The sequence below is a fragment of the Acinetobacter lwoffii genome (assembly GCF_022967985.1).
GTDB lineage: Bacteria > Pseudomonadota > Gammaproteobacteria > Pseudomonadales > Moraxellaceae > Acinetobacter.
Map to the genome: position 1 here is coordinate 1 of NZ_JALJVC010000021.1, position 57671 is coordinate 57671.

50 protein-coding genes, 1 tRNA gene and 2 pseudogenes (1 of these 53 running past the window's edge) are annotated in these 57671 nt (G+C 42.7%); 20 read left to right on the forward strand and 33 right to left on the reverse strand.

Features of this window, described 5'->3' with window-relative positions:
* Positions 1 to 147 precede the first annotated feature (147 nt).
* Together MWG72_RS12140 and MWG72_RS12145 are read left to right on the forward strand one after the other, a co-directional pair.
* Positions 148 to 294 (forward strand): annotated as a pseudogene (locus tag MWG72_RS12140) (IS5/IS1182 family transposase); the annotation flags it as partial.
* A gap of 174 nt (positions 295 to 468) precedes the next feature.
* The gene (locus tag MWG72_RS12145) at positions 469 to 1452 is read left to right on the forward strand and encodes a potassium channel family protein (RefSeq protein WP_247144144.1); all 984 of its coding nucleotides are present in this window, start codon (positions 469 to 471) and stop codon (positions 1450 to 1452) included.
* A gap of 114 nt (positions 1453 to 1566) precedes the next feature.
* On the opposite strand, the gene MWG72_RS12150 is transcribed toward MWG72_RS12145, so the two are convergent.
* The 6 genes from MWG72_RS12150 to arsC form a co-directional block, all read right to left on the reverse strand.
* Positions 1567 to 2628: an ArsO family NAD(P)H-dependent flavin-containing monooxygenase gene (locus MWG72_RS12150; protein ID WP_247144145.1), complete on the reverse strand. Its 1062-nt coding sequence runs from the start codon at positions 2626 to 2628 to the stop codon at positions 1567 to 1569.
* Positions 2629 to 2769: 141 nt separating this feature from the next.
* Positions 2770 to 3474 carry an arsenical resistance protein ArsH gene (gene arsH / locus MWG72_RS12155; RefSeq protein ID WP_247144146.1) on the reverse strand — a complete coding sequence of 235 codons (705 nt, stop codon included), beginning with the start codon at positions 3472 to 3474 and terminating at the stop codon, positions 2770 to 2772.
* Positions 3475 to 3478: 4 nt separating this feature from the next.
* Positions 3479 to 4519, reverse strand: a complete 1041-nt coding sequence (arsB, locus tag MWG72_RS12160) for an ACR3 family arsenite efflux transporter (protein WP_004280164.1) — start codon at positions 4517 to 4519, stop codon at positions 3479 to 3481.
* 5 nt (positions 4520 to 4524) lie between these two features.
* Entirely contained in the window at positions 4525 to 4998 is a 474-nt protein-coding gene (locus MWG72_RS12165) for an arsenate reductase ArsC (RefSeq protein WP_004280165.1), read from the reverse strand.
* 6 nt (positions 4999 to 5004) lie between these two features.
* Complete coding sequence (locus MWG72_RS12170) at positions 5005 to 5325, reverse strand: metalloregulator ArsR/SmtB family transcription factor (protein ID WP_004646559.1); 321 nt, start codon at positions 5323 to 5325, stop codon at positions 5005 to 5007.
* Between the two features lie 208 nt (positions 5326 to 5533).
* Positions 5534 to 5968 (reverse strand): arsenate reductase (glutaredoxin), encoded by a 435-nt coding sequence (gene arsC, locus MWG72_RS12175; RefSeq protein ID WP_004280168.1) that lies wholly within the window; start codon positions 5966 to 5968, stop codon positions 5534 to 5536.
* 490 nt (positions 5969 to 6458) lie between these two features.
* On the opposite strand from arsC, the gene MWG72_RS12185 reads away from it, so the two are divergent.
* A complete protein-coding gene (locus MWG72_RS12185) occupies positions 6459 to 6749 on the forward strand; it encodes a hypothetical protein (protein WP_004280169.1) in 291 nt (96 codons plus the stop codon).
* Between the two features lie 859 nt (positions 6750 to 7608).
* Positions 7609 to 8554, forward strand: a pseudogene (locus MWG72_RS12190) (sensor domain-containing diguanylate cyclase).
* 630 nt (positions 8555 to 9184) lie between these two features.
* Here MWG72_RS12190 and MWG72_RS12195 read toward each other — a convergent pair.
* From MWG72_RS12195 to efp, 8 genes are all read right to left on the reverse strand, one after another.
* On the reverse strand, positions 9185 to 9451 hold the full coding sequence (locus MWG72_RS12195) for a hypothetical protein (RefSeq protein WP_247144147.1): 267 nt from the start codon (positions 9449 to 9451) through the stop codon (positions 9185 to 9187).
* Positions 9452 to 9677: 226 nt separating this feature from the next.
* Positions 9678 to 9754, reverse strand: a tRNA-Val gene (locus MWG72_RS12200).
* 47 nt (positions 9755 to 9801) lie between these two features.
* Positions 9802 to 11796 carry a transglutaminase TgpA family protein gene (locus tag MWG72_RS12205; RefSeq protein WP_247144148.1) on the reverse strand — a complete coding sequence of 665 codons (1995 nt, stop codon included), beginning with the start codon at positions 11794 to 11796 and terminating at the stop codon, positions 9802 to 9804.
* Between the two features lie 13 nt (positions 11797 to 11809).
* Entirely contained in the window at positions 11810 to 12715 is a 906-nt protein-coding gene (locus MWG72_RS12210) for a DUF58 domain-containing protein (protein WP_184412589.1), read from the reverse strand.
* Positions 12716 to 12727: 12 nt separating this feature from the next.
* The gene (locus MWG72_RS12215) at positions 12728 to 13690 is read right to left on the reverse strand and encodes an AAA family ATPase (RefSeq protein ID WP_420908508.1); all 963 of its coding nucleotides are present in this window, start codon (positions 13688 to 13690) and stop codon (positions 12728 to 12730) included.
* 431 nt (positions 13691 to 14121) lie between these two features.
* The gene (locus tag MWG72_RS12220; RefSeq protein ID WP_171054308.1) at positions 14122 to 14427 is read right to left on the reverse strand and encodes a YbdD/YjiX family protein; all 306 of its coding nucleotides are present in this window, start codon (positions 14425 to 14427) and stop codon (positions 14122 to 14124) included.
* Positions 14428 to 14434: 7 nt separating this feature from the next.
* Entirely contained in the window at positions 14435 to 16534 is a 2100-nt protein-coding gene (locus tag MWG72_RS12225; RefSeq protein ID WP_247144150.1) for a carbon starvation CstA family protein, read from the reverse strand.
* A gap of 171 nt (positions 16535 to 16705) precedes the next feature.
* Positions 16706 to 17275, reverse strand: coding sequence for an elongation factor P (gene efp, locus MWG72_RS12230; RefSeq protein WP_004279747.1), 570 nt, complete (start codon positions 17273 to 17275; stop codon positions 16706 to 16708).
* A 382-nt stretch (positions 17276 to 17657) separates the two neighbouring features.
* Here efp and epmB point away from each other — a divergent pair, with 382 nt between their 5' ends.
* Genes epmB through MWG72_RS12245 form a run of 3 tightly spaced genes read left to right on the forward strand, consistent with a single transcriptional unit; the run spans position 17658 to position 22582 of the window.
* Positions 17658 to 18680, forward strand: coding sequence for an EF-P beta-lysylation protein EpmB (gene epmB / locus MWG72_RS12235; RefSeq protein WP_005246791.1), 1023 nt, complete (start codon positions 17658 to 17660; stop codon positions 18678 to 18680).
* Between the two features lie 9 nt (positions 18681 to 18689).
* Positions 18690 to 20435 carry a GTPase gene (locus MWG72_RS12240; protein ID WP_247144151.1) on the forward strand — a complete coding sequence of 582 codons (1746 nt, stop codon included), beginning with the start codon at positions 18690 to 18692 and terminating at the stop codon, positions 20433 to 20435.
* The gene (locus MWG72_RS12245; RefSeq protein WP_247144152.1) at positions 20417 to 22582 is read left to right on the forward strand and encodes an EAL domain-containing protein; all 2166 of its coding nucleotides are present in this window, start codon (positions 20417 to 20419) and stop codon (positions 22580 to 22582) included. Before MWG72_RS12240 ends, MWG72_RS12245 begins: the two co-directional genes overlap by 19 nt.
* 100 nt (positions 22583 to 22682) lie before the next feature.
* On the opposite strand, the gene rpmE is transcribed toward MWG72_RS12245, so the two are convergent.
* From rpmE to MWG72_RS12265, 4 genes are all read right to left on the reverse strand, one after another.
* Positions 22683 to 22907, reverse strand: coding sequence for a 50S ribosomal protein L31 (rpmE, locus tag MWG72_RS12250; RefSeq protein ID WP_004279743.1), 225 nt, complete (start codon positions 22905 to 22907; stop codon positions 22683 to 22685).
* Positions 22908 to 23102: 195 nt separating this feature from the next.
* A complete protein-coding gene (locus tag MWG72_RS12255; protein ID WP_247144153.1) occupies positions 23103 to 24083 on the reverse strand; it encodes a bile acid:sodium symporter family protein in 981 nt (326 codons plus the stop codon).
* A 144-nt stretch (positions 24084 to 24227) separates the two neighbouring features.
* On the reverse strand, positions 24228 to 24629 hold the full coding sequence (gene gloA, locus MWG72_RS12260; protein WP_004279741.1) for a lactoylglutathione lyase: 402 nt from the start codon (positions 24627 to 24629) through the stop codon (positions 24228 to 24230).
* Between the two features lies 1 nt (position 24630).
* A complete protein-coding gene (locus MWG72_RS12265; protein WP_153566474.1) occupies positions 24631 to 26799 on the reverse strand; it encodes an AmpG family muropeptide MFS transporter in 2169 nt (722 codons plus the stop codon).
* Positions 26800 to 26997: 198 nt separating this feature from the next.
* On the opposite strand from MWG72_RS12265, the gene MWG72_RS12270 reads away from it, so the two are divergent.
* Entirely contained in the window at positions 26998 to 29625 is a 2628-nt protein-coding gene (locus MWG72_RS12270) for a Lon protease family protein (protein ID WP_005107354.1), read from the forward strand.
* Between the two features lie 89 nt (positions 29626 to 29714).
* Here MWG72_RS12270 and grxD read toward each other — a convergent pair whose 3' ends face one another.
* On the reverse strand, positions 29715 to 30056 hold the full coding sequence (grxD, locus tag MWG72_RS12275) for a Grx4 family monothiol glutaredoxin (RefSeq protein WP_005104579.1): 342 nt from the start codon (positions 30054 to 30056) through the stop codon (positions 29715 to 29717).
* A 160-nt stretch (positions 30057 to 30216) separates the two neighbouring features.
* Here grxD and MWG72_RS12280 point away from each other — a divergent pair, with 160 nt between their 5' ends.
* Entirely contained in the window at positions 30217 to 31428 is a 1212-nt protein-coding gene (locus MWG72_RS12280; protein WP_247144154.1) for an aspartate aminotransferase family protein, read from the forward strand.
* Between the two features lie 59 nt (positions 31429 to 31487).
* On the opposite strand, the gene MWG72_RS12285 is transcribed toward MWG72_RS12280, so the two are convergent.
* The 3 genes from MWG72_RS12285 to surE all read right to left on the reverse strand — a co-directional run bounded on the left by MWG72_RS12285 (position 31488) and on the right by surE (position 34222).
* The gene (locus MWG72_RS12285) at positions 31488 to 32417 is read right to left on the reverse strand and encodes a LysR family transcriptional regulator (RefSeq protein ID WP_004730074.1); all 930 of its coding nucleotides are present in this window, start codon (positions 32415 to 32417) and stop codon (positions 31488 to 31490) included.
* 91 nt (positions 32418 to 32508) lie between these two features.
* Positions 32509 to 33339, reverse strand: coding sequence for a peptidoglycan DD-metalloendopeptidase family protein (locus tag MWG72_RS12290; RefSeq protein WP_004279735.1), 831 nt, complete (start codon positions 33337 to 33339; stop codon positions 32509 to 32511).
* Positions 33340 to 33433: 94 nt separating this feature from the next.
* Positions 33434 to 34222: a 5'/3'-nucleotidase SurE gene (gene surE, locus MWG72_RS12295; RefSeq protein WP_004279734.1), complete on the reverse strand. Its 789-nt coding sequence runs from the start codon at positions 34220 to 34222 to the stop codon at positions 33434 to 33436.
* Positions 34223 to 34333: 111 nt separating this feature from the next.
* Between surE and MWG72_RS12300 the strand changes: the two genes are divergently transcribed.
* From MWG72_RS12300 to MWG72_RS12320, 5 genes are all read left to right on the forward strand, one after another.
* Entirely contained in the window at positions 34334 to 34705 is a 372-nt protein-coding gene (locus MWG72_RS12300; protein ID WP_004279733.1) for an MCR_0457 family protein, read from the forward strand.
* Between the two features lie 161 nt (positions 34706 to 34866).
* Positions 34867 to 35247: an MCR_0457 family protein gene (locus MWG72_RS12305; RefSeq protein WP_005104587.1), complete on the forward strand. Its 381-nt coding sequence runs from the start codon at positions 34867 to 34869 to the stop codon at positions 35245 to 35247.
* A 128-nt stretch (positions 35248 to 35375) separates the two neighbouring features.
* On the forward strand, positions 35376 to 36524 hold the full coding sequence (dacC, locus tag MWG72_RS12310) for a D-alanyl-D-alanine carboxypeptidase PBP5/6 (protein ID WP_004646537.1): 1149 nt from the start codon (positions 35376 to 35378) through the stop codon (positions 36522 to 36524).
* Positions 36525 to 36635: 111 nt separating this feature from the next.
* A complete protein-coding gene (locus tag MWG72_RS12315) occupies positions 36636 to 37169 on the forward strand; it encodes a gamma carbonic anhydrase family protein (protein WP_247144155.1) in 534 nt (177 codons plus the stop codon).
* Between the two features lie 79 nt (positions 37170 to 37248).
* Positions 37249 to 37413 carry a hypothetical protein gene (locus tag MWG72_RS12320; protein ID WP_247144156.1) on the forward strand — a complete coding sequence of 55 codons (165 nt, stop codon included), beginning with the start codon at positions 37249 to 37251 and terminating at the stop codon, positions 37411 to 37413.
* Positions 37414 to 37906: 493 nt separating this feature from the next.
* Here MWG72_RS12320 and MWG72_RS12325 read toward each other — a convergent pair whose 3' ends face one another.
* Entirely contained in the window at positions 37907 to 39976 is a 2070-nt protein-coding gene (locus MWG72_RS12325) for an acyltransferase family protein (RefSeq protein ID WP_247144157.1), read from the reverse strand.
* Between the two features lie 598 nt (positions 39977 to 40574).
* On the opposite strand from MWG72_RS12325, the gene MWG72_RS12330 reads away from it, so the two are divergent.
* The 5 genes from MWG72_RS12330 to MWG72_RS12350 all read left to right on the forward strand — a co-directional run bounded on the left by MWG72_RS12330 (position 40575) and on the right by MWG72_RS12350 (position 45117).
* Positions 40575 to 41060: an NUDIX hydrolase gene (locus MWG72_RS12330; protein WP_247144158.1), complete on the forward strand. Its 486-nt coding sequence runs from the start codon at positions 40575 to 40577 to the stop codon at positions 41058 to 41060.
* 4 nt (positions 41061 to 41064) lie between these two features.
* Positions 41065 to 42204 (forward strand): tRNA 2-thiouridine(34) synthase MnmA, encoded by a 1140-nt coding sequence (mnmA, locus tag MWG72_RS12335; protein ID WP_247144159.1) that lies wholly within the window; start codon positions 41065 to 41067, stop codon positions 42202 to 42204.
* A gap of 7 nt (positions 42205 to 42211) precedes the next feature.
* A complete protein-coding gene (hflD, locus tag MWG72_RS12340) occupies positions 42212 to 42943 on the forward strand; it encodes a high frequency lysogenization protein HflD (protein WP_005107369.1) in 732 nt (243 codons plus the stop codon).
* A 54-nt stretch (positions 42944 to 42997) separates the two neighbouring features.
* The gene (gene purB, locus MWG72_RS12345) at positions 42998 to 44386 is read left to right on the forward strand and encodes an adenylosuccinate lyase (RefSeq protein WP_247144160.1); all 1389 of its coding nucleotides are present in this window, start codon (positions 42998 to 43000) and stop codon (positions 44384 to 44386) included.
* A gap of 89 nt (positions 44387 to 44475) precedes the next feature.
* Positions 44476 to 45117: a DUF2238 domain-containing protein gene (locus MWG72_RS12350; protein ID WP_247144161.1), complete on the forward strand. Its 642-nt coding sequence runs from the start codon at positions 44476 to 44478 to the stop codon at positions 45115 to 45117.
* Between the two features lie 72 nt (positions 45118 to 45189).
* On the opposite strand, the gene MWG72_RS12355 is transcribed toward MWG72_RS12350, so the two are convergent.
* The 10 genes from MWG72_RS12355 to MWG72_RS12400 all read right to left on the reverse strand — a co-directional run bounded on the left by MWG72_RS12355 (position 45190) and on the right by MWG72_RS12400 (position 56869).
* Positions 45190 to 45429 (reverse strand): hypothetical protein, encoded by a 240-nt coding sequence (locus MWG72_RS12355; RefSeq protein WP_247144162.1) that lies wholly within the window; start codon positions 45427 to 45429, stop codon positions 45190 to 45192.
* A gap of 57 nt (positions 45430 to 45486) precedes the next feature.
* Positions 45487 to 45918, reverse strand: a complete 432-nt coding sequence (locus MWG72_RS12360; RefSeq protein WP_004279718.1) for a hypothetical protein — start codon at positions 45916 to 45918, stop codon at positions 45487 to 45489.
* A gap of 109 nt (positions 45919 to 46027) precedes the next feature.
* Complete coding sequence (gene sohB, locus MWG72_RS12365) at positions 46028 to 46990, reverse strand: protease SohB (protein ID WP_247144163.1); 963 nt, start codon at positions 46988 to 46990, stop codon at positions 46028 to 46030.
* Positions 46991 to 47142: 152 nt separating this feature from the next.
* Positions 47143 to 48057, reverse strand: a complete 915-nt coding sequence (pstB, locus tag MWG72_RS12370) for a phosphate ABC transporter ATP-binding protein PstB (RefSeq protein ID WP_004279716.1) — start codon at positions 48055 to 48057, stop codon at positions 47143 to 47145.
* Between the two features lie 13 nt (positions 48058 to 48070).
* The gene (gene pstA / locus MWG72_RS12375) at positions 48071 to 49462 is read right to left on the reverse strand and encodes a phosphate ABC transporter permease PstA (RefSeq protein ID WP_004279713.1); all 1392 of its coding nucleotides are present in this window, start codon (positions 49460 to 49462) and stop codon (positions 48071 to 48073) included.
* Entirely contained in the window at positions 49462 to 50841 is a 1380-nt protein-coding gene (pstC, locus tag MWG72_RS12380) for a phosphate ABC transporter permease subunit PstC (protein ID WP_247144164.1), read from the reverse strand. Before pstC ends, pstA begins: the two co-directional genes overlap by 1 nt.
* Positions 50842 to 50945: 104 nt before the next feature.
* Positions 50946 to 51977 carry a substrate-binding domain-containing protein gene (locus tag MWG72_RS12385; RefSeq protein ID WP_004279710.1) on the reverse strand — a complete coding sequence of 344 codons (1032 nt, stop codon included), beginning with the start codon at positions 51975 to 51977 and terminating at the stop codon, positions 50946 to 50948.
* 459 nt (positions 51978 to 52436) lie between these two features.
* Complete coding sequence (locus tag MWG72_RS12390) at positions 52437 to 53786, reverse strand: MFS transporter (RefSeq protein WP_085064273.1); 1350 nt, start codon at positions 53784 to 53786, stop codon at positions 52437 to 52439.
* Positions 53787 to 53959: 173 nt separating this feature from the next.
* The gene (locus MWG72_RS12395) at positions 53960 to 55492 is read right to left on the reverse strand and encodes a pyridoxal phosphate-dependent decarboxylase family protein (RefSeq protein WP_247144165.1); all 1533 of its coding nucleotides are present in this window, start codon (positions 55490 to 55492) and stop codon (positions 53960 to 53962) included.
* 3 nt (positions 55493 to 55495) lie between these two features.
* Complete coding sequence (locus MWG72_RS12400; RefSeq protein WP_005246815.1) at positions 55496 to 56869, reverse strand: diaminobutyrate--2-oxoglutarate transaminase; 1374 nt, start codon at positions 56867 to 56869, stop codon at positions 55496 to 55498.
* Between the two features lie 475 nt (positions 56870 to 57344).
* On the opposite strand from MWG72_RS12400, the gene MWG72_RS12405 reads away from it, so the two are divergent.
* On the forward strand, positions 57345 to 57671 hold the 5' end (the start) of the coding sequence (locus MWG72_RS12405; protein WP_247144166.1) for an SIMPL domain-containing protein. The gene runs 378 nt beyond the window's last position; only the first 327 of its 705 coding nucleotides appear in the window; its start codon is at positions 57345 to 57347; the stop codon falls past the right edge of the window.

The following is a 57671-nucleotide window of genomic DNA, read 5'->3' on the forward strand; positions in this document are numbered from 1 at the left end:
GTTTTAATTTTTAGCATAGAAACAGGTATAAAAATAATAAGACACCTCTATGAAAACAAAAACGCCAGAGGTAAAAGATCACTTGATACAACTGGGACTTATCATCAATTAGCTTAAGAAAATCTAATCTGTCCTCATTATTTTTTCATGACTAAACGCTATGCATTAAGAGACGAGCAGTGGGAACAGATTAAGGATCTGTTACCCAGACGAGCAAGTACTATTTGAGTAACTGCCAAAGACAACAGACTATTTGTTGAAGCAGTATTGTATCGGTATCGTTCAAGTATTCTGTAGCGAGATTTACAAGAACGCTTTGGGGATTTTAGAGTCGTGCACACTCGCTTTAGCCCTAAAAATCCAGGATAATCATCACCCCACAGTTCTGATTAATTTTTTAAAAATTTCCTTTCGATGGCCGGGCTTACGCTAAACTCAAAGCATCTTATCGCACCGTAATGCACTGTTATGGAATTCAAGGCCTGGTATCAGCTTCGCAGATTTATTTATGACAATTTGCATAATGAAGAACACGAAAGCATCTTAAGTCGCGTCATCAATATATTTCTGATTATATTGATTATTGGGAATACTGCTGCCGTTTTACTTGAATCGATCAATGATCTCTATCAATCCTATCAGCTGCTGTTTGATGCCTTTGAATTATTCTCGATCTTTATTTTTACCCTAGAATATTTATTAAGATTTTGGTCCATTGCGGAAAAAGACCCCTTTGAAGGTGCAGGGAAAAACCGATGGTTATGGATCCGTAGTGGCGGTGCCATCATTGACCTGTTGGCGATTCTCCCGGCCTATATTAACTTCTTTGTGCATCTCGATTTACGCTTCCTGCGAATCCTTCGATTATTCAGATTACTCAAATTAACCCGTTATTTCGTCTCCCTGCAGATTTTATTGCGGGTGATCAAGCGCGAAAAGGGCTCATTTCAGGCGGTTATTTTTATCCTGCTGATCATGATCATCATCGCGGCGGCTGGAGTATATGTGGTTGAAAATAAGGCTCAACCAGAAGTCTTTAGCTCCATCCCTGCATCCATGTGGTGGGCAGTGGTGACACTGACCACGGTCGGCTATGGCGATGTGACACCAATCACCCCCTTAGGCCGCTTTCTAGGGGCTTTAATTACTATTTTAGGGGTGGGTCTGGCAGCGCTTCCTGCGGGTATTCTGGCAAATGGTCTGGCCAATGAGCTGAGACAGCGCAAGCACAAACTGGAATTAAGATTTCGTGAACTGCTCGATGATGCAGAAATTGACTTAATTGAAGATCAAGAAAAAATTGAAATTTTACGTAAAGAAGTCGGACTGAGCAAAGAACAAATGCAGGATATCCTGTTAGAACTTATTCATGAGCGTAAGAAAGAACAACTCGAGCAGGAAAAAAACAAATATTTCTTCTGTCCACATTGTGGGCATAAGTTACCTGATTAAATTCGAACGTCAATGCAAGCGTATCATCACGAGCATCAGACCATCGGGTATGACGCTCGTTGCAGACAGATACTATTCACTCAATCCACTCGACTGAATCAGGATCAAATCCTCTCAGGCCAAAAATGCAGCGATGTCTTCCGCTACTGCCCGAGCTGTCCGGGAAACCCCGACCAGCGTGGCCGAAGCAGCACCGGTCCATTCTCCATAGCCCACCAGCCATAAATTTGGTACCTGAACAGAGCGGCCATTCTGAACCGCAATGGTCTGGTCCGGCTGGATAATTCCGAGGCTGCTGAGGTGATTCAGCGCCGCCTTAAATCCTGTACACCAGATCACCACATCCACATGCGCTGTGCTGCCATCTTCCCAAATCACGCCATGTTCTGTAAAAGCTGAAAATGGACGCCTGCTCTGCAAAATGCCTCGCTCACGTGCATCTTTAACTGAATCAATCATGACAATATCACCCAACCCCCCAATGGGCTGCTCAATCTTTCTACCTTCCTGCTGGGCTTTCAGGCGCTCAGTCGCCCTTAAAAACAGGACACGGCCATCGACATCATCTGCCAGAAACTGCGGCGGTGTCTGGGTGATCCAAAGCGTTTCGGCCACCTGAGATACTTCTGCCAAGATTTGTGCACCAGAGTTACCGCCACCCACCACCATGACTTTCTTGGTTTTAAATAACTCAGCATTTTTATAATCTGCGGAATGCAGTTGTACGCCCTGAAAATGCTCACGGCCGGCATACTCGGGAATAAATGGTTGGCTCCATGTCCCTGTAGCGCTTACCACCGCTTTGGCTTTCCAGGATTGTTCCCCGGCATAAACCTCTAAATACTGGCCCTTACTTTCCACGCGTTCCACACGCACCGGACGAACTACAGGCAAGTGATAGCGCTGCTCATAGGCGGTCAAATAATCGATCACCTCATTGCGGGTCGGATAGGTCTGTTCGGTCGCCGGCATCATCCAGCCTGACAGCGAACTCCAGCTATTCGGGGAGAAAAGGCGCAAGGACTCCCAGGCATGCTGCCAGGCACCTCCAGGCTGAGGCTGATCATCTAGGATGATAAACGGAATGTTCTTACGCTTTAAGAAATAAGCCGTGGACAAACCGGCCTGTCCACCACCGATGATGATCACATCAACTTCAGCTTGTAATTGAGCCAAAATATTTCCCCCCTTCTTTATTGTCATCAAATAAAAACCCAGCCTGCTTATCAGACTGGGCGTATTTCATAAAATTTTCAAGCGTTTAAATTAGCCTTCCATTGCTCAAGATACTTTCCAGTCTCTCTGATCACCTAGAATTTATAAACTACGCTGATTTACCCGTTTGGAAAGCTCTTCTGCCGATTCCTTGCGTTCCGAATAACGGTTGGTCAAATAAGCACTTTGCCCACGGGTTAGTAAAGTAAACTTATACAGTTCTTCCATCACATCGACAATCCGGTCATAGAATGCTGATGGCTTCATTCGTCCATCTTCTTCAAATTCCAGGAATGCTTTTGGAATTGAAGACTGATTTGGAATCGTGATCATCCGCATCCAACGCCCCAAAACACGCATCTGGTTCAGACTATTAAAGGACTGTGATCCCCCACTGACTTGCATCAAGGCAAGGGTTTTTCCCTGAGTGGCACGAATTGCACCCCCTGCCAGAGGAATCCAGTCAATCTGGGATTTAAAGATGGAACTCATAGAACCATGGCGTTCCGGTGAACACCACACCATACCTTCAGCCCATGCCAGAAGCTCATGCAGTTCTTTTACTTTTGGATGTTCAGTATCAGCATCTTCCGGTAAAGGTAGCCCTTTCGGATGGAAGATTTTTACTTCTGCCCCAAAATATTCAAGGATTTGACCAGCTTCAAGAACTGCAAGGCGACTGTAAGAACGTTCCCGATTAGACCCATAGAGCAGTAAAATCCGAGGAGGATGAGCTAGTTCTTTGGCTTGGACTTTTTCAAAGGTGGGTTGTTCAATAAGATTTGGATCTACGTTAGGCAGGTTCATCGGATCAAGCCTCTTTAAAATATTTCTTTCTTAGCCACAGTGAAACACTCACTAAAGCAATTAACACAGGTACTTCAACCAATGGCCCAATAATCGTGGTAAAAGCAACTGGCGAAGCGATACCAAAAGTTGCAATAGCGACTGCAAGTGATAATTCAAAATTATTTCCAGCCGCAGTAAATGAGATTGCAGCAGTTTTTGGATAATCATTGCCCATCCATTTACTCATAAAGAAGCTAATAAAGAACATGGCCACAAAGTAAATGATTAAAGGAATCGCGATGCGTAAAACTTCCAGTGGAAGACTTACGACATCACCCCCTTTTAAGCTAAACATCGCCAAAATCGTAAACAGCAAAGCCATCAAACTCAGCGGGCTGATTTTTGGAATGAACTTGTTTTGATACCATTCTACGCCTTTTTGTTTCACCAAAATTAAGCGCGTTAAGAAACCCAATAAGAACGGAATTCCAAGATAAACCAGAACAGCATGGGTAATGGTCCAGAAGCTAAGATTGATCACTTGAGCTTCAATACCAAAATATGGCGGAAGGAAGGTCAGGAATAACCAGGCATAGGTACTGAAGAATAAAATCTGGAAAATACTGTTAAACGCCACCAATGCTGCAACATATTGGTTATCACCACAGGCCAGACCATTCCACACCAGTACCATGGCGATACATCGAGCTAAACCAATCAGGATCACGCCTGTCATATACTCTGGATAGCTATGCAAAAAAATCACAGCCAACGCAAACATCAGTACCGGAGCAATCAACCAGTTTTGAATTAAAGATAGCGTCAGGGTTTTCTTATCCTTAAACACTTGCGGCAAGGTCGCATAATCCACTTTTGCCAGGGGTGGATACATCATCAGAATCAGACCAATCGCGATTGGAATATTGACTGAATTAATACTGAATTGATCCAGAGCAACCGATGCTTGAGGAAAAAAGTTTCCTATGGCGATGCCTAACGCCATGGCAATAAAAATCCAGAGCGTCAGGTTGCGATCTAAAAAGGACATGCGTTTTTCAGACATGTGACTTACTCAACATTCGAAATTTGATTAATCGCTGCAATCAATTGCGAGCGAGAAAGCTCATTTACGTTAAGTTTAAACAAAGCATCCAGGCGACGATTGATATGTTCAACAGTGCTCATAAAGGCTTTCATTTTTTCTTCTTTATCCACCTCTAAATGGGACGGATCAGACAGGCCCCAGTGCGCCTTGATCGCTCCGCCAAGATAAAGAGGACACGCTTCCTGTGCAGCCGCATCACAGACGGTAATCACCACGTCTGGCTGATACTGTTCACAAGCATCAATGCTTTTGCTGGATAAGCCTTCAGTCGACAAGCCCAGATTGTGCAGGGTTTCAAGCGTCAAGGGATGCACCTGACCGGAAGGTTTGCTGCCGGCACTGTAAGCGACCCAGCCTTCTGGCGCACGGCTATTGAACAACACTTCAGAGAGAATGCTGCGGCAACTGTTCCCCGTACATAAAAACAAAAATTTCATGAAAACTTATTCGCAATGGCTCTGAATCGATAGAGCGGAAGAATCAAATAAAACCGGAACCTCACTAGCTTTTAGCACGTCCAGAATTTCAAAACACCAGGCAGGCAATTGCTGATTAATGCTGTAGTACACCCACTGGCTTTGCCGGCGATCGTTGAGTAAACCACAAGAACGTAACAAGGCCAGATGACGTGAAATTTTCGGCTGGCTTAACTGCAGTTTATCGGTCAGATCACAGACGCATTGCTCTTTGTTTTGTGCAATTAGCAGGACAATACTGAGACGTGTTTCATCAGATAAACATTTAAAAAACTGAACGTGGTCCATAATTGCTCCCATTTTTTATGCAAATATACACATATCCATATATATGGTAAAGATGACCTGTCAAAAATGATATCCAGATCAGAATATGCCTACCAGAAAGCGCTCGCTTCAACAATTTCCCGCTTTTTCCGATATAGATCATCGTCAATGTGTTTTTCAGATAAAAAAGCTCCAATCAAGTTGAAGCTTTTTCGCATGGGGGGACACTTTATTTTACCCGATTGCCCTGTTCATCCACGATGATTTCACCGTCTTCTTTGGCAAAGGCTTTTAATTGTGGCAAACGCAGAATATCCAGTACCACTTCCGATGGACGGCATAATCGGGTTCCAAACTCGGTAACCACCAACGGGCGATTGATCAGGATCGGATGTTGCAGCATGGTATCCAGCAGTTTCTCATCGCTCCAGCCGGCATCATCCAGATTCAGCTCGGTGTAGGGATCGACATTTTTACGGAGCACTTCACGAACCGTCAAACCGGCATCCCGAATCATGTTGACCAGCTGATCTTTCGAGGGTGGCGTAAGCAGATATTCGATCACTTCCGGCTCAATTCCCGCATTGCGAATTAACGCCAGCGTATTGCGTGAGGTGCCACAGGCCGGGTTATGATAAATTTGGACTTTTGGCATTTGATTCATGAGCTTCCCTCTTATCAATGAATCATAGTTTTATATATGAATATACGCATATTCGCAATATAAAATATATGTGCTTTATGAATAAAATCTGAGATGAGGACTCTAAAACCATTGGAAACAGTTTCAAAATGAGGCTGTCTTATGTCTAGGATACTGGGAGCAGTCCAGTTGATCCGGATGCTTATTACGGAGACATGCAATCTGATGACATTATTATGGTTCGTTACGGTGATGATGCTACTTTCAAAAATTAGTTATTGAGACAAATGGAAAAAGATATTTTCAGGCTCTAAGTCCAGAGTTCAAGCCAAATATTATTGAGTTAAACAACCAATGTATATTTGTAGGTCAGGTAGTTAACTGTATACGCTATGTTTATCGAGCGAGAACAAGATTTAGAAAGAATTAACAAAAGCCAATATATTCAGCGTTGTCTAAATTGATAAAATCGCCGTTTTCTACAGAAAATTTAAGATTGTTAAGGATTGAAGTGAATATTCAAAATGATTTACCAGAACTAAGTAATTACAGTGAGTTAAGCAGTAAAGAGCAATTAACTATCCATCAAATGCTTATTTCGTACGTACGCTCAGATCACCTCTATAATATTATCTTGACCCATAATGTTGAACCTTACGACTTAGTTAAACTTGTAAGTATTAGTTTTGAGAATAGAGATGCTGCTATCTGGGTTCATTTTGAAACTATTACAGCTGAGAGACTGACAATGCCTCTCGATTTTATTTCAAGAATAGAAGTATGTAATTACGAAGTTTTTTAAGACTAGAATCGAGTCCCCCTAGCGTGGGGATTTATGTTAAATAAGATCTAAGACAAAATAGAAATACTCTTGGTAACATACATAAGAAGCCAGCAGCTTTTGCAGCTATATAATTCTTGACCTTTTTATGGGAAATATGTGGTCTAAAAATTATCCCTGTAAAACATCATATAAATCCTATAATTATTAGAAACGATGACATGATTTTAATCTCTTATTTTTCTAAGTTCATATTAAACAATCCGATATTTACGAGTTCTCTTTTATAAGATTCTCTATATAATTCAAAGTTAAATAACAATAAACTTTATATTTTTTCTTATATGTGAAGCTTATCCCAAAAAATTTAAAGGAAACTATATACCAGCTCTTATAAGATTGTCCCCCCCAATGCGTACAATGAAGATAAACTGTTGAATGATTTGGATAAATCACTAAATTAATATAAATATTATTATAATATAAAGGGTTAGACACTTTTCCTTTCGACTTTACAATTTCCTTTCGTTGTTAATAATTAAGATACATTTAAAATGCTTCTTTAGAACTATAATTTTGAAAATTTTTTGGTAGCTTCGATTCATTATGACTTTTTATATATTTCTAATACTTATGAATATCGCAGCTATAATGGCAGTGATTGCATTTTTTCATAAGTAATAAGAAAATTACATCTTGGTATTTCTAACCGCAGGCTAATTTTAAATTTCATTATAAAAATAAATTTCTTTAAGTATTATTTTTAGTATAAATTTCACACATTTCTATATAATACCTATTTTAGGCTCCCGTTTATAAGAATTACTCATATATTGAGTATTTCGCATATATATTCTTACTGTTGCAGTAGGTTCACTTCATGAATAATATTAACTTTAATAACTTTGAAGAAGCTGGCCAAGTCATTTTTAAAATTCTTATCTCAACGCTTTGGCTTCAAATTGTGGATGATTACTGGTACTGAGGGTGACGACTGGATTGTATTATTGAGTGAAGATAATGGCTATAACGTTAAGCCCGGACAAGTATTTCATTGGGCAGACTCATTCTGCTCACACATGGTACAAAGTAATATGCCTCGTATTGCTCCCTATTCACCTGATATTCAAGTTTACGCAGATGCACCTATAAATCACCTAGTCTCAATTAAAGCCTATATCGGCCAACCTCTGTATAAAGAAGATGGCTCTCTTTTTGGCACTCTATGTGCAATTGATCCCGAACCTCAACCTAAAATTCTTGTTGAAGATGCTCCATTATTCGAGTTGATAGCAAAGGTACTCAGTTATACGATTCAAGCTGATATGAAAGCTGCTGAGTACATACGTAAAGCTGAGCGTTTTGAAATAGAAGCAATGTCCGACCCAATGACTGGACTTTTCAACCGTCGTGCTTGGGATGAGCTTATTATCAAAGAGGAAGAGCGCTGTAAGCGTTATGGTCACCCTACTGCTATTCTTATGATAGACCTTAATGATCTTAAGATCACAAATGATACTCTGGGTCATGCTGCAGGTGATGAGCTCATTCAAAGAATGGCTTTAGCTCTCAAAAACACGGTACGTAGTAATGATATTATCGCTCGCTTAGGAGGTGATGAGTTTGCTGTGATGACCATTGAAACTAACTTAGAGCATGCGAAGAAGCTTGCATCAAGAATTCAAAATACTTTTACAAAAGTTGGAATTAGTGCTGCAATTGGCTTTGCAATGCGTAATCCAACCTTTGGGTTAGCTGAAGCTATCAAAGAAGCAGATGCAAAGATGTATCAGAATAAAGTTATGGTCAAATCGAGTAGCCATTAATTAAACTACTTACCCGATGCAGTCTTTGTATCTGGTAAGGCCTTATCTACAATCTGAAGATGTACTATTGAAATAATTCAATATAACCGAAAACCCTAGAGATTTTTTTGAAATAAAAACTATTATTTTTCATATCATTAAGATCTTTAATCCGTTTTAATTCTGCACTTAGTCCTATCAAAATTGCGACTTTTCCAACAAAAATCCTGCAGTTTATTCCCAGGTTTTTGATCAAACGGTTAGGACCAACAATTTACTTTTATCATGAAGACTGATTATAAAAATAATAAAAGTCCATGCCAAAAAACCTTAAGTTCGCCAGCGAGCGCCGTAGTGACCAACGTAAAAAAGTCATACAAGCCGAAATGCTGCAGGCCCAAACATTTATACAGATCTATCTGCTCTTACCTTTCTTCTTTAAGGCATATCAGCATCAGCAACATCTTACGATGCGCAAACCCTAGAAGATGTCATCTAGCATGAAGCAAGCGCTGTGCGTGATAAAAAATTGACTGAACCTACACTACAAATCTGCCTGTGGCTGATCAGCCTATTCCAGCCGAGTACAACGCAAGTGCAGCACTTCAATCAATTTATTAATTTGCGGCACTTTGAGCTGAAATATTTAAGCTAAATGTCATGAATAGACATATCTGCCAGTGCACCAAACTTTTCATCAAACGGCGCTAATTGTTCTTTGACGTATTTGGATCCGCGAAGTTTACGGCCATGCTCATCATAGTATTTATGAAAAAGTGTTTTGAAGGGATAGTACTGTTTTATGCTCAAGTCTTTCGCCATCTGATTGACCTTCGCTTCAAGCATCTTTTGAGCTACCCCTTGCTCACATTCTTTTGCGGTATCACGAGTTGCAGAAGAACGTTTTCCATTGATCATTAGTTCAATGTAGTAGGCCTAACCGCGCTTTCTGGGCTTGGGTAATTTCATGACGTAATTTCCAAAATTCTTGACGTAAACTTGACGTAAATTTAACGGCAATAACTGCATAAAATACGGGTTTTGCAGATAGTGCGGATAACGGCTCACTTTACTCAAGGCATTAAAAAAGGGCTTTAAGCTACTGTTTTCGCTTAAAACCCTTATAACATAACGTTTAGAATCTTGGTAGGTATAAGCAGACTCGAACTGCTGACCTCTACGATGTCAACGTAGCGCTCTAACCAACTGAGCTATACACCTAGAATGCTTGGCATATTATAAATTTTTCCGACCGAAAACAAGCCTTTTCATTTAGTTTTTAAAACGTCCGCGCAAGTTTTAAGCAAATCCTTGAATTTTTTCAATTCTTGTTCAGTTATTGGGGTTCCCGAATAAAGATTTTTTTCAAAAACCTGTATAGCTTGAATAAAGGCAGTCTGGTTTTCAATCTGAACCTGTTGAGATAAACGCTGCATCCAGTGATGAAAAGTTTCTGCAGGCTGTTTTTTGAGATGATCAGTTAGAGATTGATTCAGCTGTTGAATCGCACGATCAAATGGAGATTGCGCCTGTCGGGCTTTTAGATAAATTCTGAAGATATAGGCCAAAATCAATAGTGCAATACTGCCCAGTAAAATTATGACACTCGAATAAACTGAACCGAGTCCTAATTTTGATAACCAGCTCTGTTGTGATTCTGCATTATAACCCACCACCTTACTTTGCCATTGGTAGCTGGCATAATCGCTCCAAACGCGTAGTTTGGTGATCCATAGATTATGCTGCGAGTTCCAGGTCGACTGATTTGCCGATACCCATGCATCCTGAGAAAGCAGATTTTGCATACCATCATCTATACGCTGTGGAGTGATCATTGCGGTTGGATCAAAGCGTTGCCATTTCTGGTCAATCCAGACTTCTGTCCAGGCGTGCGCATCGAGCTGCCGGACTTCCCAGCTCATGCGATCTGGTGCCAACTCCCCCCCCTGATAGCCGGTGACCACCCGTGCAGGAATCCCGACATAACGCATCAACATCACGAAACTCGAGGCATAGTGTTCACAAAAGCCTTGCCGGGAATTAAACAGGAACTCATCAATCCGGTTTTGTCCTAATTGGCCCGGCTTTAAGGTATAAACAAAATTATTCTGCTGATACCAGTTCAAGACTTTCTGTACATAACGCCGAGGATCTTCCGCACTTTGCGTATAGAGACGTTGTGCTAATTGTTGCGCTCGCGGGTCAAGTCGGCGCTGCACCTGAGTATTCGTTCGCTCGATATATTGCGTTGGCAAAGCCTGAGGGTCATATCCCGTTCCGATCCATTGTAACGAAATCGGTTCAACACGTTGCGTGAGCCGTCTCGGCACAATGCTCCAATCCTGACGGTTATAATAACGGCGTTCCACAGGTATCGATTTTTCCAACCCCATGATCCAGAACACCGAAGGATCCGCAGCCAGATATTGGTAGTTCCAGCCTGTAGGTACGGGTGAAGTATCCATCGGTTGTCGCATTAAAGGCTGCTGATTGACGAAACTGCTGGTCCAGCGTTGCCCATCATATTCATCTAGCACCAAGGCTCGCCAATAGAGTTCTGAGCGTGGCGGAAGCTTGCTGATATCACCAATAATCCGGAAAGCAAGGGCACTGGATTGGGATAATTCAGCAATATCCCCAGGTGACATACTATCGCCAATGCCGGTCACACCCTTATTTTCAGGAATGGGAATATGCCAAAGTGGTGGCAAGCGCGGAAAGAAAATAAACAGCAAGATAAAAAATGGAACAGCGTACAAGATAAACTTGCCCACATGTTTGGCATCCTGTTGCAATGCTGCGCGCTGAGTGATCTGCTCCTGCTCAAAATCGCTAGTCTGAATCCGGTACAAACCAATCAGACAGCTGATTAAACACAGCACGATCACAATCGCCATCCCAAAAGATTGGCTATATAGGAATGAGCTGGCAGCAACAAACAGGGCAAAATTAAACAGAATAATCAGGTCACGTTTATTTTTACTTTCCAGTGATTTAGCAAATAAAAAAGTAGATAAAACTGCTACCCCAGCCTCAACACCAATAAAACTATGATGGCTCAAATAAATATTGCCGAGTGCCAAAGCCGTCAGTAGAAAAGTGCCCGTTTTGGGAAATGGCTGCTGACGTTTCAGGAAAATCCAGATACATACAATACTAATCGCAAAAATAATACTGAGTAGAACCGGAATAAATGCCATCTGGGCGATGAGAATCAGGCCCAAAGTCAGCACAATCGAGGTACGGATTTTTGCATTGATCATGAATTTACCCGCCTTAGGCCTGCGCCAACAATTGTTTGGCTTTCCGCAGTTGTTCTTCACCTGCGCCCTGAGGCAATTCGGCCTGTGGCAAATACAGACTATACGCACATTGCTGCTGCTCGCACTGCTCGACCAGACCCATCACAAATTCAAGTTTTTCTTCATGTGACTGGCTCGGCATATGTGCATAATGAATCTCGATACTGTGCTCATCCTGATATTGCTCAAAGACTTTGACATACAAGCCTTGCCCACGCGCAAACTGCTTCCAGGACACCGCCTGCAAGGAATCACCTGACTGGTAATTGCGTAATTCACGGAACTCATCCATATCCGGTTCAAAACGGTTAAAGTGATATTTATTTTCTGTGCTAAAAACTTCAGCTTTAGGCGCGACCCAGGCCGAATGCTGATGATAAAGATAGGTCCAGGCTCGAACTAACCCAAAGGGATAAACCGAATAAATCTGAATCACCGGATAATCAAACTTGCCACGTTGCTCTGCATAAAATGGCAGAATAAATTGCTGTTTTTGTGCATTCAGATAAACTTTCGCTAGCTGATTCCCTGCTTTGATATACAAATAGCGGGGGCGAAGCTGCTGCTGTTGAAAATAAAGATGCAGATTCACGCTATGACCGACCTGCCCCACATCATCTGCGATCAATTCAATTTTCAGGTCATGCAATTGCTTAAAAGTCAGATAAAAACTGATACACAGCACCGCACTGATTAAAAAGCAGAAACCTAAAATCAGGTTATTGGCATAGTTCACCCCGGCCACAAAGGTGATGAAGATCAACACCAGATACAGATAGCCCTGCTGATAAATAAATACCAAGACATCTTTCTGCGAGAGCTGTTTCTGCTGTGAGAATTGAAAGCGCTTGGCCAGCCATTTTTGCCAGGTTTTATCCAAGAGAGGACTCCTTTAGCTGACCGCAACCTGTTGCATCACATTAAACGTTTCAGCTTCACTTAACCCCAGACGATGCGAAGTCACCGCGACAAATACAGCCTGCACATCATCTGGTGTGACAAAAGCACGTTGCTGAATCAAAGCATACGCTTGTGCTGCGCGCTTCAAGGCCAGAAGGCCACGCGTAGAAAGTCCATGACGGCTTTTACGGGTTTCTTCTGACAGATCAAGCAAATATTCCTGAATCGCTTCACTGATAAATATCTGATGCGTCAGACTTTGCAGATCCAGAATTTCATCTTCGGTAAAAATATGCGCCAGACTTGCAATCAGGGCAAAACGGGATTCCTGCTGTAATAACAGTTTTTCTGCATGGCGTGATGGATACCCCAAAGATAAACGCATCAGGAAACGGTCTAGCTGGGATTCCGGCAAAGCGTAAGTACCACTTTGGAATAGCGGGTTTTGTGTCGCAATCACCCAGAAAGGTTTCGGTAAGGCATAGCGTACGCCATCAATGGTGGCATAGCCCTCTTCCATGGCCTCGAGTAAGGCGCTCTGGGTTTTGGGACTACAACGGTTAATTTCATCTGCCAGTAAAATCTGGGTAAAAATTGAGCCTTGTTTAAACTCGAACTGATGTTCTTTCTGGTTAAACATATTAATGCCGATGACATCACTGGCCAGCATGTCATTGGTAAATTGAATCCGCTGGAACTTTAACCCAGCCAGATGTGCCAGACTGCTGGCTAATGTGGTTTTACCCAGCCCGGGTAAATCTTCAAATAAGACATGTCCGCCTGCAATCAGACAACAGAGTGCCAGTGTGGTCTGGGCCTGCTTATCCAACACAATGGCATTAACTTCTTCAAAAAAACGCTGGATCTTGGGTGCATAACTTGCAATCTTTTGTTCAAGCACTGTATCGATGTGTGCAATGTCGTTATTTTCCTTTTGTTTCATGCCCCAGATCACAATAAATTCCTTAATAAAACATGGCCTAAGATTAACATACACTGAAATTTAAATTTTCCCAAAAGATCAATCATCTGTCTGTGTAACTGGATAAAAATATTCGCTAGAAAATGACGAGGATTTAAATACTAGAAGAGTAGAAATGATCAGGTTGAAAAGAATTAAAAAGCGCAGACAACAAATAAAATGATCAGCACAAATAGAGATCATTTTTCTTTTCGCTCCAATGTCAAAATATCGACATACGCTTATTTATCTATTTGAAAAGAATCATACTTAAAAGGTATAGAGACTTAAGTGATTCCCTGGATTTTTATAAAAATTTTCTCAGCTAGCTCAATAAATGACATCAGATTTAACGCGATCGTCTATTCCTCATATTAATTTTTAATGATAAAAAAAGCGCCCCGAAAGGCGCTATGACTTAAGGATTAACACGGACACTTCTTCATATCACCGCCCGCAGATGGATAACGGGAATCCACACAGTGACGATAAAATGTTTTCGGGTCCATGGCTTCCAGATCGGGATGATGCTTGCGCATATGCTCCACATAGGTCTGGTAATCAGGTACACCGACCATCAGACGGAAACTTTGCTGCAAACGTTGCCACAAGGTCGCAATCCGCGACCAGTTTTTCGGATTCAGGATTAAATCCTTTTGTGACATTACGGTCATCTTGATGATTTTATAAATCATCGTTTTCCCGCTTTTGGCAAACTTCAGATTCATAATATTCCCCTTAATGACCTTTCGCTGGCTGAATCTCTTCAGGATCGCGATAAATCGCTTCTGCTTCATGTACAGATGGCTCAGGATTTGCCAATGCACGACGAATCACGCGAATTGCAGCAAACAACATGACAAAGGCTACAATCATAAAGAAAGCACAGAGCGCAGCATTAATCTGGTTCGACATCGCTACCGTCTGCATTTCTGCCACAGTTTTCGCTGGTGCCAGGATTTCATTATTGGCAATCGCCGTGTTGAAACGATCAGCCTGCGCAAGGAAACCAATCTTTGGATTTTCGTGGAAAATCTTCTGCCAGCCTGCTGTCATAGAAGTAATGAACAGGAACACTGTCGGGATAATCGTGACCCAGACATATTTCTGCTTCTTCATCTTGAACAAAATAACCGTACCAAGAATCAATGCCATTGCAGCCAGAATCTGGTTACCAATACCAAACAGCGGCCATAAACTGTTAATCCCGCCGAGTGGATCGACTACGCCCTGATAGACGAAGAAGCCCCAGCCTGCCACTGCAACCGCAGTACCCAACAGGTTTCCGAAGAAGTTATGCGACTGTTTCACCGCTGGAATTACGATACCGACAGTATCCTGTACCATGAAACGACAGGCACGCGTACCCGCATCTACAGCAGTCAGGATGAATAATGCTTCAAACAGAATCGCAAAGTGATACCAGAACGCCATCATTTCACGACTATTAAAGATTTCCGTGATGATATGTGCCATACCGATTGCAAAGGTAGGCGCACCACCAGTACGTGACAGAATCGAGTTTTCACCGACTTCCTGTGCCAGCAAAGTCAAGGCTTCAGGCGTTACCACAAAACCAAGGGTTCGCACTGCTTCTGCTGCGCTTTCTGCGGTAGTACCGAGCAAGGCTGCTGGTGAGTTAATAGCAAAGTAAATTCCTGGATCCAGAATTGCAGCACAGATCAAGGCCATGATCGCCACAAAAGATTCCATCAACATACCGCCATAACCGATCACCCGGATATCGCGTTCGTTATTGACCAGTTTCGGTGTCGTCCCCGAAGATACCAAGGCATGGAAACCGGAAATCGCACCACAGGCAATAGTAATAAACAGGAATGGGAACATAGAACCTGCGAATACAGGACCAGTACCATCCACAAATTTGGTAATCGCTGGCAGTTTCATTTCAGGCATGGCAAACAGGATACCCACGGCCAAACCTGCAATCACGCCAATTTTCAGGAAGGTCGACAGATAATCACGTGGTGCAAGCAATAGCCAGACTGGCAGTACCGATGCAATGAAACCATAAATGATCAGTGCCCAAGTCAGCTCAGTGCCAGAAAGCGTAAAGAACGGACCCCAATATGGATGTTGTGCGATGTTTTCACCGTAGATAATGCCCAGCATCATCAACACAAAACCGATAATCGAGACCTCAGCAATTTTACCCGGTCGGATAAAACGCATATAGATGCCCATAAAGATCGCAATCGGAATGGTGGCTGCAATACTGAACACACCCCAAGGGCTGTTAGTTAATGCTTTCACCACTACTAGTGCCAATACCGCAAGAATAATGATCATCACGCCCAAGGCACCGAGCATCACCACAATACCGGCAAAAGTACCCAGTTCCTGTTTTGCCATTTCACCGAGTGAACGACCGTCACGCCGGGTGGAAATAAACAGTACCAGGAAGTCTTGTACCGCACCTGCTAGTACCACACCGACCAGTAGCCAAATCGTCCCGGGTAAATAGCCCATTTGTGCTGCCAAGATCGGACCGACTAAAGGACCTGCACCGGCAATCGCTGCAAAGTGATGGCCAAACAGAACGCTTTTGTTGGTCGGCACATAGTCCAGACCATCGGCCAGACGATGCGCAGGCGTTAAACGGCGTTCATTCAGCTCAAATACTTTGGTGGCGATAAACAAACTGTAGAAACGGTAAGCAATGCTATAGACACAGGCGGCGGCAAGTACCAGCCAGACTGCATTGACATGCTCACCCCGACTCAGTGCTAGAACTCCAAAAGAGACTGCACCCACAATGGCTACAAAAAGCCAAATCATTTTCGAAGTCAGCGTCGACTTCTTTTGTAAAGTTTCCATTCAATCCCTCATATTGTGATGCATACAAATCAGCGTGATTGTTGTTGTTCGAGGTACTGCTGTTTTCCCTTGCGACTTTACGCCTGTTCTTTTGCTTTTCCTCTAAGACTTTGGCATAAAAAAAGGGATGATTTAAATCATCCCTCTCGATAATAGTCTATTTTCAAACCATTATGCACGTTCTAAATAGTCACCAGTACGGGTATCTACACGAACGCTTTCTTCTTGCTGTACGAATAATGGAACACGTACTACAGCACCTGTTTCAAGTTTCGCTGGCTTACCGCCACCGCCAGAAGTATCACCACGAACACCTGGATCAGTTTCAACGATTTTAAGTACGACGAAGTTCGGTGGAGTCACGTTTAAAGGCACGCCATTGAACAACATGATGGTACATTTTTCATTTGAATCGTCTTTTAACCATTTTGCAGCATCGCTCATCGCTGTTTTATCAGCTGCGATCTGTTCAAAAGTAACAGGATCCATGAAGTTCCACATTTCACCATCGTTGTACAAGTATTCCATTTCTACTTCAACGATATCAGCCGCTTCTAGGTTCTCGCCTGATTTGAAAGTTTTTTCCAGAACTTTACCTGATTTAAGGTTACGTAATTTTACGCGGTTAAAAGCTTGGCCTTTACCTGGTTTTACGTATTCGTTTTCCATGATTGAACATGGGTTGCCATCAAGCATAACCTTAAGGCCTGACTTGAAATCATTCGTAGAATAATAGGCCATGACTGGCGCACTCCAAACTTACTAACTTTAATCTATTGATGCTATGGGCTGTTGCGATGTCATTTAGCAAGTCTGACACGAACATTGAGTTGCCACATGCACATTCATTTGATGTTGCGTATTCTAAATGAGCAATACACTTTGCCGCAATGAAAAAATCCGCTTTCACCCACTCAGGCTGTTTAAGTTACAATCAGACATGAAAATCCTTTGTTTATTCATGTCTTGCTCAACGTTAAAATAGCATCAGGCGAGCACGAAGATCAGCATAGCTTAATCACTCTTTATTTTATAGCGCAGTGGATTATTGCGCTTGCGCACAAACTGTTAAACTGCGCCCATCAGGCTTTGTCCTCTCACTTATTATTGTTAATCTTCCGGCATGACGAACTATCTATATCAAGAACAAAACTGGCAATCACAACTCAGCGACCTGATCACTGATCCACGTGAACTGCTTGAAGTGCTGCAACTCGCACCAGAACAGCTTCTCTCAGGCGCCATCTTGGCTTCCAAGCAGTTTAAATTACGCGTACCGCGTGCTTTTGTCGGCAAAATGCAGGCCGGAAATCCTTTAGATCCGCTTCTTTTACAAGTGCTGCCCCATCATCTGGAACTGGAAGAACATCCAGGATTTGTTACCGACCCCTTGGGCGAAGAACAGGCCAATCAGCAACCCGGCGTACTGCATAAATATAAATCCCGTTTCTTACTGACCCTGACTGGTGCCTGTGCCGTGCATTGCCGTTATTGTTTCCGCCGACATTTTCCCTATCAGGAAAATCTGCCTAAAAACGAAGACTGGATAAATATCAAGCAATATCTGGAAAGCCAGCCCGATATTAATGAAGTAATTCTGAGCGGCGGTGATCCACTGACCTTATCGAACCGAAAATTAAAAACCTGGATTGAACGACTAGAATCAGTACCACATCTCAAATTCTTAAGAATACATTCACGAGTTCCTATTGTGATCCCCAACCGAGTCGACGAAGAGCTACTTAGCATGTTAAAAAACAGTAGGCTACGTATTATTCTGGTGGTACACTCAAACCATGCATCGGAGCTGGATGACTTCACTTGCAAGCGTTTAAACCAACTGGTTCAACAGCAGATCACCGTTCTGAATCAGGCAGTTTTATTAAACGGGGTGAATAATTCTGCTCAGGTTTTAGTAGATTTAAGCTATCGCTTGTTTGATGCCGGGGTCATGCCTTATTATTTACATGTACTTGATAAAGTAAAAGGTGCGCATCATTTTGATTTAGCGCCTGACCATATTAATGAGATTTATACAGAAGTTTTAGCGAACCTGCCGGGGTATTTGGTTCCTAAACTGGTTCGAGAAATAGCGGGCGAGAAGAATAAGACACCGCTTTTTGGGGTTTCAACATTTTTGAGTTAAATAATAAAGATGAGCACGCATACTTCAGACATTTTTCAGACACCGACGGAACTTAAACGAGAGCAGTTGAGCTTTTGCCCAACCACTGCCAAGGCTTTGCAGGAATGGGTTGCGGGGATTTCAATTCTACAGCTGGGGAATTCATCCAAATCCCTGTTTAATGCCTTATTGGAAGTTTCCGAGCTGAAATGTCCAGAAACCCTGCGCTTTGACCTGATTCAGGTCTTGCATCCCACCCTTGAAAATGTCCTGACCAGTCTGGAAAAGCATTTCGTCAATCAGGGCCTGATCACTTCCGACCGGAATGACCAGATTATTGAGCTGGCTATGCTGCTGCGCAGTCATTTTGCCAAAATTTATATCGATATCGTCAAACGCTGTAATCATCAGCTGACCCATCAGAAGTTTTCGCTATTTTCTCTAGGCAAAAAGAAGAGCATTCAAACTGCCCGGATGGTATCGATTTATTATGCACTACAGCAACTCACCCTTCTGTTATATCAACAGCATATGCTATATAGCACGCCAGGTCTGGGACAATGGCTAGCTGCCCATCAACTGCTTGAATGTGCCATAGACAACAATTTCTATCAAAGTAATATCAATCAGGTATTAGGCACCCAGCATGAAATCCAAAATATTGCACATGCCTATGCACAGCTGATTTTACTGGATATCTTCAATACTCATCAGATCCGGCCTGCAGAAATTCAGGGCCTGTATCTATGCAGTTTTGACTGGGCCAAACTGGTACAGATCCTGCCGAAGGAAACCACGCTGTCCCGTTATGTAGTCGATGCCAGCAAAGATCATCCGCCGATCTTTAATACCCATCAAGAGCCACAGTTTCAGCCGAGCTTCTATATTTCTACCCAGAACCTGATGGATCATTTAACGGGGACTCAAAGCAAAAATGCCCAGTATCTGTCTCGGAATGAAAAACTGTTCCTGACCCCTGCATTGCATTTTCATATCTACAATCTGCTCTCAAACAATGTCGAGCGTCGTCATGAACGTTATGAATATTCAGCCCAGATCAATATCTGCTTTGGCTTGAGTGTGGCGCATTTTTACCTATCTAAAGGTAAAAACTTCAACGAAACCCTGGAACTCGAGGCCAATTATAATTTCCAGAGCGAAAGCAGTTTTGTCAGCTCGATGGAAAACTCCATTCCAAGTAGTTTTAGCAGCATCAAGGCGCTCGATCGAGAAACCAAACAGATCCATAGCGCTGAAGTTCTGGATATCAGTGTCAATGGTTACCGGATTAAATGGACTGGTATTACCCCGGCTAACCTGAAAACCGGTGAATTCATTCTGGTTCAGGAAAAAACCCAGAGTCAGTGGCGTGGCGGTGTGATTCGCTGGATCAAGCAGTCAACGGATAAGAGCCTAGAAATCGGGCTGGAAATTTTGGCACAAGAGCTCTTTCCTTGTGCAGCTTATACCCGTACCGAACGTCATCATGTCAACTATCAGCCTGCCCTGTTGGTGAAAATGACGCAACTGGATCAGGTCTCGACCAGCCTGATTGTCTCTGGTTCACAGATGTTTAGGGAAAAACAAACCATTCATTTACGTCTCGGTCAGGAAGAAATCAAAATCTATCTGACCAAAGCACAACTGATTACGCAGAGTTTCATCCGTTTTGATTATGAATTACTCAATGATCAGGAAGAAGAGATGATCGAAAACTTTATCGATCAGCACATGAATGAAAGCAGAAATCATGATTTATGGGAAGCATTGAAGTGAGAAATCCATTATTGTCTAAAAAGTTAAAACGTACTGAAACACGTTTACTGATTATTGATGATAATCAAATTAGATATAACCAAATCCGTGATCTGCTGACCAGTCATGATTATCAGGTGGATGCTGTCCTGCTGGATGATCTGCAATCTTTTGAAAAACAATTAAATTTCAACTGGGATCTGATTATTTTTGGACGTGCCTACGACCTGAAATATGAACAGGCCTTAAGTTTGGTGCGCCTTTCGCAGCAACCTAATCTGCCGATGATTTTGCTTAAACCGGATGATTACCAGGCTGAACAATATGCGCAATATATCCGTAAAGGGGTATATGACATTCTCAATTTTGACTACCTGGAACGCTTTTATGTGGGACTGGTCCGAGCATTGTCATTTAGCCGTTTGTCACAGTCTCAGCAACATTTAATGACTGAGCTGGAAACAGCACAAATTCAGGCACAATCTTTAGTAGACGACAGCAACCGTGCTGTTGCCACCATTCAGGAAGGGATTCATATTCAGGCCAATGCGGACTACCTGAAACTGTTTGGCTTGCAAAATGAAGATGAGATTATTGGCCTACCGCTTCTGGATCTGCTCCAGCCTTCAGATTTGAATGATTTTAAAACGCGTTTCAAAAAGATTTCTCAGGGTCAATTTGATTTAGGTCGGGTCGAGATCCAGTCTCTGAATCCGCATGTGTCCGCATCTAATCCATTAAAACTGGAATTCTTGCCTTCAACGGCTGAAGAAGATGCGGTACAAATTAGTATTGATACTCAATCTCAAACGGTTTTTTCCGAGAAAACTCCTGGAAAACCAAGTGTTTTTCAGTCACTTAAACGTGAACTGAACAAGCAGTCTGCACCGGTGAATGCCTTAGTCACTTTCTCTTTAAGTGCATATGACGCGGAAGTTCTACAATCTGACTGGGCCACTTTTAATGGGTACTTTGATGCAGTCAAAGAATTCCTCAAGGAACAGACCCATATTCCCCTGTTTAAACTGGAATATGATGTCGTTGTCGGTCTGTTTCAGGCAGACTCTAAAGCAATTCTTGAATCCAAACTGATCAGTTTAAATGCCTTAAGCAAACCGCAACTCATTACAGTGGGACCAAAGTCATTCCCTCTAAATTTGCGCTTGGGCTATGTCATGCTTGAACAGGGTTTGCAAGATGAAATGCAATGCAATACGCTGATTGGACAAGCATTCTCGACATCTTTACCTCAAGCAGAAGCTGTACCTGAATTTAAACTTGATATTCCTGCGTCACTGAGCAGTCCGGTTGCGGTAGAAATGCCAAGTATAGATTTCAGTGTTGCTGAAACACCAGTTGCCAGCCCAACATTGGCAGCCGTCAGTCCAGCAGTCACGTCTATTCCTAGCGCTACACCTTCTATTTTGAAAGCCTTAAGTGAATGTCTGGAACGTGGCGAGATCCATTTAAAATATCAACAACTCTATGATAAAGAAGATACGCGTTTATATACCTATGAAGTGACCAGTGGCTTTATTTTTGAGAATAAATGGCAGGATATTTCTAGCCTTTTAGAACTTCATGAAGATGATGAACTGTCCATTAAACTGGATCGCTGGATTCTGGTTGAAGCCAGTAAACAGCTACACAACTTTATTACCCAGTATCCTGATGCAAGCTTAATTGTCAATTTGAACCGTGCCGTACTATTTAAAGACCGCACCTTCCCGGAATTTATTTCCAAGCTGATTACGATTATTCGCAGTAAAGTGAAGCATCCGCTAATCTTGCAATTCTCAGAAGAAGATATTTTACTGAATCAACAAGATGCACAAAAATATCTACGCGTGCTGTATGAACATGGCGCACTGATTGCACTGCGTGATTTTGGTCAATCCATGTACAGTCAAAATTTACTGCGCGAACTTGAACTGGATGGTGTCAGCTTACATTCAAACTTAACCAATATGCTCAATAAAGATACCGAGATTGAGCAACTACAGGAAAAAATTACCAGCTATAATGAAATCAAGCCACTCAATATCCTGATTCGTGAATTAAATGATATGACACTGTTCGCGAATGCCTGGAACGTGGATGCCCGCTTTATTCAGGGGAATTATTTCCAGAAAAAACTTGATCATTTGATTGATGTACAAGATCACTAAGATCTTGTACAAGCCTGTGCATTTAGGAAATCGAATGATAATTTTCTAAATTGCAGGCACAAAAAAAACGGGCTTAAAGCCCGTTTTTTCATTTTGGGTATTAACGTTTAACAGAACGTGACATACCAGCAAAACGTTGTTTGAACTTGTCGATACGACCGCCAGTGTCAACGTTCTTTTGCTTACCAGTGTAGAATGGGTGGCAAGCTGAACATACGTCTAGATAAAGAGTTTCTTTACCAAGAGCTGAACGAGTTTCGATTACGTTACCACATGAACAAGTAGCAACTAAAGTTTCATATTTTGGGTGAATATCGGCGCGCATCGTCGATTACTCCATTAGATTCAAGAAGGTTTAGCTGTCATCGCTATTGATCACTCTCAAATGAGGAAGCAGGAACATCGTTCATGCAGATCAACACCACAACAGACCATTCTTTTGGCCCACCGAGACGGATACCGTCAGAGCTAAGCACAACAAGTGGGCATTATTATACGTGAAACGAATTCAATATGCGAATTATTCTTCAGCTTCTGATTCACTCTCTTTGGCCCACAGATTGGCAATAATCCCGCAGACCATTAACTGAATCTGATGAAAAATCATGATCGGCAGGACAATCATGCCCAGCGGCTGGCCAATAAATAAAATTTGCGCCATCGGCACTCCACTAGCCAAGGTTTTCTTGGAACCACAAAAGAATGCCGTTTTTTGGTCAGCGCGGCTAAAGCCCAGCCAGCGTGGAATATAAAGTGATAATAACATCACAATGGTGAGTAACACCGAGCAAGCCAGCAATAGCAACAACAAGGTACTCAAGCTCACTTCATTCCACAGCCCGGCCACGACGGCGCTACTAAAAGCGCCATACACCACCAGTAAAATCGAGCCTTGATCGAAGACCTTGACGATTTTTGGCATTTTCATCATTTGCGGATAGATCCATGGACGCAGAATCTGTCCTAAAATAAACGGCACCAAGAGCAGCAGTGTAATCTGGATAATCGAAGAAGTCGGATCAAAACCATGATCAGATTGACCGAGAATAAAAAATGCTACCAATAATGGAGTAATAAACATACCGATCAGATTGGAAAAAGAGGCACTACATACCGCCCCGGCGACATTGCCATGAGCCACTGAAGTAAAGGCGATCGAGGACTGCACGGTGGATGGCAGGAAACACATAAACAGGAAACCCCAATATAGTTCCTGTCCGAGCATCGGTAATAAAATCGGCTTGGCCAAAAGTCCGAGAATTGGAAACAAAGCAAAAGTTAGCGCAAAAACCAAAGTATGCAATTTCCAGTGCATAATGCCTTGCAGCACAGCTTCACGAGACAGTTTGGCGCCGTGCAGGAAAAACAGGATGGCGATCGCTCCTGTCGTCACCCAGCCAAAGACTTCAGCCGCCTTCCCCGAAACTGGCAACACACTGGCCAGCAAAACCATCACAAACAACAGTATCGTAAACCGATCCAATGCCAAGAACTTAAGCATATCCCTATAATCCCTCAGATTTTATTGTTTGATATAAAAATGCCCGGCTATCTTAACAGATGCCGGGCCCATGCTATGCACTCAGATTGATGTAATATTTTCATCTATACATGAATGCATTTCATATATCTCGCTACATCACACTTAGTTATTACGTGCATTGTTGTCTTGCTGGATCAGCTCGATTTTATAACCGTCTGGATCTTCTACAAATGCAATCACAGTCACGCCACCTTTCATCGGGCCGGCTTCACGTACGACATTACCGCCACGCGCTTTAATCTCTTCACACGCCTTATAAGCATCATCGACTGCAATTGCGATATGACCATAAGCATTGCCCAGTTCATAGCTGTCTGTATCCCAGTTATGCGTCAATTCCAGTACGGTGTGATTTTCTTCATCGCCATAACCGACAAAAGCCAAGGTAAAACGGCCCTCTTCGTAATCACGCTTACGAAGCAAAGTCATGCCAAGTACTTCAGTATAGAACTTGAGAGATTGTTCTAAATTGCCTACACGTAACATGGTATGCAGCATGCGCATATTAATCATCCTTCTGTACAGATTGTTGTTGGTGTTCACCGAGCAGTTTTGCGACCCAAACCACCAGAATCAGGATCGGAATCCCGATTAGAGTAGTCATCAGGAAGAAATTCGGATAACCGATATTGGTGACTATAGTACCCGAATATCCGCCTAAAATCTTAGGGGTCAAAGTCATGAGTGAGCTAAAAATCGCATATTGAACAGCGGTAAAAGACACACTGGTCAAGCTCGACAAGAATGCAATAAACGCAGCACCAGCCAGCCCAGCAGCCAGATTGTCGACAATAATAGCAAAATAAAGCCACTTGTCGCTATAAGGTTTAATTACCTTACCACTGACTTCGACTGTATCTGAACTGCTGCCATCTACGACCGCTAAAGGCTGAATATCGAGATCTAGATTCTGGGTACTGGCCAAGTGATCATTGACCTGATAAACATGTATGGTTTGCTGTAGTGCTTGACCATCTTGCATCAGGACGGCACTGATAATATGTGCAGGTGACTGAATCAGTTGTTGTGCAGGAATCGCGGCAGTAAATACGCCTTCGCTTTCCAGTTTTGCATCAATATTCTGATCGTTGATTTGCAACACAATCTTTTGATTCTCTTGCAGTGCTTTACCGACATACTGGCCGCGCACTACAATGGTCTTGTCCTGTTCAGCTACAGTGAGGGTATTGTCACTGGTGATCGGCAGGATCTGTAACTGGGTGCTGTCCTGTTGTGCGGTCAAATATGGCATATTAACCTGCACTGGCGCTTGATTGGTATTATCTGCATTAAGATAAGCGGCTGACACTTGTAGCTGTTTGCTCTGCGCCAGCACTGCACTCGGTACATCTAGCTTCCAGTAACCCACTTCATCGGTCTCTGCCTGATAAACCTGATTACCGGCTTTAACTTCCACAGCTGCCAGTTTTTCACCAGACTTGACCAGGCCGATAAAAATCAGGTTGGTAGAACAGGCCAGTACGGCACCGACAAACATCAGTTTCATGATGTTCATCTTCTGGGCCAAGAGCCCGCCAAGGAAACCACCGACTAAAGAGAAAATCACCCCATAGACTTTAACGGCCTCGGCAATCTGTTCTTTACTGAAATTCAGGTCCTGATAGAACACATTGGAAATGACGCCGGCAATAATATCGGAAACCCGATAAAAACCGATCAGCAATAACAACACCAATGCCAGTTTCAAGCCATAACGTTTAAAGAAATCTGCAACCGGATTGACCCAGGTTTCATAGGCCATTTGCTTGTTAACCGCCCCCATTTTTACCAAGCTTGCACCAATCGCAAAGGCCACTGCACCCGAGCCAACAAAGCGCAAAGCTTCAAAACAGAACAAGGCAAAGGTATCTTGAATGGCGAATTGTTCGGTGATGCTGGCCACCAGATTGCCCGAATAGATATAGCTCAAGACAAAACTGATCACCGCCACAAAAAATACGGCGACTAAACGGAAATAATCACTGCGCACATAGTGTTTTCGCACACGGTCAACCTGCGGCTCCCGAATGGACAGTGTGGTGATAATACCGACCAGCATGACAGCAGCCATCGCCAGATAGGTCCATTTCCAGGCATCATAGATATAGTTGCCTTTCGCAGTTCCCAAATAGGCCGCCAGAAACAAGGCACCAGCACCGGCCACAATCATCCCGATCCGGTAACCTGCATTATAGGTGGAAGCCAATACGGTCTGCATCTGGGTTTCCGCCAGCTCAATCCGGTAGGCATCAATCACAATATCCTGCGTTGCTGCGGAGAAACCAAGCAGGACAGCACCGAGCGCCATTTGCTGTAAATGTGTGGCACCCAAAGCCGGATCAGAAAAGGCCATAATGGAAATGGCACAGACAATCAGAATCTGCGCAATCAGCAACCATGCACGACGACGTCCCAGAGCCTTGGTCAGAAAAGGGACAGGAAGTTCATCAATGAGCGGTGCCCAGACGAATTTAAACGAATAGCCCAATGCGGCCCAGCTAAAGAAAGTTACTGCACTTTTGCTGATTCCGGCCTCACCTAACCATAAAGACAGACTGGAAAAAATCAGAAGAATCGGCACACCAGCCGAAAATCCCAAGAACAGCATGATCAATGCACGTCGATCTAAAAATGCTGTAAATGCGGATTTCCAACCCGTCGTTTGTGTTGTCATTGCTTTATTATTTTCCGCAGAAAAACCAATTGCTGCTATTCAATCCTGTAATAGCGTATCTTTCAACAAGATTTATATATTTATCACATTTCCGGTTTTTTATTTTCTGGCAAAAGCGACATGTTGGCTTGAATTTTTCAAGTAAATCTGTATACCTTAACTCTCATCAACGTAATATTTCGTTTTGGATTTTCAACAGTGACCCAGAGACTCGATCAAATTAATTCTTCTATTGCCAGTAACACCAGCACAACTCCACAAAAAATCCGCTCAGATTTACTTATCTCTGCATTTGAACAAAGCGAAATTAAAAATACTCTGGACCATACCCGGTTAACATCCACCCAGCTGACGCACATTCCAAACTTAGAAAAAATTCCTGCGTCAACCAAACGGATCAAGCCCCTGAATAACTTTTTGGGCCAAGATCGCGCACGCGCCTCAGTTGAGGCCGGGATTGCCCTGCCTTATTCCGGTTATAATATTTTTGCCGTGGGTACGGCTGGCTTGGGCAAACGCACCATGGTGAAGCGCCTGCTGCAACAGCATGCCAAAACCATGGAAACCCCAAACGACTGGGTTTACGTCAATAACTTTCAGAACCAGCGTCAGCCGATTGCACTGGAACTGCCCTCAGGTCAGGGCCCAAAATTTCAGGCGATGTTGAATCAAAGCTGGCAAACGATTCTAAAACAGCTTGAGCGCCGTTTTACTGCAGAGACCTATCACAACCGCATTGAAATGATTCGCCAGGAAACGGGGGATGAACAACAACAGGCACTGATCGAACTGACCAAAGAAGGCGCAGAACTGGATCTGAAGCTGATCTCGCGACATGATGAGCACTGTTTTGTCCCTGTGCATCTGATTGATGACAAATTGCAGGAAATGTCTCAGGAAGATCTGAATGCCTTAAGCAACAAAGATCGTGCTGAACTGGCGTCCAACATGCGCTATATGGACAAGAAACTGGAACGTTTGGGTTTACACCTGGGTGATCTGGAAGATGATGCACGCGATCGCGTTCAGATCCTGAACCGCGATATCGCCAAGCAGGTGGTCTTACCGCGAGTCGAACAGATTCTGGCGAAATTCAAACACGTGGAAGGTCTGGAACATTATCTGAAGTATTATGCTGAAGACATTATCAATAATGTTGAAATTGTGCTGGAACAGGAAGAAGATGATTTCACTCCAGCACTGTTCAGTCGCGTTCCGGCACGTTATCAGGCCAATGTGATTATCACGCACAAGCCGAACAGTGGTGCACCGGTGATCTTTGAAGATTTTCCAACGCATTACAACCTTTTGGGCCATGTGGAACAACTGACCCAAAATGGCACGATTACCACGGACTTTACCCTGATTCGTCCAGGTACCTTGCATAAGGCCAATGGCGGCTTCCTGATGCTGGAAGCGGAACAATTGCTGGAACAGCCGTATGCATGGCAAGGCTTGAAGCGCGCGCTTAAATCGGGGCATTTAAAACTGTCCTCGCTTGAGCATATGATCACGCTGACCGGCAGTATTTCAATCGAACCTGCTTCGATTCCTTTAAACATCAAGGTCATCTTGCTGGCTGAGCCTGAAATCTATTATGAAATTTTAGAGCTTGAACCAGAGCTGGGCAGCATCTTTAAAATCCGTGCTGATTTTACCGATACATTACAACGTAATGACGATAACGAGCAGGCTTATATGCAGTTGATTGCCGACTATGTACAATCGGATAAATTACTGCCTTTTGACCGTTCCGCTTTGGCGGCATTGCTCACAGATTCCAGCCGTCAAGCCGAAGATCAAAGTTCATTGTCATTACATGCCCTGACGCTGGGCGATCTGATCCGTGAAGCACATCATCATGCCTTCCAGGCCGGTGACAAGATGGTTTCAGAAAAACATATCAATACCGCACTGGATCACCGTAAATATCGTCTTGGCTATTTACGTGAACTGTACTGGCAGGATCTGACTCGTGGTACTCAACTGATCGAAACCCGCGGCCATCGTCTGGGCCAAATCAATGCCCTGTCCGTCATTCATTATGCTGATGTCGAATTTGGTCTGCCTTCACGACTGACTGCTTCGGTGTATCAAGGTGGCGGTGATATTCTGGATATCGAACGCAGTGTGGAACTTGGTGGCTCTTTGCATGCCAAAGGCGTGTTACTGATGTCATCCTTCCTGAAAGCGCATTTTGGTCGTGAACAGACCTTACACTTCTCTGCTGCACTGGCCTTTGAACAAAGTTATGGTCAGGTCGATGGTGACAGTGCCACTGTTGCGGAACTTTCTGCCTTACTGTCGGCCATCAGCCAGTTACCGATTGATCAGTCCTGGGCCATTACCGGTTCCATGAACCAGCTGGGACAAGTACAGCCTGTAGGTGGTGTGAATGCCAAAATTGAAGGTTTCTTTGATGCTTGCAAGTTACAAGGTCTGACCGGTAAACAAGGTGTGATTATCCCACGGCAAAATATGCAACATCTAATGCTGCGTAAAGATGTCACCATTGCTGTGGAAGAAGGTCAGTTCCATATTCACGCGATTGATACTATTGATCAGGCGCTGGAAATCCTGATGGCGCGTCCTGTCGGTACCTTGGATAAAAAAGGTCGCTATAGCAAAAATTCAATCTATGCCGCAGTGATGGCACAGCTGGATTATTGGCAAGCGATTGAAGATGGTGCCGAACTGGTCGAAGTGCCGAAGAAAAAGAAAAAAAAGAAGAAGAAAAAAGACAAGAAGCAAATCGTCGAACCACAAACTGAAGTTGAAGCTGATGTTTCGACAGTTGAACAGCCGGATGCAGCGACAGAGGATTAACTCTGACCTTGACCTAAGCAAAAATAGAGACAAAAAAAGCGCTTCTCAATGAAGCGCTTTTTCACATCTGGACTTAATTTAATACAAAATTAAGCATCAACTGCCGGGCTGTACTGTTCAACTAAAGGCTTTAATTCACCTTTTTGGAACATGTCGAGCATGATATCACTACCGCCGATCAACTCACCATTGATCCAAAGCTGTGGAAATGTCGGCCAGTTGGCGATTTGTGGTAACATCGCGCGAATGTCCTGGTTTTCCAGAATGTTTACATAAGCAAACGGACGACCAATTTGACTGAGTGCTTCTACTGCACGTGCAGAAAAACCACATTGTGGAAATTGCGGTGTGCCTTTCATGTAAAGAAGTACTGCGTGTTTTGCAATTTGGTCACGAATTAACGCTTCGGTATCGCGTGCTTGTTCAGTCATTGATAAATCCTCAACTCATCTGTCTCGCATTATACCCAAATCCAGGCAAAACAGTATGTCTAAAGCAATAATTCCAATTTTATTTACAATTACCCTTTAAATCTGAGCGGGTTTTTGCTTATATAAGTTTTTCTTTCCACCTAACAGTTAAGAGTTAGTCATGAATAATATTACCCTCGCACCGGTACGAACTGATCAACCGTCTCATTTGATGCCTGTTTTTGGCCGTCAACCGATCAGCTTTGTCCGAGGACGAGGTGCATATCTTTATACCGAAGATGGTACAGAGTATTTAGATGCATTAACCGGCATTGCCGTATGTGGTTTGGGCCATGCGCATCCAGTCATTGCCGAAGCGATTGCTGAACAGGCAGCGACCTTGATTCATACCAGCAACCTGTTTGAAGTGCCTTGGCAAACGGCTGCCGCACAAAAACTGGCTGAAGTCGCAGGCATGGAAGAAGTATTCTTCTCAAACAGTGGTGCAGAATCCAATGAAGGTGCAATCAAAATTGCACGTAAATTCGGTCATATGCAAGGCATTGCTTCACCAAAAATTATTGTTGCTGACCAGTCTTTCCATGGTCGTACCATGGCCACCTTATCTGCTACAGGCAATAAAAAAGTGCAGGAAGGCTTTGGCCCACTGGTTGAAGGTTTTGTCCGTGTACCTTTTGGTGATATCGAAGCGATTGAAGAAGCGGCAATCAATCACCCGGATATCGTAGCGATTTTGGTTGAGCCTATTCAGGGTGAAGGCGGTGTCAATACCGCACCTCAAGGTTTCAGCTATTTAGAAGAAATTCGTCAAATCTGCAACCAGCATAACTGGCTGATGATGCTGGACGAAGTGCAAACTGGTAATGGCCGTACCGGTAAATACTTTGCTTATCAGCACACCAATATTATTCCGGATGTACTGACCACAGCCAAAGGCTTAGGAAATGGCTTCCCTATTGGTGCAGTCATGACCCAAGGTCGTGGCGTCGGTGTATTAACTGCTGGAAATCACGGTTCTACCTATAGCGGTACAGCACTGGGTTCGCGTGTGGTCTATACCATTCTCGATATTATGCGAAAAGAAAATATCGTCGCGAATGCTGCTGAAAAAGGTGCTTATATCGTTGACCAGCTACGCAACAAACTGGCAGATCAAAATGTCATCGTACGTGGTTTCGGTCTGATGATCGGGATTGAATTACCAAAAGAATGTGGTGATCTGGTTGCGATTGCACGCGATGAATACAAGATGATTATCAATGTCACCGCAGGCAATGTCGTTCGTCTGTTGCCTACCCTGAATATTACCCAGGAGCAGGCAGACCAGTTGATCGAACGTCTGGTAAAAATGATCAAAGCTTATTTAGCATAAAGCCCTAGCTTAAAAATTAAAAAAGCCGCTCTAAAGCGGCTTTTTTATTATTCTGCATTCTATGATGCGTTTTGTAACATACGTCCGCCAGAGATCTGGCTAAAATATTGTTTCAAGGTATCAAGACAACGAAGAATTTTTGTAGGTTGTTGTTCACGTTTCGGAATAACCGCATACAGTGTAATCGGTGGCAGTCTCCATTCAGGCAGAACTTCAACTAAAGTACCGTTAAGCAAATCCTTTTTAGCATCAAGATATAAAACCTTGGCAATCCCATTGCCCTGCAAGCACATCGATTTTGCAACCAAACCGTTATTGGTACTGAAACGGGATTTCAGTTCAAACTCGGCTTTTTCTGCAGTATTCACATGTTGAAAATGATAATACTGATGGTTTTTAAGATGCGTTAAAGGTAAGACCTCATGATTTTTAAGATCATCAGGTCTCGAAATAATGGTGCTTTGATTAATATAACTCGGTGTCGCCACCAGGATTTGCTCAATCTGCATCAATGGCACAACCTGAACATTATGCTCATCATTTTTCTGTTCAAATCTTAGGGCGATATCAACCCGCCCATCCAACAAATCAACCTCATGATTGTTTGTTTCTAAATGTACTGCCAAGCCGCGATGTGCAGCCATCCAATGAGAAAGTGCAGGAATCACATGATTCGCGCATAATTCTGGCAAAGAAACGATACGCAGCTCACCCACGAGATCATCACGTAATTCATTGATCCGGACTTTACCGCGTTCAGCAGCAGATAACATTTCTTGACAGCTATGGAAAAAAGCTTGTCCCGCTTCGGTCAGACTTAATTTTCTCGTCGAACGATTTAGAAGTACGACTTCCATATCGTGTTCTAACGAGCGAATTTGTTGACTGACGGCGCTGGTCGTAATCCCTAATTCACGGGCAGCACCGCTAAACGAGTTCTTCTCCACAACGCAAGCAAAGACACCCATTGCTCGAAGTTGATCTAACATGAATTTCCCTCTAAACTTATGAGGTGCTTCATCATTTGATAAAAGCAACTTATTGTATTATACGGCGAAATTTACACTTTGCATTATTTATTTAATTGTTTGGTAAAACTGCAGTAGGATTAATAGGTTTGCCGTCTAAGCGCACCTGAAACTCAAGCATGGTACGGTTTGTACCAGTTGATCCCATTTCTGCAATTTTTTGACCAGCCGTTACATTTTGGCCACTTTTCACATTCAATTTACTGTTATGTGCATAAGCGGTGATATAGCCATTGATATGCTTCACCAACACCAGATTGCCATATTCTTTCAGGCCATCAGCGGCATACACCACCTGCCCGTCTGCTGCTGCAAATACCGGATCACCGACATTGCCACTATAGCGGGTGCCCTTGATATTAGAAGCTAAATTGTATTGCTGAAGAATCGCGCCATTCGATGGTTTTACCCAACGTAGACCTGCTGCAGTAGATACTGGCGTTACAGGTGCAGATGTACTGACGCGTGGTGTGGTTTGTACTGTCGTTGCTGGTGTCACCGGTGCCGGTGTAGGCACTGCAATTGTTTGACGCTGGATTGGCGCTGCCTGAGTCACTGCTTGGGTGCTGGTGCTACGGCGCGTAGTATGGGTTTTCAGGCGGATCGATTGTCCGACATAAATCCGGTACGGCGCACTGATATCATTCATCTCTGCGACACTGATATAGTTCAGTCCATAACGTGCTGCAATCCCACTCAATGTATCTCCTGAACGCACCGTATAGAAATCAGGAGCTGTTGCATAACGCGTTGCATTATTCACCTGGGGTTTGGTGGCACAACCGGTAATTACTCCTGTAGAAATAACAACGGTCGATAAAACGAGGGTTTTAATCAGGGTTGCAGGCGAAGCTACGACACATTTCGGTAACACCAAGAACATTATCTTCCTCTCTAATGCTATACGGTTGCAAAATTCCGTTAAGATTAGCAAAGTTTTACGGCAATATACTTGCAATCGCGAGTTTTTCACAAAGTTATAACACTAAGGACGCATTTTCTGCCAATTGTGTTTGTAAATTCCGCAGACTCTCATAATTGGTAGCATCCATCTGAATCGGGGTAATACTAACATAGCCATTGGCGACCGCAGAGAAGTCCGAATCAATTTCGTTAAATCCTGGCTTAGGGTCTGCGACTGCTTCTCCTGAGAGTCCAATCCAGAATACCTGACGACCACGCGGATCTATATGACTCGTCACCGGTTTAGACTGACGGCGGCGACTTTGATATGTCACTTTTTCACCCTGCAATTCAGTTACATCTGGAATATTGATATTAAAAATATGTCGCTCAGGCAGAACAGGCAAACCACGAGCAATAAAATCATGCACCCATTCGGCGGCCAACTGATAATCCTGAGGCTGCTGATAGCCACGTACATTCGGCCCACTCAGTGATACGGCAATCGCAGGATGTTTAGTTAAACGACCTTCAAAGGCCGCCCCGACTGTACCGGAATACAAGATATCATCTCCCAGATTTGCGCCGCTATTTATCCCGCTAACCACCAGGTCAAATTCAAAATCAAATAGCCCGTTCATAGCCAAGTAAACGCAATCTGCCGGCGTCCCATTAACCGCCCAGACATCAGGAGAAATCTGGATTGGGCGTAAAGGGCGGTCCAAAGTTAAGGCACTAGAAAAGCCACTGCGTTCACTTTCCGGCGCCACAATCACCACTCGCCCCAAAGGTTTTAAAGCTTGTGCCAAAGCCTGAATACCGGGTGCAAACACCCCATCATCATTTGAAACTAAAATATTCACTAAAAAATCTCGTTACGCTAAAAAATGACTGACTAGGACATTTCATTGTATTAGTGCAGGAATTATATATATTTATTGCTCGACATCCATCTTTATAATATGTGGCTCAAGATGATTAAAAAATTCTCTTTATTTAGCGCTCTCACTTTAAGCTTGGCAGCATTTATTTCCCCTTCAGTCATGGCAAACGATCTGACTGTTGAAGAAAACAATACCATTGTAAAAGAAGATATTGCATCAGCACAGGTTATGGCTGAAGTTTGCCCGGCAATCATTGGTCAAAATCCAAAATTTAACAGCACCGTTGAACAATTGATCCAGTCTTATCTTGCAGACTACTCAGATAAAGGCATGAGCTATCAAAAGCTACAGGCAGACAGTGAATATAAATCTTTACTTGAAGAAGCACGTCAGGGTGCAAAGCAAACCAGCTCAGACGAGCAGAAAACTGTCTGTGAAGAAATGCTGAACTACCAAGGCTAAGCCAGCTAAATTTTCAAATAAGACGGTGTAAACATCGTCTTATTTTCTCTTACAGATTTATTCATAATTCTACAGCTTCGCTACATTTTCCCACTTTTCAATTTCAAAAATAAGTTTAAGCTAGGCAAATTATTGTTCTAAATCCATTTTTTGAGTTTTCAATGAAAAATCCAATATTCCAAGCTTTAACATTCTGCGCAATTTCTGCCGCCACTCTTTTGGGAACTTCTGCATTTGCAGCCGATGAAAACATTAATGTTACCCCAACTCAGCAAGTGACCAAACAGGAACTGGCAGCCATTTATGTTCTTTCAGAAATCTGTCCAAGCATGGTCAAAGACAAGTCACAGTTTAATCAGGGTTATACCAAGCTGGTGACTGAGTATATGCCGGGCCAGCGTAATCCGGTTGAAAGCTTAAACCAGATGGCTAAACAGAACGATTTCCGCAATATTCTGGCCGAAGCACAATCGGATGCCAAGAAAGCCGGCAAGAAAAAAAATCAGGTGATTTGTAATGAATTAACCACCTATAACAATTAAGCTGCTTTTCTGCCGATAACTTACAATACTTTTGAAATAAGACCGGGTTTCCCATAGAAGTCAGCCTAGCTTTGTCCTAAAATGCTAGGCTCTTCGTGCTTACATCAAGATATAGGAACCCACTAGAAATGACCCAAAAAACTGCCCTTGCTGCATTATTATTAGTTCCTAGTTTTAGCTTTGCAGCAACTGTCCTATCTGCACCACCAGAATTGAATAATAAATCCTACGTGCTAATGGACTACGAGACAGGGCAACTTCTCGCTTCAAAAAATGAAAATGAAAAATTAGCCCCTGCTTCAATGACCAAGATGATGACCAGCTACATCATCGAACAAAAACTATTGAGCGGTGAACTCACTGAAGATGAACAAGTGCGCATGAACGAGTCAGCATGGTGTCGCGGCAGTAGCGCGGAATCATGTATGTATGTACCTTTAAATGGTACGGCAACTGCACTTGAAATGCTTCGCGGGATTATTATTCAATCAGGGAATGATGCATCGAAAGCCATGGCTGAACATATTGCAGGGAACGAGGGTACCTTTGCACATATGATGAACCAGGAAGCTAAACGTATTGGCATGACCAATACCAGCTTTATCAATTCAACCGGTATGCCAGCTGAAGGTCATTATTCAACTGCCAAAGATATGGCAACGCTGGCACAACACATCATTAAAGACAGTTCTAAGTATTATCCGATTTATGCGGAAAAAGAATTTACCTTTAATGGCATCAAGCAAGGTAACCGTAATGCCCTGCTATATACTGATCCGAGTGTAGATGGTTTAAAAACTGGCCACACTGATGAAGCTGGTTATTGTCTGACCACCTCATCAAAACGCGGTCCTACGCGTCTGATTTCAGTGATTTTTGGTGCACCAACCATGCAGGAACGTGCGACACAAACACGTGAATTGCTGGCTTGGGGTTATGCAAACTTCGAAACCAAAAATGTTCAACCTGCTAAACAGGTACTTGCCAAAGCCAAAGTCTGGTTTGGTAAGGAAGATGAAGTTCAGATCGGTCTTGCTGAAAACTTTAACGTGACCATGCCAAAAGGTCAGGCTAATGCGATTAAAACCCAGCTGGTGGTTCAACCTAAACTGACTGCACCTTTACAGCCTGGTCAGGTCGTAGGTAAATACGTAGCGACTCTGGATGGTAAAGTAATTTCAGAAAAACCATTGGTGGCTTTAAACGCGGTTGAAGAAGCTGGTTTCTTCGCACGTATGCTCGACCACATTAAACAGTTCTTCTCAAACTTGTTCTAAGTTTAAATAAACTGTTTTAGTCCCGGACTAAGACCAAAGCACTCATTCAGATGGGTGCTTTTTATTTTATACTATGCACATGATCCTTAAACTTTTAATGAGCAGATCACCATGAGCCAAAACATTCGTTCTTATTTAGACACGACTCCAGAAATTGATAAATCGTGTTATATCGATCCGATGGGAATCGTGGTCGGCGATGTGGTCTTGGCTGAAAATGTCTCAGTCTGGCCTTTTGCCGTGATTCGTGGTGATGTTAATTCAATCCGGATTGGTAAAAATTCGAATGTTCAGGATCATGCTATGTTGCATGTCAGTCACAAAAAAGCCGACAAACCGAATGGTTCGCCTTTGATCATTGGTGAAGATGTCACGATTGGCCACCATGTGACATTGCATGGTTGTACTATTGGTAATCGTGTATTAATCGGGATTAACAGCATCATTCTGGATGATGTCATCATTCCGGATGATGTGATGATTGGTGCAGGTACGCTAGTTCCACCTGGAAAAGTTTTGGAAAGTGGTTGGCTCTATGTTGGTAGCCCGGCAAAAAAAGCACGTCCGCTCACTGAAAAAGAAATGGCATTCTTGCCTTATTCTGCACAGAATTATGTAAAAGTCTCTCGAAATTATCTTGGGTAAATCAAAATAAACAGATCTCTTTATTTTAATCCTTTGGTTTAATTCTTGCTTTAAAACAAGCATAACTCGAAGGATTAAAATGTTTATTGCGGTTTACCGTTTCAAAATTAAACCAGCGACAAAGGAAGCTTTCATTCAGGCATGGAAAACGCATATGGAGGGCATTTATCTGGTTTTAGGTTCTCTCGGCTCTCGCCTGCATAAAGAAGAAAAGACTGGTGATTATATTGGTTATGCTCAATGACCAAACAAAACACATTGAGAAAATGCCGACTTTAACCACCTCAATTCAGAAGAATATTTAAAGTATAAAAAAGCAGGTGAAGTGATGTGTAAGACTATTATTTCAAGCGATACTATTTTGGAATTAGATGTCGAAGCAGATTATTTACAATCAAGAACGTTTCTTTTTGAATAATTTTTAAAGAGAGGCATATTTTAATTCTACTTATCAGACATGAACATGATAAAAAATATTTCTAAAGTGTTTACTGCTTATATTATTTAATATGACGGATTTAAAAAAATCAAATGGATCAATACGTAATATGTTGAGGCTATTTGTTCCTGCATTTATGTCTGTGATAATTGAGTTAATATAAACATTTAAAAAATTATTAATTTACTAGCTTCTTTTAATATAAGGCCAGTATTAGAGTCTTTTCATGCTTTTTACAGGATAAATTCCGGGAAATTTCAAAAATGGAATAAATCCTCTCTCCAAGTAACATCTCAACTTAATATCTAAATACTTGTTCAAACATAGGGACTAAAAATTTATTGCCATATTCACTCAAATGGTCATCATCATAATACAAAGGACGAGCATTTTTTGAACCATAGCAATATTCTGTATCACATAAATAAGGCAGAGGATTCAAGATTTTTACTCCACAGCGCTGAGCTGCTTCATCCTGAGCATCCCAGACAATTTTATGCCGTTTATGATATTCAGAAAGTGATAGCTTCATATCTTCCACAGCACCATGAATAACCAGCTTATGCGAAATGGTCTTGGGAATATCTATTCCGAACTCTGGTATTGGTCGCATTAAATAAACCGGTCGGTCTTTTGCCAAACGACATGCTGTATCAACTAAAACTTGGGAAAATTCCTTTATAAACTGCCTATCCTCATTATAAAGATATTTTTTACTGAAGTAGACTGGTGCTAGTTTAGACCGTTCCGATTGGTCAGGCTCATTCACACCTTTTACATACTCTGAAGTACGACTGACCAAAACTAGCGGAATATTAGGATATTTTTTTAATTCTTCATTTGCCCATTGATTTAGAAGATCACATGAATCCGCACTGTACTCTTTATGATCTATATATCGAATGCCATCCAGTGTAGGACAGCTATCCATAAACCAGGAAATCACACCTGAGTTAAAGTGAGAGGCTGCTGTACCCAAAGAACTTGCTATTGCTGATGCATGACTATCCCCCATTAAAATTGCTAAAATTTTTTCTTTTCCGTACACACAACTCGGCGACCCTATTTTGTCATGAGAGGCATTACACTCTTCACGCCTAGGATCTATATCCCATGTTTCTGCAGCAGCAATCTCTACAATTTTAGGTAATCGAATTTCTTCAAATGGAAGTAGTTTGGCACTGATCGCGATTGCAGATAAACTCGCAAGCAAACCAAAACTAAAGATGACTAGAGCTTGTCTGGAAAGACGAAATTTCGTTAAAAATTGGCGTGAGGGTATTTCAACCAGTAAATAGGAAAGATGCCCCAGTATCAGACTAAGCACCAAACCAAATAGTATCCAGTTTAAATCATCTTGCACACTACCAAAATACAAGCCAACCACAACCGGCCAATGCCACAAGTAAATCGAATATGAACGATCTCCCAACCATTGTGCAACAGGGTGCGTGGTTAACATGGAGTCTTCCTGTTGTGACAATATAACCAGTACTGTACCCAGTACTGGTAACGCCGCCCAAGCAGAAGGCCAAACTAACCCCTTATGAATGATCAACATGGCCAATAACAATAAAAAACATCCCGCTACAAAGTACACCTTGGCAAATCTTTGTAATTGTGGAAATTCTTTCGCAGCTAAATAAACCAACCCACCAGCAACGAACTCCCAGCCTCGAACAGGCAATAAATAAAAGGAAGCTACGGGTTTCGAATGAGATATCGCGATGCTTAAAAGGAGAGATCCCAGAAATGCAAAACATAATCCGTATAATAAGGTACGGCGTTCCGATTTAATTTTTGTCAGTAGTAACAAGTAAATAGGTAATAATAGATAAAATTGAAACTCAATACCCAATGTCCATGTATGTAATAACCACTTTTCACGAGCAGTGCCATCAAAGTAATTAGAAGTACGCCAGTAATAAAGATTAGAGTTAAAAGACAGAGCACTACTCGATTGCGTACCCAAAAACATATAGTCAGGTAAGGGTAACCAAAACCACCCTAAAACCAGCAAAATAATAATAAGTATCATCAGGGCACGAAAAATCCGTCTTATCCGTGCCATATAAAAATCAAATAATTTGAAGCTGTTTTTTTCAAGACTGCTGCAAATGATTGCTGTCATCAGGAATCCTGAAATGACAAAAAATATATCTACACCCAAAAAGCCTGCATTAAACCCTGGAACTTTGAAGTGAAAAAACAAGACCATTAATACCGCATAGGCACGCAGTCCATTGATATCTAATCGAAAACCAATATTTGAATTTGGCGGTGTCATCATGTCAACCTGCTCAAAATATTTTTTTAATGTTGGGTTTATAAGTTTATTTTTTGATGCATGATGAAGAAAACTTTGCATTAAATCAGAATGCAGTTAAAAAATTAGACAATACTAGAAGGTTTATAATATCTCTTAACTTTTTAATTATATTCGGTTATTTTTCTTCTTTTTAAAAATTGATTGATATTTACTCAACCTTCTTATCTTCAAACTTGTCTTGTTTGAAGTCAATAGGCTAGACACATAACTCTATAAAAATATTTGTAGGCATCATTCAAAATACTTTTAAGACTAACATCATCACTTATCTAGCTAATTTAGGCTTTTTCGTCGTGCTATAAAGGGTATAACTATCTGATATATCAACTTTCAGTTATAGTCCTCATTACTTTAAATAATTGTTTTGGAAATCAAGCTTCTGATCCCCATCAGCATTTCTCCAAGTCCTGAAAAAATATTAACAGCCCCGCTATACTATTTTTATGTGCGTTTTCCCAGTTCTAAAATGATCACTTCAGCATTTATTTTCTCTGTAATTCATTAACCCCAAATACCATGATTATCATTGGTTGATTATTCATTAATGCATTAAGTCGCTTAAAGAAACCTGCTCTCAACATAGCCACACACCCTAAAATTTTATACAATAGTGCATCCTTTTCCATGGTGCTGCTTTATGACTGCTTGGACTGCTCATGTCACTGTCGCAACTGTCGTTGAAAAAGACAGAAAATTCCTGTTTGTAGAAGAACATACAGAAGGTGTGACACACACGGTATTTAATCAGCCAGCAGGTCATGTTGAATGCGGTGAAACTATTATCGAAGCCGCAATTCGTGAAACCATGGAAGAGACCGGACATACGGTTGAAGTAACTCATCTTTTAGGGATATATACTTATACCCCACCGATGTTCCCGGATCGTACATATTTTCGTTTCTGCTTTTTAGCCAAATCCATTGACTATGACCCAAATGCCACTTTAGATACAGATATTGTCGGCGCAGTCTGGATGACGCTCGATGAACTGATTGAATCTGCTCGTGCGCGTAGTCCATTGGTGATTAAAGCCGTGCAAGATGCACTTTCAGGTCAAAAATACCCTTTATCGCTCATTTACGAGCACCAAAATTCTCCCTTAATTTCAAATTTGGATGCCTAATCCTATGCAACAACGTGTCATCGTCGGTATGTCAGGTGGTGTAGATTCATCTGTTTCTGCTGCCCTTTTACTTCAACAAGGTTATCAGGTTGAAGGTCTTTTCATGAAAAACTGGGAAGAAGATGACGGCACAGAATATTGCACAGCGATGGAGGATCTTGCCGATGCACAAGCCGTTTGCGACAAAATCGGCATTAAACTGCATACCGCAAACTTTGCCATGGAATATTGGGATCGCGTATTCGAACATTTCCTGGCGGAATATGCAGCTGGCCGTACGCCAAACCCAGACATTTTATGTAATAAAGAAATTAAATTTCGTGCCTTTCTCGATCACGCAGTAAATCTGGGTGCAGATTTTATTGCGACGGGTCATTATTGCCGTCGTGGTGAAACCATGACCAACTCACGTGGTGAAGAATATGCACCTTTATTGCGTGGTGTGGACAATAACAAAGACCAGACTTATTTCCTGCATGCGGTTCATGGTCGTGAAATTAACAAGACCCTGTTCCCTGTTGGTGAAATTGAAAAGCCACAAGTCCGTAAAATTGCAGAAGAATTAGATCTGGTCACGGCCAAGAAAAAAGACTCGACTGGCATCTGTTTCATTGGTGAACGTCGATTTAATGACTTCTTGAAGCAATATTTACCTGCTCAACCCGGAAAAATCGTACTGGAAGACGGTAAAGAGGTTGGTGATCATCACGGCTTAATGTACTATACGCTCGGTCAACGCGGTGGTATTGGTATTGGCGGTATGAAAGGCGTCGCTGAAGGCGCCTGGTTCGTATTGCATAAAGATATCGAAGGCAATCGTCTGGTGGTCGGCCAAGGCCATGAACACCCACTGATGCAAAGCACCATACTTTGGAGTGAGGCGATTGACTGGGTGGCAGGTGAGCAAGATATTCCTGAAACAGGTTTCCGCTGTACAGCCAAAACCCGTTACCGTCAGACTGATCAAGCGTGTACGGTATACCAGGATTCAGAATCACCGAATGGTGTTCGTGTTGAGTTTGATGAACCTCAACGTGCAGTGACCCCGGGTCAAAGCGTGGTGTTCTATTCAGGTGAAGTTTGTTTAGGGGGTGGTGTGATTCATCATACCAATGCGCCTAAACCTGATTTTATAAAAGGATGAATTCGGCATGACGGAGTTACCATTTCAACCAGCCACAACGTTGAATACTCGTCAAAATCGTGCTTTGGCATTAGCGGGTGTGTTTCAGGCCACCCAGCTAACCCATATGACAGCATTGACGGGTCAGCAAAGCATTGGTGAAAGTGGTAACTTTTATTTTGAACAGTTGATTAGAGCCAGTCTTAATATCCGTCCCGGCAGCAATCAGAATGCCCAGACGCTCGACTTTTTTAATCAACTGGCCGATATTTCCTTAGGTTTAAAAACATTAGAAAGCAGCATTATTCAACCCTTCAATACTTCTCCAAAATCCAGAATTCCAAAACTTTCCAGCACCAAACTTCCTATGAGCTATGCAATGGCACTTCTTCAATTAGAAAAGAAGGTCTATAGCAACCCCAAATTTGTTGAAATTATTGAACAGTCCCAACAGAAAATTCTCAGACAGCTCTCCTTCTTCGATAATAATTACCTGCACCCCAGCATCATTGCCAATCTCGCTCAAACCTATGTCGATACGGCCGGACAGATTAATCCGCGTATTATGGTACGTGGCAATGCCGAAGCCTTTAAAGATGCCGGACATACCAACCGCATTCGTGCGTCATTATTTACCGGTTTGCAAATGGCACACCTGTGGCGTCAGCTCGGTGGCAGCTCTTGGGGCATGGTATTTGGCAAACGCAAGTTGCTACAAGATATTCAGAATCTAGCGCGTTTACAGTTTCAGGTGGTTTAACTGATGCTGCACGTGTTTCGTTTTACGTTTAATTCCAAAATCTAAGGAATCGATATGAACGCTTTAACTGCACTTTCTCCATTAGATGGACGTTACGCGAGCAAATGTGATGCTCTACGTCCCTTTCTTTCTGAGTTTGGTTTAATCCATGCTCGTGTGACTGTTGAAGTGCGTTGGTTACAAGCGCTTGCAAACCACCCGAAAATTACTGAAGTACCGGCGTTTTCAGGCGAAACTAATGCAGCGCTTGATACGATTGTGAGCGATTTTTCTGAAGATGACGCCAATCGCATCAAAGAGATCGAACGCACCACTAACCACGACGTTAAAGCGGTTGAGTATTTCCTGAAAGAAAAAATCGCTGGTATCGAAGAACTTAAAAATGCCGGTGAATTCATTCACTTTGCATGTACGTCTGAAGATATTAACAACCTGTCACATGCCTTGATGCTGAAAAGCGGTCGTGATGTACTGGTTGCATCTATGCAGCAAATCATCGATTCAATCGTTGCGCTTTCTGAAAAGCATGCAGACCAGCCAATGTTGTCTCGTACTCATGGTCAAACTGCAAGCCCGACAACTTTGGGTAAAGAAATGGCGAACGTGGCTTACCGCCTTGCACGCCAAATCAAACAGTTCAAAAATGTTGAGCTACTGGGCAAAATCAATGGTGCAGTAGGTAACTACAATGCGCACTACTCTGCTTACCCAGACATCAACTGGCCTGCGCATTCACAAGCATTTGTAGAGTCTTTGGGTCTAGACTTCAACCCGTACACCACTCAAATCGAGCCACATGACTATATGGCTGAACTGTTTGATGCGCTACGTCGTTTCAACACTATTCTGATCGATTTTAACCGTGACATTTGGGGCTATATCTCTCTTGGTTTCTTCAAGCAAAAACTAAAAGAAGGCGAAGTTGGTTCTTCAACCATGCCACACAAAGTTAACCCAATTGACTTTGAAAACTCTGAAGGTAACTTGGGTATTGCCAATGCTGTACTTGCACACCTTGGCGAAAAACTGCCAATTTCTCGCTGGCAGCGTGACCTGACTGACTCGACTGTACTTCGCAACATGGGTGTTGGTTTTGCGCAAAGCTTAATTGCTTTTGAAGCTTGCTCTAAAGGTATTGGCAAACTTGAATTGAATGCTGCGCGTATCAATGAAGATTTAGACAATGCTCAAGAAGTATTGGCTGAGCCTATTCAAACTGTAATGCGTCGTTACAACGTTGAAAAACCGTACGAAAAATTAAAAGCCCTGACTCGTGGTCAAGCCATGACTCGCGACATGATGGTAGATTTCGTAAAGGGTAACGAGTTGGAAGCTGTTCCCGCTGCTGACCGTGCACGTTTAGCGGAAATGACCCCTGCATCATATACAGGTAATGCTGCTGATCAAGCCAAACAAGTAGCTGAGCTAATTGCTAAAATCTAATTTGCAATAAGAGGAAAAGGCGAAGCTCAGGCTTCGCCTTTTTATTTATAATGTATTTTATTCTAAAAAAGATATTTCATAATAACGACATGATTGAGCATCGACTTTCCGCCAAACATTACGCGAGCCTGGGCATTTTAATTCTGGCGATTTTGCTTGCCAGTATTCGTCCTTTAGAACTGGAAGCTTATCTCTTGCATCAGGCAGGCACAGTTTTCATGATCATCATGCTGCTCATCTGCCTGTATAAAATCGGCCTGAATTTTTTAAGTTTTAATTTATATATTCTTTTTTTGATTGTTCATGTGATTGCTGCACACTATCTGTATTCTTATGTGCCTTATAACCAGTGGATCGAGCAGATTTTTGGCTTTAATCTGAATGAAGTGATGCACTGGTCACGCAATATGTTCGACCGATTTGTCCATCTGGCCTACGGATTATTACTTTATCCAATTTTCTATCGCCTGTTTCAGGTCTGGTTGCCGCAGCAAAAACCCGTGGTCATTTTCCTGCTGGTAATTCAGTTTGTGATGGCCAGCAGCATGCTCTATGAATGGCTGGAATGGCTGATTGCCATTGGTTTATCTCCTGAGGAAGCTGAAAACTATAATGGACAACAAGGTGATATGTGGGATGCGCACAAAGACGTCTTGCTTGCTACGATTGGCGCGGCGATAACAGGCGGTCTACAGTTAATACCGACAAATCAAAAAAGCTCACCGAAGTGAGCTTTGAAATTCATTCAAGATCAACTGAATTAAAGTTTTGGATCACGGATTTAATTACATTCATATCTTCAATTATGAATGTGGGCAATATCGCATCCAATCATCTTTCATTTTTTGCAGTTCATTCCCCGTCAACATCTCACTGTAATAAATGAAATAGGTTACATCAGGATATTGAATCTCATGACGGAACATCATGCCACGCAGTGACACAAATAACTCCTCAGGAAAATCATCCTCTAAATAAAGTTCTTCAAATTCATAATTAAAATAACAATTTTGCGTCGCAAGAAATGCTTCAGCTATAGCCATGTTTCTGCTCTAACAATGAAATATGCTTTATATTATCTGATTAGTTTCAATGATGGTTTACATTTCATTCGGTTCAATCCATTGAACAAACTTAGATTCTGACAAATGTGGATATTTGAACTTATCTAGATATTCAAAACAGGCCTTTTGGCCTTGAGGAATTTTATCCAGATGCTTATCGAAAAATAAATGCCGACTATATTGAGCGCCATCAAAGCGAATACTCACACGTTCAAATTCATTACCACCTCGAACTTTATGCATCTGATAAAACTGCACAACACCACATTCCTTCGATGGAATAACAGGTGGATCATTGGGCTTTAGAAAGCTATACAGCAGAAAGATACAAACGCCGGGTAGAAAACTCAGCCAAAACAAAACCTTCTTAGAATTATCCTGAGTTAATTTTGCTTCAGAATAAAGCATACATAACATCGGAATAAATACGATACTAAAAAAACCAAGCAACAAAATAAACGTGAGCATATGAGCCTAGACTCAATCAGAGTACTCCACTTATATCATAACAATATGATTTCAAAAAATAAAAAAGCTAACCGAAGTGAGCTTTAAAATTCATTCAAGATCAACTGAATTAAAGTTTTGGATCACGCATTTGTACCAAGTTTGCATCGGCTTTACTTAAGCTTTCCATGACTTTATTCATGACAGTGGGTACCAGTGAATCAGCAATTTGCGCTGCTTGCAGGCCCAGCTTTTCACCCAAAGTTGGTTTTTTTCGGGTCTGGATGGAATAGATATCATGTTGGGTTAACAAGTTGAGCAGGTATTCATCTGAGGTTTGCAGTTTATCCACCAGATTTAGATCTAGCGCATCCCGACCATACCAATGCTCACCAGTGGCCACTTTTTCAATATTCAGCTGCGGGCGATACTTCTCAACAAAATGTTTGAATAAAGTATGGGTTTGCTGTAATTCTTCTTCAAACTTGGCCTTACCTTCTTCGGTATTTTCACCAAACATGGTCACAGTACGTTTGTACTGACCAGCAGTATAAAGCTCAAAGTCGATTTTATTGTCTTTTAGCAAACGGTTAAAATTGGGGACTTGAGCAACTACACCAATTGAGCCGACAATCGCGAATGGTGCAGAAATAATTTCATTGGCAATACACGCCATCATATAACCGCCACTGGCCGCCACTTTATCGACACAGATGGTCAAATGAAAACCTGCCTCACGTAAACGTACCAATTGAGCCGCTGCAAGTCCATAACCATGGACCATGCCTCCCGGGCTTTCCAGACGCACTACAACGCGGTCACGACCTGCTTTGGCTGTGGCCAGAATCAGAGTGATTTCTTCACGTAAGCCTTCTACCGCAGAAGCCGCCATATCACCTTTAAAATCGAGTACATAGATTTTTTGATTGGTTTTCTTACGCGCACGCGCTTCTTTTGACAGTTGTTGCGACAACTGTAAAAGTTCCAGTTTAGAGCCAGTAGTTTGCGCTATTTTTTTTCGTTGTTCATTGATACGCGCATTGAGATGACTAATACGGATTTCAGCGGACAGTTTCGGAGTATGAAATAACATAAAAAATCTATTCTCTATTTAATTCGGATTTATCCCTTTAGATTAGGTCAATTTCGGTTTTTTTCAACTTTATTTCGAGAATTATTACGATTATCACCATCTATTTCACCTATAAAAAAAAGAGCCTTGCGGCTCTTATTCTAGATATCGGATTAACCGAAACGCCCGGTAATATAGGCTTCAGTCAACTGATGATCTGGCTGGGTAAAGACTTTCTCGGTCGAGTTCACTTCAATTAAATCACCCAAATGGAAGTATGCAGTACGATCCGATACACGTGCTGCCTGTTGCATGGAGTGAGTTACAATCGCGATGGTATATTGCGTAGATAGCTCAGAAATCAGCTCTTCTACTTTAGCGGTTGCAATGGGATCAAGTGCTGAACATGGTTCATCCATCAGGATCACTTCCGGGCTGACTGCAATGGTACGCGCGATACACAGACGTTGCTGCTGACCACCCGATAAACCTGTTCCCGGCTGGTTTAAACGATCTTTCACTTCTTCCCACAAACCAGCTTTACGCAAACTGCCTTCTACAATTTCTTCAAGATCGTACTTGTCACGCGCCAAACCATGCAGTTTTGGACCATAGGAGACATTATCGAAGATTGATTTCGGGAATGGGTTCGGCTTCTGGAAAACCATACCAACCTGTGCACGTAGCAAGACCACATCTAGGTTTGGATCATAAATATCCTGATTGTCCAGCATGACTTTACCGGTCACACGGCAGCTATCAATGGTATCGTTCATGCGGTTTAAGGTACGCAGAAAGGTCGATTTACCACAGCCTGATGGCCCAATAAAAGCAATCACTTCATTTTCATAAATGTTCAGGTCAATGCCTTTAATCGCTTCCGCTTCACCATAGTACACATGCACATCAGAAGTACTAAGTTTCACATTCGTCGACTTCGCATCTTTTTTGCTGCTGCTTTGCGTATCGAACTGGGAAACAAACGGAGTTGCTGGCTTTTGAGTCGCCTCATCCGAGGTGAATTGTGTCTGTTGTGGATTCACGATTTGATCCTTTTTTAAGGAATTTTGAATAACAGTTGTGTTCATGATTCTGCCCCTATTACCAACGGACTTCAAATTTCTTACGTAACCAGATGGCCAGACTGTTCAAGCTGATCATCATGGCCAGAAGTACAATAATTGCTGCTGCGGTACGCCCTTCAAAGAAGTTACGCAATTCATTGCCTTGCCATAAGAAAATCTGTACAGGTAAAGCCGTTGACTGATCAAATGGTGTGGCTGGAACGCTGGCAACAAAAGCACTCATCCCGATTAATAACAATGGTGCGGTTTCACCCAAAGCTTGTGCAACCCCGATAATTGCACCCGTCAAAATGCCCGGTAAAGCCAAAGGCAAGACATGATGGAATACGGTCTGGATACGGGAAGCACCGAGTCCCAAAGCGGCCTGACGAATCGAAGGTGGAACCGCTTTAAGTGATGCGCGTGTGGTGATGATCACAGTCGGTAAGGTCATCAGACTCAGCACCAGACCACCCACCAATGGTGCTGACAGTGGCAAATGCATCCAGCCAATGAAGATCGCTGCACCCAATAGACCGAAGACAATTGAGGGAACGGCTGCCAGGTTGTTGATATTGACTTCGACCACATCGGTAATCCAGTTTTTCGGTGCAAACTCTTCCAGATAGATCGCAGAGGCCACCCCGATTGGAATCGAGATAAAGATCACAATCATCATCATGAACAGCGAGCCCATGAAGGCACCTGCCAAGCCAGAAGTTGCTGGTGAGCTGCGCGAGTCAGGACTGGTGAAAATATTGGTATTGAAACTATTTTCAATCACACCAGAGGCTTTCATCTCGTCCGCCACCTGACGTACTTCAGGACTGAGCTGCTGCTGTTCATCTGGAAGATCACGGTCAATATTTCCTGCCAGCCAGACATCGACATTGGCATCCGCCAGAATTTTCACTTCCTTGCTTTGACCGACCAGACTCGGATCATTCATGACCATGTCTCGCAAGCGGTACGCCTCAGAACTGGTATATAAAGAACCCAGTTCATCACGCTGGCTTTCCAGCTTGCTGTCTTTGGCAATCATGCCATTGATAATCAGCGCATCCCAATCCACCATTCCGACTTCGGTCTGCCACGCGATAAAGCGATCTTCAAACTGCGCTGGAGATTCTCCTGCAGCTGGCTTCGGTTTTGGACCAATATCCACAATGGCTGGATCGAAATGAATCGGCAAACTCATGCTGCTTTGCCAGAATGCAGGCAAACCTTTGGATAAAATACTCCCGAACAGCAATACCACAAAGAACAGACCTGCCAGTACCGCAGAGAAACCAAATAAACGAAAGGTTTTTTCTTTACGATGACGTCGTGCCAAAGAGCTTTGAATGGTCTTCTTACGCTTTTCACGCAGCTCGGCGGCGATGGATGGATCAATACGCTGATCCACAGGCGTTGTATTTGAAGTACTCATTAGTCGTATTGCTCACGATATTTACGCACGATGATCAGTGCAACAATGTTCAAACCTAAGGTAATGACGAATAGCGTCAGTCCTAGTGCAAAGGCCACCAGTGCTTGTGGACTAGCAAAATCAGTATCGCCAGTTAGCTGATTCACGATGGTAATCGTGACCGTGGATACTGCTTCAAGCGGATTGGCATGCAACTGCGGGCTGTTCCCGGCTGCAAGAACCACGATCATGGTTTCACCAATTGCACGTGACGCCGCCAACAGGAACGCACCGATAATACCCGGTAGAGCCGCGGGTAAAACCACCTGACGGATCGTTTCAGATTTGGTCGCGCCCAAGCCCAAAGAACCATCACGTAAGGCACGCGGCACCTGAGTGATGATGTCGTCTGACAGAGAAGATACAAATGGAATGATCATGATACCCATGACCAGACCAGCAGTTAGCGCACTGGTCGCATTAATTTCGAGTCCGACCAGAGCACCCATGCTTTTAAGGAATGGACCGATGATCATCAAAGCAAAGACACCATAGACAATCGTAGGAATACCCGCCAACACTTCAATTGTAGGTTTTGCCCAAGAGCGGAATCGCGGTGAAGCGTATTCGGCCAGATAGATCGCAATCATCAGGCCTACTGGAACCGCGACCAGAAGCGCGATCCCGCTGACCATGAGCGTGCCCCAGAGCAGTGGCAATAAACCATAACTGCCTTCAGCACTGCCAGAGGTGCTAAACCCTGGGTTCCATTGGGTACCAAAGAAGAAATCGAGTGGGCTAACGAAGCTGAAGAAACGCATCGCCTCGCCAAACATCGACATCACAATCCCGAGAGTGGTCAGAATCGCCACACCTGAACACAATGCCAGGCCGATATTAATCATTTTTTCGACTTGGTTACGCGCACGGAATTCTTGGCTAATATGTTTCTTGGCCCAGACCAGACCAGCCAGCGCCGCCGAAATCACGACTGCCAATTTGGCAAAGGTACCAATGGTCGAGAATTTCGCCAACTGTTCCGCAGCTGCAACTTCATAGGCTGCCGGTGTATCACTGACCCCGAAACCTGAGGCAAGTGCCTGAACGCGATCAATCACAACGCTCAAACTTGCCGGATCCAGACTGACCGAAACATTTTCTGGCAAATGGTTGAGTACGACCTGCTCCAGAAAAGTGGGTTCCACCATGTTCCAAACAATCAAAATTAAAAACGCAGGGATACCACACCATAGTGCAACCAGGGCACCATAATATCCGGGACGCGAGTGTAAGTTTGCAGAATTGCTTCCCTTACCTGCTAAGCTACGGCTTTTACTTAATCCGATTTGATAGGCTATGGCCATGATGGCCAATAACACACCTATAAGTAGCAGATTCATGTATTCTCCACTGTTTTTTCAATTTTCATGGTTTGAAAAAACTTGTTTATCGCAAAAAGCCGATGGTAGGTTGACCCTACCACCAGCGTTTTCAAAATCATTTATTACTTCACAACAACCGCTTTACCAGCCTTGAAATTTGCCAGGACTGCCGCACGTTCTTTATCAGACATTGAAATCAGACCTGCTTTTTCCAACTTAGAGCCTTTGCCAGATACTTTCTTGTTCAGGAAGTATTCTGTGAACTGCGGTAAGCCTTTGATCGATTTCAAGTGCTCGCCTTTCACATAGAAGAACAATGGACGTGATACCGGATAAGCACCATTCAAGATGGTCTTTTCAGAAGGCGCTACATTGTTCACCGTAGCAACACGTAGACGGTCACGGTTCTGGTCATAGAAACCTAGGCCAAACACACCTACCGCACTTGGAGAAGTTTTTAAACGTGCCAATGTTTCGGTATAGTCACCGGCAATCTCAACCACACGGCCATCTTTACGGAATGTTGTACAAGCTTTTTTCTTAGCATCTTTGTCTAGAGACTTAATTGCAGCATACGTTTCACAACCTGCATCCACCATTTTCTCCTGGAAGACTTCGCGCGTACCATGATTCGACGCAGGAATTACCAGGGTGATAGGTTCATTCGGAAGTGCTTTGTCAATTTGGTTCCAACGCGTGTACGGGTTAGCGACCATTTTTCCATTTGATGGAAGTTGTGCAGCAAGTGCAGCGAAGACATGTTGTGGACGCAGTTTATAAGCCGCTTTGTTTGCATTCGATGCAAACACAATACCGTCATAACCGATTTTGATTTCTAGGACTTGGTTAACGCCATTCTTTTTACATTCTGCCAGCTCTGTACTCTTGATTTGACGAGAAGAGTTTGCGATATCAATCGTGTTATCACCCACGCCATTACAGAACTGCTTTAAACCACCTGAAGAACCGCCAGAACCGACAACTGGTGTTTTAAACTGTGGAAAAGTATTACCGAATTCTTCTGCCACGATACTGGCATATGGAAGTACAGTTGAAGAACCTGCAATTTGAATGGTGTCACGTGCTGCGTGTGCAGTCGTTACAGCAGTTGCCCCGGTTACTGCTAATGCTAAAGCTATATTTGTAAAGCGCATTCTAGTATCTCTCTCATTTATGCAAATTTGGAGTACACCACTTTTTATTCAGTTTTGTACTTCTTTCGATACCTGCATTTTGATTTTAGAATATGACAGATAAGTTACAGCTTTATTACGATTTAGTGATTTTTCATCTAGCGGTTTTTTCTTGATTAAATTTTTATGGATTTCAATGATTAAGTTCTTTTTGTCATTCACTTCATTAAAAAATTTTAGACCAATGACATGTAACAATTTTTATAAAACTGAACTCAGGATAAATCCTGCTCCCCAGTTTTACATAAGCCTATGACAAATAAATAACAGGCTAAACAGGATTCAAATCTTCGGTGTTTTTGTGGTGAATTTCGATCTGGGAAATGACCTTTTTGTTTTTTAAGCTCACAAAAAAAAGGAGATCTTTCGATCTCCTTTCTATTTAAATACAGAATTTCAATCTAACTACATACAAAAATATTATGCATCTATCAGAACCTGTGGAATACGATATTTAATCAGGAATACGCAGCAAAGAGCGAATACTAAAGGTACGCCGAGCGCATAAAAATAACCTGAAACACCATATTGCGTGAGTACAATTCCGCCAATGGCTGATCCTACAATTGCACCCATACGTCCCATTCCAATTGCCCATCCTGTTGCAGTTGCACGAACTTGAGTTGGATATGCAGCGACCACCAGGTAATTCAAAGCCAATTGCTGACCACCAATTCCAAATCCTGCCAATGCAATCAAAGCGAAGATATAGCCCCACTGATTACTTTCAATAAATAAACCTAAACCAGCGACGATCACCAATCCTGTAATTAGCATAAAAGTGAGAATTTTAGCTGTATTTACTTTAGGTAGCCAATAAGCTAATGGCAAAGCAAATAAGATAAAGGCAGCATTTACTGTAACCGATGCGTAAGGCGCATTTTCCGGTGCCAATCCTGCCTGTTTCAATACAGTCGGCAACCACGATAACAACATAAACCAGGCAATCCAGTTAAAGAAATAAGTACCCCATACGCCAATGGTAGTACGAGCCAAATTATTTTGAAACAAGATCGCTAACTTGGCTTTTTGTTGTTGTGTATTATTTGGCTGAAGTAGGTCTTTAGTTCTAATCTCGCCAATTCCCGGAGAAATTTTATTGAGAATTTTTTGAATTGATCTCAAAGAGGAACTTTTATTGTTTTGCGCTAAATATTCCAAAGATTCAGGCAACAAGAAATACATGACAAACAATAATAGCAGCGGGAATCCACCGCCAATCAAATAAATCCCTTGCCAACCTAGCACTGGCAAAATCTTGGCAGCCAGTAAACCACCTAACATCGCTCCTGCTGGCAAGGCTAACAACACGCCTGTGGTAACTGTGCCTTTGAAACGTTGCGGAGAATATTCAGCAGCCAATGCAAGCAACACAGGTGTCGCCCCGCCCATCCCTAATCCGGCAATAAATCTCAATACTAATATTTGATCAACATTCGTCGCATACGCAATAAATATAGTGGCTAGAGAAAAAATGGCCGTACAGATGATTAATGTTTTTCGACGTCCTAATTTATCCCCTACCAGTCCTAAGAGCATTGCACCTATCGTCATTCCTACGATACCTGCAGTTAAAATCGGTGCTAATGCGCCTGTTTCTAAATCAAAGTGTACTAGCAAGGCTGGTGCGGTAAATGCAACAGCTTGGGTATCAAAACCATCAAATAATGCGATCAGAAAACAAAGTGCAATGACCATCCACTGATATTTAGAAATTCCTTGATCAATCACTGTTTTGATGAGTGATTTTTCTTGTATATTTTGCTCCATATTCCCGAGTTTTCCATTTTATTTTGAATAGCTTATAATTTTGAAAAACACGCAGCAAAGACTTAAAAGGTATATTTATATATTGGAGCTAGTTTGATCCTGGCATCTAAAACCGAAATTTAATTATAAAAAAAGGAGATCATTTCGATCTCCTTTTTTCACACCACCATCACTTATGCAATGGGTGGCGTATAAGTACCGTCAGCGATTGAATCTTTGATACGATCCGCTTCTGCAAGCACTAGCGCCAGCAAGTTCTTCACGTTATCAAGTGTTGCAACTGGGCTTAAAGTGGTCATTTTCAGAGACTGAACCTGACCAACTTTCGTTACACCAATGTTCGCTTCACCACGTGCAAACAGTTCGTCTGCTACGTTTTGGTTAAGCGTATCGAGTAATTCAACCGGATAGCCCGCTGGAACCACACGGAACAGTACAGAGGCAAATTGAGGCTCAAGCAGAAGCTCTAAACCGTCAGTTGCTTTAATGTAGTCTGCCACATCACGTGTTAAGCCTACACCATGATCGATCATCGAACCATAAAGCTCTTCACCTAATGCTTCTACAGTCATCCACAATTTCAATGCATCAAAACGACGCGTCGTTTGTAGTGACTTCGATACCAGGTTAGGAACGCCATGCTCTTCATCATAAGCGGAGTTCAGATACTCTGCTTCATAATGCATGAAACGGTAATTCGCTTCATCTTTCAGCAGGAACGCGCCACAAGAAATGGTTTGGAAATAATGCTTATGGAAATCAAGCGTGATCGAATCCGACAGCTCAATCCCGTCCAGCATAGAACGATAGTCATTGGATAGAATCAGTGCACCACCCCATGCCGCATCGATGTGCATCCACGCGCCATATTTATTGGTGATTTCACGAATTGCTTTCAATGGATCAATCGCGCCAGCATCCGTTGTACCCGCAGTCGCTACAACACATGCCACTATCTTGCCTTCAGACTGAAGGTGCGTCATGGTTTTTTCCAGCGCGTCTACGTCCATCTGTGCATTTTCATTCACAGGAACAGTGACCACTGACTGGAAGCCCATGCCCATCATCGCCATGTTCTTTTGCACAGAGAAATGTGCATTTTCAGAACAGATGACTTTGACATTATGCATCGCATCCGCAGGAATACCATCGCGCTGAACCGACCACGGATTACCGTTTTCGTCTTTCCAGTTTTTCGCAATGCAAGCATCACGCGCCAGCAATACGCCCATCAAGTTAGACTGTGTCCCACCAGAAGTAAATACACCTGCCTGACCCGCACCATAGCCCACTTTTTGACGTAACCAGTCAATCAGCTGAACTTCCATCAATGAACCGGCCGGGCTTTGATCCCATGAGTCCATTGACTGGTTGGTTGCATTAATCAGCACTTCCGCGATCTGGCTAGTCACCATCGTTGGACAGTGAAGATGCGCAAGTGAATGCGGATGATGCACTTTTAAGCTCTTGTTAAGGAATAGCTCAACCATACGCTCTAAAGATTTTTCTACACCCAAGCCTTCTTTAGAAGGATTGAACCCAATCGCGCTGCGTAGCTCTTTAATGCTGCCGCCAGTATACATTTTGTCATTTTGCAACCATGCCGCAACCGCTTTGGTCGCTTGGTCCATGCCAGCCTGATAGTCAGCAATGGATACAGCATCATTGCAGAGTAACGCTTTACGATGTTCTGCGAAATCTACCATGAATTATGCGCCTCGAACTGCAACTAGTGCTTCAGCAACCGATTTTTTGAAACGAGCAATTACTTCAACACATTCGTCTTGAGTAATGATCAACGGGCAAAGTAAACGAATCACTGTACCGTTACGACCACCTTTCTCAAGCAATAATTTATTGTTGAAACATGCAGTCTGGATCGCTGCAGCCAATTGACCATCAGCAGGTAAAGACCCCATATGATCCGCATCTTTGCGCTCATCTACGATTTCAACGCCGATCATCAGACCACGGCCACGCACGTTACCGATACATGGGAATTCAGCAGCCAGTTTTTTCAATTCAGCTTGCAGGAAATCACCACGCTCTTGCGCATTTTGAGCCAGGTTCTGCTCTTTAATGGTATTGATCGTTGCAAGACCTGTACCCATCGCCAATTGGTTACCACGGAATGTACCGGTGTGACCAGCAGGTTGCCATGCATCAAACTTGCGTTTAATACCTAATACTGCAAGTGGCAAGCTACCACCTACGGCTTTAGACATTACCACGACATCAGGTTCAATCCCTGCATGTTCGAACGCAAACATTTTGCCTGAACGTGCAAAACCAGCCTGAACTTCATCAAGAATCAACACGATGTTGTGTTTTTCAGTCACTTCACGGATTTTTTGCAACCATTTTACTGGCGCAGTCACCACACCGCCTTCACCCTGAATCGCTTCAAGAATTACAGCTGCAGGTTTGGTCACACCGCTTTCGACATCTTCAATGAAGTTTTCAAAGTAGTAAGTCAGGGCATCTACACCGGCTTCACCACCAAGACCCAATGGACAACGGTATTCATGCGGATACGGCATGAACTGTACACCCGGCATCAAACCGTTCACTGCATTTTTCGCAGACAGGTTACCTGTCATTGCCAATGCACCGTGAGTCATACCATGGTAGCCGCCAGAAAAGCTGATCACTGAGCTACGACCGGTAAAGGTTTTCGCCAGTTTAATCGCGGCTTCAGTTGCATCTGCACCGGATGGACCACAGAACTGCAAGCAGTACTCTTCTTGGCCACCTGGAAGATAAGAAAGAAGTGCTTCAGTAAAAGCATCTTTTAAAGGAGTAGTAAGATCCAGGGTATGCAATGGTAAACCGCTTGCAATTGTATCCTGGATACTTTGAATGACTGCAGGATGATTATGGCCTAAAGCCAACGTCCCTGCCCCAGCTAAACAATCAAGGTACTCAGTACCTTCAACATCGGTAACCCAGCAACCTTGTGCTTTCGCTATCGCTAACGGTAATTTACGTGGATAACTACGCACATTCGATTCCATCTGACTTTGGCGAGTCAAGTAGTATTCGTTTGTGGAATTGGTGGCAGGGTTTACAGAAGTAACGCTCATATCGAATTACCATCTCTGATATGGGTGAAAGAAATAAGTCTGGTGACGTTTGGTCCTTTGACTCGGCGCTTTATAAAGGTTCTAGCTAGCAGTTTTGTATTCGAATAACTAGGAGGCGGATGATACCGAATTTTTCAGGAAAATAAACAACTTTCAGTCACATTTTGTCCTAATCTTTATCGAAAAAAAACATCATGCTAATCCATCCCCTAAATCATCATCTTACAGTGTGACAGCAGAAAGAAAAGCGTGTTCTTTTATGGTTTTTTGTAGCGCAGGCGGCATTCAGGTAATCAGTCTCAAAATTATTCATTAAGTATTTAATTATTAAAAATAAATATAAATTAAATAATGAGATAAAATTAAAGAAAATTTAACACTCTTACGACAAATATTTCGTAAAAAGATCACAATTGAGATTTAATATTTTAACAACGGCCTAGATGGCCAATTTTAAGAAAAACAGGACAATTTCATGCGTCTCTTAGCACTTACCAGTTTGATCCTTGCCGGCACCCTCGCCACAGGCGCATTTGCAGCTCCTGCTGAATCTCTGAATTATAATGTTGTTAATCTTTCAGCAGAGGCTAGCCGTGAAATCTCAAATGATGAAATGCATGCTGTGCTTTATATTGAAAAATCCAACAAACAGCCGGCTGAACTGGCCACTCAAATTAACCAGCTGATGAATCAAGCAATTGCCACAGCACGCAAATATCCAACTGTGAAAATCGAGACTGGGGCACAAAGTACTTACCCTATTTATGACAATGACAACCGCAAATTAAAAGAATGGCGTGGT

Coding starts and splice junctions, on each gene's coding strand:
- MWG72_RS12145 (WP_247144144.1), top strand. CDS start 469: ATGGAATTCAAGGCCTGGTATCAGCTTCGCAGATTTATTTATGACAAT.
- arsH (WP_247144146.1), bottom strand. CDS start 3,474: ATGAACCTGCCTAACGTAGATCCAAATCTTATTGAACAACCCACCTTT.
- arsB (WP_004280164.1), bottom strand. CDS start 4,519: ATGTCTGAAAAACGCATGTCCTTTTTAGATCGCAACCTGACGCTCTGG.
- MWG72_RS12165 (WP_004280165.1), bottom strand. CDS start 4,998: ATGAAATTTTTGTTTTTATGTACGGGGAACAGTTGCCGCAGCATTCTC.
- MWG72_RS12170 (WP_004646559.1), bottom strand. CDS start 5,325: ATGGACCACGTTCAGTTTTTTAAATGTTTATCTGATGAAACACGTCTC.
- arsC (WP_004280168.1), bottom strand. CDS start 5,968: ATGAATCAAATGCCAAAAGTCCAAATTTATCATAACCCGGCCTGTGGC.
- MWG72_RS12195 (WP_247144147.1), bottom strand. CDS start 9,451: ATGATCAATGGAAAACGTTCTTCTGCAACTCGTGATACCGCAAAAGAA.
- MWG72_RS12205 (WP_247144148.1), bottom strand. CDS start 11,796: ATGATCAATGCAAAAATCCGTACCTCGATTGTGCTGACTTTGGGCCTG.
- MWG72_RS12225 (WP_247144150.1), bottom strand. CDS start 16,534: ATGGAAACTTTACAAAAGAAGTCGACGCTGACTTCGAAAATGATTTGG.
- efp (WP_004279747.1), bottom strand. CDS start 17,275: ATGGCCTATTATTCTACGAATGATTTCAAGTCAGGCCTTAAGGTTATG.
- epmB (WP_005246791.1), top strand. CDS start 17,658: ATGACGAACTATCTATATCAAGAACAAAACTGGCAATCACAACTCAGC.
- MWG72_RS12240 (WP_247144151.1), top strand. CDS start 18,690: ATGAGCACGCATACTTCAGACATTTTTCAGACACCGACGGAACTTAAA.
- MWG72_RS12245 (WP_247144152.1), top strand. CDS start 20,417: ATGGGAAGCATTGAAGTGAGAAATCCATTATTGTCTAAAAAGTTAAAA.
- rpmE (WP_004279743.1), bottom strand. CDS start 22,907: ATGCGCGCCGATATTCACCCAAAATATGAAACTTTAGTTGCTACTTGT.
- MWG72_RS12255 (WP_247144153.1), bottom strand. CDS start 24,083: ATGCTTAAGTTCTTGGCATTGGATCGGTTTACGATACTGTTGTTTGTG.
- gloA (WP_004279741.1), bottom strand. CDS start 24,629: ATGCGCATGCTGCATACCATGTTACGTGTAGGCAATTTAGAACAATCT.
- MWG72_RS12265 (WP_153566474.1), bottom strand. CDS start 26,799: ATGACAACACAAACGACGGGTTGGAAATCCGCATTTACAGCATTTTTA.
- grxD (WP_005104579.1), bottom strand. CDS start 30,056: ATGACTGAACAAGCACGCGATACCGAAGCGTTAATTCGTGACCAAATT.
- MWG72_RS12280 (WP_247144154.1), top strand. CDS start 30,217: ATGAATAATATTACCCTCGCACCGGTACGAACTGATCAACCGTCTCAT.
- MWG72_RS12285 (WP_004730074.1), bottom strand. CDS start 32,417: ATGTTAGATCAACTTCGAGCAATGGGTGTCTTTGCTTGCGTTGTGGAG.
- MWG72_RS12290 (WP_004279735.1), bottom strand. CDS start 33,339: ATGTTCTTGGTGTTACCGAAATGTGTCGTAGCTTCGCCTGCAACCCTG.
- MWG72_RS12300 (WP_004279733.1), top strand. CDS start 34,334: ATGATTAAAAAATTCTCTTTATTTAGCGCTCTCACTTTAAGCTTGGCA.
- MWG72_RS12305 (WP_005104587.1), top strand. CDS start 34,867: ATGAAAAATCCAATATTCCAAGCTTTAACATTCTGCGCAATTTCTGCC.
- dacC (WP_004646537.1), top strand. CDS start 35,376: ATGACCCAAAAAACTGCCCTTGCTGCATTATTATTAGTTCCTAGTTTT.
- MWG72_RS12315 (WP_247144155.1), top strand. CDS start 36,636: ATGAGCCAAAACATTCGTTCTTATTTAGACACGACTCCAGAAATTGAT.
- MWG72_RS12320 (WP_247144156.1), top strand. CDS start 37,249: ATGTTTATTGCGGTTTACCGTTTCAAAATTAAACCAGCGACAAAGGAA.
- MWG72_RS12325 (WP_247144157.1), bottom strand. CDS start 39,976: ATGCAAAGTTTTCTTCATCATGCATCAAAAAATAAACTTATAAACCCA.
- MWG72_RS12330 (WP_247144158.1), top strand. CDS start 40,575: ATGACTGCTTGGACTGCTCATGTCACTGTCGCAACTGTCGTTGAAAAA.
- mnmA (WP_247144159.1), top strand. CDS start 41,065: ATGCAACAACGTGTCATCGTCGGTATGTCAGGTGGTGTAGATTCATCT.
- hflD (WP_005107369.1), top strand. CDS start 42,212: ATGACGGAGTTACCATTTCAACCAGCCACAACGTTGAATACTCGTCAA.
- purB (WP_247144160.1), top strand. CDS start 42,998: ATGAACGCTTTAACTGCACTTTCTCCATTAGATGGACGTTACGCGAGC.
- MWG72_RS12350 (WP_247144161.1), top strand. CDS start 44,476: ATGATTGAGCATCGACTTTCCGCCAAACATTACGCGAGCCTGGGCATT.
- MWG72_RS12355 (WP_247144162.1), bottom strand. CDS start 45,429: ATGGCTATAGCTGAAGCATTTCTTGCGACGCAAAATTGTTATTTTAAT.
- MWG72_RS12360 (WP_004279718.1), bottom strand. CDS start 45,918: ATGCTCACGTTTATTTTGTTGCTTGGTTTTTTTAGTATCGTATTTATT.
- sohB (WP_247144163.1), bottom strand. CDS start 46,990: ATGTTATTTCATACTCCGAAACTGTCCGCTGAAATCCGTATTAGTCAT.
- pstB (WP_004279716.1), bottom strand. CDS start 48,057: ATGAACACAACTGTTATTCAAAATTCCTTAAAAAAGGATCAAATCGTG.
- pstA (WP_004279713.1), bottom strand. CDS start 49,462: ATGAGTACTTCAAATACAACGCCTGTGGATCAGCGTATTGATCCATCC.
- pstC (WP_247144164.1), bottom strand. CDS start 50,841: ATGAATCTGCTACTTATAGGTGTGTTATTGGCCATCATGGCCATAGCC.
- MWG72_RS12385 (WP_004279710.1), bottom strand. CDS start 51,977: ATGCGCTTTACAAATATAGCTTTAGCATTAGCAGTAACCGGGGCAACT.
- MWG72_RS12390 (WP_085064273.1), bottom strand. CDS start 53,786: ATGGAGCAAAATATACAAGAAAAATCACTCATCAAAACAGTGATTGAT.
- MWG72_RS12395 (WP_247144165.1), bottom strand. CDS start 55,492: ATGGTAGATTTCGCAGAACATCGTAAAGCGTTACTCTGCAATGATGCT.
- MWG72_RS12400 (WP_005246815.1), bottom strand. CDS start 56,869: ATGAGCGTTACTTCTGTAAACCCTGCCACCAATTCCACAAACGAATAC.